53 protein-coding genes and 3 pseudogenes are annotated in these 55,537 nt (G+C 72.0%); 30 read left to right on the top strand and 26 right to left on the bottom strand.

Annotation, left to right across the window (positions count from 1 at the left end; genetic code table 11):
- Window positions 1-146: 146 nt before the first annotated feature.
- Window positions 147-383 (top strand): hypothetical protein, encoded by a 237-nt coding sequence (locus tag ABZ876_RS36630; protein ID WP_361789935.1) that lies wholly within the window; start codon window positions 147-149, stop codon window positions 381-383.
- A 195-nt stretch (window positions 384-578) separates the two neighbouring features.
- Here ABZ876_RS36630 and ABZ876_RS36625 read toward each other — a convergent pair whose 3' ends face one another.
- The gene (locus ABZ876_RS36625) at window positions 579-1,820 is read right to left on the bottom strand and encodes a family 16 glycosylhydrolase (protein WP_361789933.1); all 1,242 of its coding nucleotides are present in this window, start codon (window positions 1,818-1,820) and stop codon (window positions 579-581) included.
- Between the two features lie 180 nt (window positions 1,821-2,000).
- The gene (locus ABZ876_RS36620; protein WP_361789931.1) at window positions 2,001-2,546 is read right to left on the bottom strand and encodes a VanZ family protein; all 546 of its coding nucleotides are present in this window, start codon (window positions 2,544-2,546) and stop codon (window positions 2,001-2,003) included.
- Between the two features lie 251 nt (window positions 2,547-2,797).
- On the opposite strand from ABZ876_RS36620, the gene ABZ876_RS36615 reads away from it, so the two are divergent.
- The 6 genes from ABZ876_RS36615 to ABZ876_RS36590 are packed head-to-tail and all read left to right on the top strand — an operon-like array spanning window position 2,798 to window position 6,529.
- Entirely contained in the window at window positions 2,798-2,980 is a 183-nt protein-coding gene (locus tag ABZ876_RS36615; RefSeq protein WP_234517859.1) for a hypothetical protein, read from the top strand.
- Window positions 2,977-3,429: a monovalent cation/H+ antiporter complex subunit F gene (locus ABZ876_RS36610; protein ID WP_361789928.1), complete on the top strand. Its 453-nt coding sequence runs from the start codon at window positions 2,977-2,979 to the stop codon at window positions 3,427-3,429. The genes ABZ876_RS36615 and ABZ876_RS36610 overlap by 4 nt, the downstream gene beginning before the upstream one ends.
- Window positions 3,422-3,685, top strand: a complete 264-nt coding sequence (locus tag ABZ876_RS36605; protein ID WP_361789926.1) for a DUF4040 domain-containing protein — start codon at window positions 3,422-3,424, stop codon at window positions 3,683-3,685. The genes ABZ876_RS36610 and ABZ876_RS36605 overlap by 8 nt, the downstream gene beginning before the upstream one ends.
- Entirely contained in the window at window positions 3,682-4,425 is a 744-nt protein-coding gene (locus ABZ876_RS36600) for an MnhB domain-containing protein (RefSeq protein WP_361789924.1), read from the top strand. Before ABZ876_RS36605 ends, ABZ876_RS36600 begins: the two co-directional genes overlap by 4 nt.
- The gene (locus ABZ876_RS36595) at window positions 4,422-4,769 is read left to right on the top strand and encodes a sodium:proton antiporter (RefSeq protein ID WP_361789922.1); all 348 of its coding nucleotides are present in this window, start codon (window positions 4,422-4,424) and stop codon (window positions 4,767-4,769) included. The genes ABZ876_RS36600 and ABZ876_RS36595 overlap by 4 nt, the downstream gene beginning before the upstream one ends.
- Window positions 4,769-6,529 (top strand): complex I subunit 5 family protein, encoded by a 1,761-nt coding sequence (locus ABZ876_RS36590; protein WP_361789920.1) that lies wholly within the window; start codon window positions 4,769-4,771, stop codon window positions 6,527-6,529. Before ABZ876_RS36595 ends, ABZ876_RS36590 begins: the two co-directional genes overlap by 1 nt.
- Before the next feature lie 12 nt (window positions 6,530-6,541).
- Here ABZ876_RS36590 and ABZ876_RS36585 read toward each other — a convergent pair whose 3' ends face one another.
- Window positions 6,542-7,222: a DUF4230 domain-containing protein gene (locus tag ABZ876_RS36585; protein ID WP_361789918.1), complete on the bottom strand. Its 681-nt coding sequence runs from the start codon at window positions 7,220-7,222 to the stop codon at window positions 6,542-6,544.
- 182 nt (window positions 7,223-7,404) lie between these two features.
- On the opposite strand from ABZ876_RS36585, the pseudogene ABZ876_RS36580 reads away from it, so the two are divergent.
- Window positions 7,405-8,357: pseudogene (locus ABZ876_RS36580) on the top strand (ribose-phosphate pyrophosphokinase).
- Between the two features lie 162 nt (window positions 8,358-8,519).
- Window positions 8,520-10,730 (top strand): DUF1996 domain-containing protein, encoded by a 2,211-nt coding sequence (locus ABZ876_RS36575; protein ID WP_361789916.1) that lies wholly within the window; start codon window positions 8,520-8,522, stop codon window positions 10,728-10,730.
- 100 nt (window positions 10,731-10,830) lie between these two features.
- Here ABZ876_RS36575 and ABZ876_RS36570 read toward each other — a convergent pair whose 3' ends face one another.
- Both ABZ876_RS36570 and ABZ876_RS36565 read right to left on the bottom strand, forming a co-directional pair.
- Window positions 10,831-11,217, bottom strand: a complete 387-nt coding sequence (locus ABZ876_RS36570) for an anti-sigma factor antagonist (RefSeq protein ID WP_361789951.1) — start codon at window positions 11,215-11,217, stop codon at window positions 10,831-10,833.
- Window positions 11,218-11,357: 140 nt separating this feature from the next.
- A complete protein-coding gene (locus ABZ876_RS36565; protein WP_361789914.1) occupies window positions 11,358-12,308 on the bottom strand; it encodes an NADP-dependent oxidoreductase in 951 nt (316 codons plus the stop codon).
- 71 nt (window positions 12,309-12,379) lie between these two features.
- Here ABZ876_RS36565 and ABZ876_RS36560 point away from each other — a divergent pair, with 71 nt between their 5' ends.
- On the top strand, window positions 12,380-13,327 hold the full coding sequence (locus ABZ876_RS36560; protein WP_361789912.1) for a helix-turn-helix domain-containing protein: 948 nt from the start codon (window positions 12,380-12,382) through the stop codon (window positions 13,325-13,327).
- A gap of 11 nt (window positions 13,328-13,338) precedes the next feature.
- Here ABZ876_RS36560 and ABZ876_RS36555 read toward each other — a convergent pair whose 3' ends face one another.
- From ABZ876_RS36555 to ABZ876_RS36545, 3 genes are all read right to left on the bottom strand, one after another.
- Window positions 13,339-13,902, bottom strand: coding sequence for a TetR/AcrR family transcriptional regulator (locus ABZ876_RS36555; RefSeq protein WP_361789910.1), 564 nt, complete (start codon window positions 13,900-13,902; stop codon window positions 13,339-13,341).
- Window positions 13,899-14,261 (bottom strand): DUF1304 domain-containing protein, encoded by a 363-nt coding sequence (locus ABZ876_RS36550; RefSeq protein ID WP_234517871.1) that lies wholly within the window; start codon window positions 14,259-14,261, stop codon window positions 13,899-13,901. The genes ABZ876_RS36555 and ABZ876_RS36550 overlap by 4 nt, the downstream gene beginning before the upstream one ends.
- A 98-nt stretch (window positions 14,262-14,359) precedes the next feature.
- Complete coding sequence (locus tag ABZ876_RS36545; protein WP_361789907.1) at window positions 14,360-15,991, bottom strand: amidohydrolase; 1,632 nt, start codon at window positions 15,989-15,991, stop codon at window positions 14,360-14,362.
- Window positions 15,992-16,243: 252 nt separating this feature from the next.
- Here ABZ876_RS36545 and ABZ876_RS36540 point away from each other — a divergent pair, with 252 nt between their 5' ends.
- Window positions 16,244-16,636 (top strand): VOC family protein, encoded by a 393-nt coding sequence (locus tag ABZ876_RS36540; RefSeq protein ID WP_361789905.1) that lies wholly within the window; start codon window positions 16,244-16,246, stop codon window positions 16,634-16,636.
- 31 nt (window positions 16,637-16,667) lie between these two features.
- Here ABZ876_RS36540 and ABZ876_RS36535 read toward each other — a convergent pair whose 3' ends face one another.
- Together ABZ876_RS36535 and ABZ876_RS36530 are read right to left on the bottom strand one after the other, a co-directional pair.
- The gene (locus ABZ876_RS36535) at window positions 16,668-16,973 is read right to left on the bottom strand and encodes a DUF4235 domain-containing protein (protein WP_361789903.1); all 306 of its coding nucleotides are present in this window, start codon (window positions 16,971-16,973) and stop codon (window positions 16,668-16,670) included.
- Between the two features lie 159 nt (window positions 16,974-17,132).
- The gene (locus ABZ876_RS36530; protein ID WP_361789901.1) at window positions 17,133-18,143 is read right to left on the bottom strand and encodes a glutathione S-transferase C-terminal domain-containing protein; all 1,011 of its coding nucleotides are present in this window, start codon (window positions 18,141-18,143) and stop codon (window positions 17,133-17,135) included.
- A gap of 227 nt (window positions 18,144-18,370) precedes the next feature.
- On the opposite strand from ABZ876_RS36530, the gene ABZ876_RS36525 reads away from it, so the two are divergent.
- On the top strand, window positions 18,371-19,321 hold the full coding sequence (locus tag ABZ876_RS36525) for a cation diffusion facilitator family transporter (RefSeq protein WP_361789899.1): 951 nt from the start codon (window positions 18,371-18,373) through the stop codon (window positions 19,319-19,321).
- A gap of 20 nt (window positions 19,322-19,341) precedes the next feature.
- On the opposite strand, the gene ABZ876_RS36520 is transcribed toward ABZ876_RS36525, so the two are convergent.
- The 3 genes from ABZ876_RS36520 to ABZ876_RS36510 form a co-directional block, all read right to left on the bottom strand.
- The gene (locus tag ABZ876_RS36520; protein WP_361789897.1) at window positions 19,342-19,776 is read right to left on the bottom strand and encodes a DUF3291 domain-containing protein; all 435 of its coding nucleotides are present in this window, start codon (window positions 19,774-19,776) and stop codon (window positions 19,342-19,344) included.
- Complete coding sequence (locus tag ABZ876_RS36515) at window positions 19,773-20,219, bottom strand: nitroreductase family deazaflavin-dependent oxidoreductase (RefSeq protein ID WP_361789949.1); 447 nt, start codon at window positions 20,217-20,219, stop codon at window positions 19,773-19,775. Before ABZ876_RS36515 ends, ABZ876_RS36520 begins: the two co-directional genes overlap by 4 nt.
- Window positions 20,220-20,379: 160 nt before the next feature.
- On the bottom strand, window positions 20,380-21,012 hold the full coding sequence (locus tag ABZ876_RS36510; protein WP_361789895.1) for a LysE family transporter: 633 nt from the start codon (window positions 21,010-21,012) through the stop codon (window positions 20,380-20,382).
- 388 nt (window positions 21,013-21,400) lie between these two features.
- Between ABZ876_RS36510 and ABZ876_RS36505 the strand changes: the two genes are divergently transcribed.
- Window positions 21,401-22,609, top strand: a complete 1,209-nt coding sequence (locus tag ABZ876_RS36505) for a cytochrome P450 (protein ID WP_361789893.1) — start codon at window positions 21,401-21,403, stop codon at window positions 22,607-22,609.
- A gap of 46 nt (window positions 22,610-22,655) precedes the next feature.
- The gene (locus ABZ876_RS36500) at window positions 22,656-22,874 is read left to right on the top strand and encodes a ferredoxin (protein WP_361789947.1); all 219 of its coding nucleotides are present in this window, start codon (window positions 22,656-22,658) and stop codon (window positions 22,872-22,874) included.
- 144 nt (window positions 22,875-23,018) lie between these two features.
- Here ABZ876_RS36500 and ABZ876_RS36495 read toward each other — a convergent pair whose 3' ends face one another.
- Window positions 23,019-23,573, bottom strand: coding sequence for a TetR/AcrR family transcriptional regulator (locus ABZ876_RS36495; protein ID WP_361789891.1), 555 nt, complete (start codon window positions 23,571-23,573; stop codon window positions 23,019-23,021).
- 107 nt (window positions 23,574-23,680) lie between these two features.
- On the opposite strand from ABZ876_RS36495, the gene ABZ876_RS36490 reads away from it, so the two are divergent.
- A complete protein-coding gene (locus ABZ876_RS36490; RefSeq protein WP_361789889.1) occupies window positions 23,681-24,211 on the top strand; it encodes a flavoprotein in 531 nt (176 codons plus the stop codon).
- 396 nt (window positions 24,212-24,607) lie between these two features.
- Window positions 24,608-26,575, top strand: coding sequence for a ricin-type beta-trefoil lectin domain protein (locus ABZ876_RS36485; RefSeq protein WP_361789887.1), 1,968 nt, complete (start codon window positions 24,608-24,610; stop codon window positions 26,573-26,575).
- A gap of 18 nt (window positions 26,576-26,593) precedes the next feature.
- On the opposite strand, the gene ABZ876_RS36480 is transcribed toward ABZ876_RS36485, so the two are convergent.
- Complete coding sequence (locus tag ABZ876_RS36480) at window positions 26,594-28,978, bottom strand: SpoIIE family protein phosphatase (RefSeq protein WP_361789885.1); 2,385 nt, start codon at window positions 28,976-28,978, stop codon at window positions 26,594-26,596.
- 229 nt (window positions 28,979-29,207) lie between these two features.
- On the opposite strand from ABZ876_RS36480, the gene ABZ876_RS36475 reads away from it, so the two are divergent.
- The 3 genes from ABZ876_RS36475 (at window position 29,208) to ABZ876_RS36465 (ending at window position 31,706) form a co-directional block, all read left to right on the top strand.
- The gene (locus ABZ876_RS36475; protein ID WP_361789883.1) at window positions 29,208-29,453 is read left to right on the top strand and encodes a hypothetical protein; all 246 of its coding nucleotides are present in this window, start codon (window positions 29,208-29,210) and stop codon (window positions 29,451-29,453) included.
- Window positions 29,454-29,456: 3 nt separating this feature from the next.
- Window positions 29,457-29,834 (top strand): toxin Doc, encoded by a 378-nt coding sequence (locus ABZ876_RS36470; RefSeq protein WP_361789881.1) that lies wholly within the window; start codon window positions 29,457-29,459, stop codon window positions 29,832-29,834.
- Between the two features lie 243 nt (window positions 29,835-30,077).
- Window positions 30,078-31,706 (top strand): RICIN domain-containing protein, encoded by a 1,629-nt coding sequence (locus ABZ876_RS36465; protein WP_361789879.1) that lies wholly within the window; start codon window positions 30,078-30,080, stop codon window positions 31,704-31,706.
- Window positions 31,707-31,712: 6 nt separating this feature from the next.
- Here ABZ876_RS36465 and ABZ876_RS36460 read toward each other — a convergent pair whose 3' ends face one another.
- On the bottom strand, window positions 31,713-32,690 hold the full coding sequence (locus ABZ876_RS36460) for an NAD(P)-dependent oxidoreductase (RefSeq protein ID WP_361789877.1): 978 nt from the start codon (window positions 32,688-32,690) through the stop codon (window positions 31,713-31,715).
- Entirely contained in the window at window positions 32,687-33,856 is a 1,170-nt protein-coding gene (locus ABZ876_RS36455; RefSeq protein WP_361789875.1) for a lactate 2-monooxygenase, read from the bottom strand. Before ABZ876_RS36455 ends, ABZ876_RS36460 begins: the two co-directional genes overlap by 4 nt.
- Before the next feature lie 114 nt (window positions 33,857-33,970).
- Here ABZ876_RS36455 and ABZ876_RS36450 point away from each other — a divergent pair, with 114 nt between their 5' ends.
- A complete protein-coding gene (locus tag ABZ876_RS36450) occupies window positions 33,971-35,170 on the top strand; it encodes a helix-turn-helix domain-containing protein (protein ID WP_361789873.1) in 1,200 nt (399 codons plus the stop codon).
- Window positions 35,171-35,201: 31 nt separating this feature from the next.
- Here ABZ876_RS36450 and ABZ876_RS36445 read toward each other — a convergent pair whose 3' ends face one another.
- Window positions 35,202-35,876: a cyclase family protein gene (locus ABZ876_RS36445; protein ID WP_361789871.1), complete on the bottom strand. Its 675-nt coding sequence runs from the start codon at window positions 35,874-35,876 to the stop codon at window positions 35,202-35,204.
- The gene (locus tag ABZ876_RS36440) at window positions 35,876-37,465 is read right to left on the bottom strand and encodes a cytosine permease (RefSeq protein WP_361789869.1); all 1,590 of its coding nucleotides are present in this window, start codon (window positions 37,463-37,465) and stop codon (window positions 35,876-35,878) included. The genes ABZ876_RS36445 and ABZ876_RS36440 overlap by 1 nt, the downstream gene beginning before the upstream one ends.
- 402 nt (window positions 37,466-37,867) lie before the next feature.
- Between ABZ876_RS36440 and dnaK the strand changes: the two genes are divergently transcribed.
- From dnaK to ABZ876_RS36425, 3 genes are all read left to right on the top strand, one after another.
- Window positions 37,868-39,730: a molecular chaperone DnaK gene (gene dnaK / locus ABZ876_RS36435; protein ID WP_361789867.1), complete on the top strand. Its 1,863-nt coding sequence runs from the start codon at window positions 37,868-37,870 to the stop codon at window positions 39,728-39,730.
- A 2-nt stretch (window positions 39,731-39,732) separates the two neighbouring features.
- Window positions 39,733-40,284, top strand: coding sequence for a nucleotide exchange factor GrpE (gene grpE / locus ABZ876_RS36430; protein ID WP_361789865.1), 552 nt, complete (start codon window positions 39,733-39,735; stop codon window positions 40,282-40,284).
- Window positions 40,285-40,608: 324 nt separating this feature from the next.
- On the top strand, window positions 40,609-41,040 hold the full coding sequence (locus tag ABZ876_RS36425; RefSeq protein WP_361789863.1) for a protease inhibitor: 432 nt from the start codon (window positions 40,609-40,611) through the stop codon (window positions 41,038-41,040).
- Between the two features lie 247 nt (window positions 41,041-41,287).
- On the opposite strand, the gene ABZ876_RS36420 is transcribed toward ABZ876_RS36425, so the two are convergent.
- Window positions 41,288-41,710, bottom strand: a complete 423-nt coding sequence (locus ABZ876_RS36420; protein WP_361789861.1) for an STAS domain-containing protein — start codon at window positions 41,708-41,710, stop codon at window positions 41,288-41,290.
- Between the two features lie 255 nt (window positions 41,711-41,965).
- Between ABZ876_RS36420 and ABZ876_RS36415 the strand changes: the two genes are divergently transcribed.
- Window positions 41,966-42,841, top strand: a complete 876-nt coding sequence (locus tag ABZ876_RS36415; protein WP_361789859.1) for a Cof-type HAD-IIB family hydrolase — start codon at window positions 41,966-41,968, stop codon at window positions 42,839-42,841.
- A gap of 174 nt (window positions 42,842-43,015) precedes the next feature.
- On the opposite strand, the pseudogene ABZ876_RS36410 reads toward ABZ876_RS36415, so the two are convergent.
- Window positions 43,016-43,399: pseudogene (locus ABZ876_RS36410) on the bottom strand (PP2C family protein-serine/threonine phosphatase); the annotation flags it as partial.
- A 771-nt stretch (window positions 43,400-44,170) separates the two neighbouring features.
- Window positions 44,171-45,175 (bottom strand): zinc-binding alcohol dehydrogenase family protein, encoded by a 1,005-nt coding sequence (locus ABZ876_RS36405; protein WP_361789857.1) that lies wholly within the window; start codon window positions 45,173-45,175, stop codon window positions 44,171-44,173.
- Window positions 45,176-45,310: 135 nt separating this feature from the next.
- Between ABZ876_RS36405 and ABZ876_RS36400 the strand changes: the two are divergent.
- Together ABZ876_RS36400 and ABZ876_RS36395 are read left to right on the top strand one after the other, a co-directional pair.
- Window positions 45,311-45,521, top strand: a pseudogene (locus tag ABZ876_RS36400) (VOC family protein); the annotation flags it as partial.
- An 82-nt stretch (window positions 45,522-45,603) separates the two neighbouring features.
- Window positions 45,604-46,293, top strand: coding sequence for a ribonuclease H (locus ABZ876_RS36395; RefSeq protein WP_361789855.1), 690 nt, complete (start codon window positions 45,604-45,606; stop codon window positions 46,291-46,293).
- A gap of 33 nt (window positions 46,294-46,326) precedes the next feature.
- Here ABZ876_RS36395 and ABZ876_RS36390 read toward each other — a convergent pair whose 3' ends face one another.
- The 3 genes from ABZ876_RS36390 to ABZ876_RS36380 form a co-directional block, all read right to left on the bottom strand.
- Window positions 46,327-47,151: a tyrosinase family protein gene (locus ABZ876_RS36390; protein WP_361789853.1), complete on the bottom strand. Its 825-nt coding sequence runs from the start codon at window positions 47,149-47,151 to the stop codon at window positions 46,327-46,329.
- A gap of 34 nt (window positions 47,152-47,185) precedes the next feature.
- Window positions 47,186-47,578, bottom strand: a complete 393-nt coding sequence (locus ABZ876_RS36385; protein ID WP_361789851.1) for a tyrosinase cofactor — start codon at window positions 47,576-47,578, stop codon at window positions 47,186-47,188.
- Between the two features lie 307 nt (window positions 47,579-47,885).
- A complete protein-coding gene (locus ABZ876_RS36380) occupies window positions 47,886-48,512 on the bottom strand; it encodes an alpha-ketoglutarate-dependent dioxygenase AlkB (protein WP_361789849.1) in 627 nt (208 codons plus the stop codon).
- Window positions 48,513-48,898: 386 nt separating this feature from the next.
- Here ABZ876_RS36380 and ABZ876_RS36375 point away from each other — a divergent pair, with 386 nt between their 5' ends.
- From ABZ876_RS36375 to ABZ876_RS36365, 3 genes are all read left to right on the top strand, one after another.
- The gene (locus ABZ876_RS36375) at window positions 48,899-49,945 is read left to right on the top strand and encodes a tetratricopeptide repeat protein (RefSeq protein ID WP_361789847.1); all 1,047 of its coding nucleotides are present in this window, start codon (window positions 48,899-48,901) and stop codon (window positions 49,943-49,945) included.
- Window positions 49,942-50,970: a polyprenyl synthetase family protein gene (locus ABZ876_RS36370; RefSeq protein ID WP_361789845.1), complete on the top strand. Its 1,029-nt coding sequence runs from the start codon at window positions 49,942-49,944 to the stop codon at window positions 50,968-50,970. The genes ABZ876_RS36375 and ABZ876_RS36370 overlap by 4 nt, the downstream gene beginning before the upstream one ends.
- 335 nt (window positions 50,971-51,305) lie before the next feature.
- Window positions 51,306-53,078, top strand: coding sequence for a M4 family metallopeptidase (locus ABZ876_RS36365; RefSeq protein WP_361789843.1), 1,773 nt, complete (start codon window positions 51,306-51,308; stop codon window positions 53,076-53,078).
- A gap of 48 nt (window positions 53,079-53,126) precedes the next feature.
- Here the strand turns inward: ABZ876_RS36365 and ABZ876_RS36360 are convergent, their stop codons facing one another.
- Window positions 53,127-53,798, bottom strand: a complete 672-nt coding sequence (locus tag ABZ876_RS36360) for an AIM24 family protein (RefSeq protein ID WP_361789841.1) — start codon at window positions 53,796-53,798, stop codon at window positions 53,127-53,129.
- Window positions 53,799-53,969: 171 nt separating this feature from the next.
- Between ABZ876_RS36360 and ABZ876_RS36355 the strand changes: the two genes are divergently transcribed.
- Window positions 53,970-55,537, top strand: a 1,568-nt coding sequence (locus tag ABZ876_RS36355; protein WP_361789945.1) for an FGGY-family carbohydrate kinase, incomplete at its 3' end; no start/stop codon positions are given.

The following is a 55,537-nucleotide window of genomic DNA, read 5'->3' as shown; positions in this document are numbered from 1 at the left end:
CCCCGGATGTCCTTCACCCGGCCGGACCAACGGGGAGGGCAGGCCGTCAGCGCCTGGGCAGTGCGGCGCCGGCAGGGGTGGGGGAGCCCTCGGGGCGGGGGGCTGCCCGAAGCGCTCCTGATTGCCGAGGGCTCTACGCTCTATTCATGACCGAAATCGCGAGCCCCCACATCTCCCATCCGCGGATCACGGTGCTCGGGGTCCAGCCGGGCAATCCGCCGTTCCGAATCGTGGAGATCGACGGCCAGGTGGTCGCCGAGGCGAGGTCGCTCACCGACGTGCTGGCGGTCGCCGCGGAGGCCGGCATCCCGGTCCACGACCTCGACGACCCCGACGTGGTCCGATGGGTGGGTGGCGACAAGCTGACCTGGAGGCTGCACTAGGCCCTGTCCTCACCCTCGCGGCCCTGTGGTCACCCTCCCGCAAGGCGAGGTCCCGCGGCACAGCACGGCTTGCCGCGCGGCCCGTGCGGCGCGGCAGCCGGACGCCGGCGCACACGTACGGGCGGGCCCCGTCACCTTCGCCGAAGCCCGCCCCCGAGTGCGTCCGCGATGCCCGCCGGACGAGCGGACGATCGGTCAGCCGACCGTCCATTTCTGGTTTGCGCCACCGGAGCAGGACCAGATCTGCAACCGGGTGCCGTTCGCGGAGTTGTTGTCGGTCACGTCCAGGCACTTGTTCGCCTGCGGATTCACAATGTCGTGGGCCGCGGTGACCGTCCACTTCTGGTTGGGTCCGCCGGTGCAGTCCCACAGTTGCATCTTGGAGCCGTCCGCCGTGCCGTTGCCGACCACGTCCAGGCACTTGCCGAGCGCCCTCAGGGTGCCGTCCGACGCCACCGTCCACTTCTGGGCCACCGTGCCGTTGCAGTCGTACAGCTGGACAGGTGTCCCGTTGGCGGAGTTCGCGCCCGCCACGTCCGCGCACTTGCCCGCGAGCCCGGTGATAGGGACGCCCGTGCCGCCGCCGGGGCTGTCACTTGTCGTCACCTTCACCGAGTCCACGACGAGTTGCTGCGGGAACGCCGTCGAGCCGTCGGGGTCGCCCGGCCAGTAGCCGCCGACGGCGAGATTGAGGATGAGGAAGAAGGGCTTGTTGAACACCCAGGTCCTGCCGCCCAGATCGGCCGGGGTGCGCCGCTGGTAGACCGTGCCGTCCACGGACCAGGTGATCGAGTCGGGTGCCCAGTCCACGGCGAAGGTGTGGAAGGCGTCCGCGAACGCCTGGCCGTTCGGCAGGGAGTAGGCGGCGCCGATTCCGCCGGAGCCGGAGTAGCCGGGTCCGTGGATGGTGCCGTGGACGGTCCCCGGCTCGTAACCGACGTTCTCCATCACGTCGATCTCACCGCTGTCGGGCCAGCCGACCTGCCCGATGTCGCTGCCGAGCATCCAGAAGGCCGGCCACATGCCCTGTCCGCGCGGAATCTTCATCCGGGCCTCGACATGGCCGTACTGCGCCGTGAACTTCCCCGAGGTGTTCAGCCGGGCCGAGGTGTACTGGCAGGTGCCGTACCAGCACTGGTAGTTCGCCGGGTTCTCACGACGGGCCGTGACGACCAGATGTCCCTGACCGTCCAGTGCCGCGTTCCTGTTGCCCGACGTGTAGTACTGCCGCTCGTGGTTGTTGACGTTGTCGCCGGTCTCCGTCTGCCACTTGGAGGAGTCGACGGCGGCACCCGCCGGCCCGTCGAAGGTGTCGGAGAAGACGGTCGCGTCCGCCGCCTGCGGGGCCGCGTGGGCCACGGGTGTGAAGGTGGACGCGGTGAGCACCGCGGAGAGAGCTGCGAGGAGACATCTGCGGAGCAGGCGTGGGCTGTCCATGAGCTCACTTTCCGTACGGCCGCCCGGACACGGGCGGGCCTACTCGGGTGGGGGGTTGGCGGCGCAGCCGCAGGTGCCGGCCGCGCCGGAGGAAAAGTGCTGATTCAGTTCTTGATTCAAGAGGTGAGTTAAGGGGGCGTCAAGACTTGGTACGGACCGGGATCCGGCCTCTTCGAGTGTTCAGTCCTTGCCGCCGCGCTGCCGCACGCGTGCGTGCACGGCTCGCCCCAGCCGCCGTCCGAGCAGCAGATACCCGACCAGCGCGCCCGTCGTGTTGAGGATGACGTCGTCGATGTCGAACGCACGGCCGGTCACGAGCGCCCCCTGGGCCAGCTCGACCAGCAGCATCACGATCGCGGTGACGAGACCCACGCGCAGGAGGCCCCGGGTGCCGGGCGCCAGGACCGGCAGGAGAATCCCGAACGGCACGCCGAGCAGGATGTTTCCGCCGATCTGCCGGACGGCGCCCCGCGCCGCGGGCTGCTCCAGATAGGCGCGCAGCGAACGGCCCGGGTGCAGATTGCTGTGGACCAGAGCCCGGGAGGCGGGCGACGGCTCCAGAGTCATCCGGGCCAGCGCCGCGGCGAAGCCCACCATCGCCACGAAGGCGAGCGCCATGACCAGCAGCCGGACGGGGAGCGGGAGCGGTCGCCGCTCCCGTGGTGCCTCCGTGACCCGGCGGCGACCGGATTTCGCGATACGCGCGCCGAACGCTGTACGTGCCATCCCACCCTCCCGATTGCAACGCTCCTCTGGCTAGGGCCTGTTACCCCCGATGGGTGCGCTGATGCCGGGCCGTGCCGGGCCCGGGGGAGTCGTCGGCCCCGTGCGGCCGAGGTGTGCTGCCGGCGGTTTCCGTTCCCGCGGGCGGGGCACTCCGTGCAGCAGCCGCTCGCGCGCCGCCGCTGCGCGGGCGCACCACGATGCTTGGATGACATGTCGGACATTCCCGGACCTGGTGACGGGTGGAGGTGGGCATGAACGCGCGTACGGCACTGGTGACCGCGCTGGAAGTGCTCGGCTGGTGGGCCGCCCTCACCCTGCTCTGGCTCGTCCTCATCAGCACCGTCGACACCCTGGAGTGGGCGGTGGGGACCTCCGCCGCGCTCGTCGGCGCGGTCACGGCACGCGCCGCACGACGGGCGGTAGGCGCACGGTGAACGGCTGGACCTGGACGGCGACGGTCGCGCTCGGCGTGGGCGTCGGCGCCGCCGTGTGGGGCGTCGCCACCGGGCCGCTGCGCCGCCGCGTCGTCGCCCAGAACCTGTGCAGCGCGCTCGCCGCCCCGGGAATGCTGCTGCTCGCCCAGGGCTACGGGCGCCCCGCATACATCGACCTCGCCCTTCTCCTCGCGCTGCTCGGCCCGGTCGGCACCCTCGTCTTCGCCCGGCTGCTCGCCGACGACCTCGCCGACGACCCGCCTCGGGCCCAGGCCGTCACCCTCGCCGTCGCGGGATACGGGGCCGTGGTGGTGCTGGTTCTGTGCGCCGTCACCGGCCCCGGGCGGGCGATGGTCAAGCTGCTGGTCATCGGGGCGCTCCTGATCGGCGGCAATCTCGTGGCCTCACGGGCGCTGTCCGGCGGATTCCCCGGGAGCCGCCGTGGATGACCCGCTGATCGTCGTCGTCCTGCTGCTGGTCGCCGCCGCGGCGACCGCGGCAGTCGCCGTGCGCGACCCCGCGCGCCAGGCACTCGTCCTGGCCGTGCTCGGCGTCTGCCTCGCCCTGCTGTTCACCGTCACACAGGCCCCGGACGTGGGCCTGTCACAGCTGGCCGTGGGGTCCGCGGTGACCCCGCTCCTGATCATGCTCTCCGTGCGCAAGGTCAGACGGAGGCAGAAGGACGGGAAGGGGAAAGCGCGATGACGCGGCGGGTGCGGATGATCGTCCTGGCCCTCGGCGGCGCCGGCCTGGCGGCGCTGCTCGTCGCCGCGTGCCTCGGCCTGCCGGGCTTCGGCGGCGACCGGCACCCCTACGGCGACCGGGCCGTGCAGGCATCCCTGGCCCGGCGGACCGCCAACGCCATCGGCTCCGTCAACTTCGACCAGCGTGCCTTCGACACGCTCGGCGAGATGAGCATCCTGTTCACCTCCGTCGTCGGCACCGTGGTCCTGCTGCGGCAGACCCGCGACGAGAAGCGCGGGCGCCCACAGCCGCAGGAGGTCGCGCTGCCCGTCCGCCGGTACGCGCTCGTCGTCCTGCCCGTCGCCCTCGTCTGCGGCCTCTATGTGATCGCGCACGGCCAGCTCAGCCCCGGCGGCGGCTTCCAGGGCGGAGTCGTCGCGGCGACCGCCCTGCACCTGCTCTACCTGGGCGCCGACTACCGCGCCCTGGAACGCATCCGGCCGCTCGGCCTGTTCGAGGTCGGCGACGCGCTCTCCGCCTCCGCATACCTGGTGACCGGGCTCGCGGGCGTCCTCGCGGGCACGGCCTTCCTCGCCAACACCCTGCTTCCGTACGGCACCTTCAACACGCTGTCGTCCGGCGGGACCGTGCCGCTGCTCAACGCCGCCATCGGCATGGAGGTCGCCTGCGCGGTCGTCGTCCTGCTCGCCCACTTCCTGGACCAGGCCGTCGAGATCGAGGAGGACGACGGGAAACCATGACCGTACTGCCGTACCTCGTCGCCGTCTGGATCTTTCTGATCGGCTGTTACGGCCTGGCGACCAGCCGCAACCTCATCCACGCGGTCGGCTGCCTCGCCGTCTGCCAGTCCGCCACCTACGTTCTGCTGCTGGCCGTCGGCTACCGCGCCGGCGCGACCGCGCCCGTCTACTCCGACATCAAGCCCGGATCACGGCCGGTCGTGGACCCGGTGGTGCAGGCCCTCACCCTCACCGACATCGTCGTCGGCGCCACCGTCACCGCCCTGCTGCTCTCCCTCGTCATGCAGGTCTCCAAACGCCATGGCACGGTCGACCCGGACGAACTGCGGGAGCTGCGCGGCTGATGAACCACCTGCTGCCGTTGCTCGTCGCCGCCCCGCTGCTCGGGGCCGGCCTGCTGATCGCCTGCGGACGCCGGCTGCCGCGCATCGCCGCCGAGAGCTTCGGCTGCGCCGTCTCGGCCGCGACCGCGGCCCTCGCGATCTGGCTGTCCCTCAACTCCGCACCCCCGCTGACCGAATGGGTCGGTGCCTGGACGCCCCGCAACGGCACGAGCGTCGGGATCGTCCTCGTCGGCAACGGCCCCGGACTCGGCATGGCGGCCCTGGCCTCCCTGCTCACCCTGGCCTCCCTCGCGTACTCCTGGCGCTACTTCGACGAACCACCCCGCCGGCACGCCGGTTCCTACCCGGCCCTCATGCTGCTGTTCCAGGGCGGAATGTGCGGGTTCGCGATCACGGGCGACCTGTTCAACGCCTTCGTCTTCTTCGAGCTGATGAGCGCCGCCGCCTACGCCCTGACCGGTTACCGCGTCGAGGAGGCGAAAGCCGTACAGGGCGCCCTGACCTTCGGCGTGATCAACTCCCTGGGCGCATACGCCATGCTCATGGGCATCGCGCTGCTCTACGCGCGCACCGGCGAGCTGTCCCTGACCCACATCGGCCGGGGGCTGGACACCCACGGAGGCCCCGACGCGCTGACCCTCGCCGCCTTCGTCCTCGTCCTGACCGGGCTGCTGGTGAAGGCCGCCGCCGTGCCCTTCCACTTCTGGCTGCCCGACGCGCACGCCGTGGCGCCCACCCCGGTGTGCATGCTGCTGTCCGGCGTCATGGTCGAACTCGGCGTCTACGGAGTCTGGCGCGTCTACGGCACCGTCTTCTCCGGACCGGGCGGGATCCCGGCGGCCGACCTGGAGCGCGCGCTCACCGTCCTCGGGGTCCTCACGGGCGCGGTCGGTGCGCTGATGTGCTGGTACCAGCGGCATGTGAAGCGGCTCCTCGCCTGTTCGACCATTGCTCACGTGGGTCTGTTCCTCGTCGGTATCGGCTCCCTGCTGCCCGAGGCCGACGACGGGGTCGCGCTGTACCTCCTCGGTCACGCGGGCGCGAAGGCCGCCCTGTTCGCCTGCACCGGCCTGCTGCTGGACCGGTTCGGCTCCGTCGACGAGCACGCGCTGCACGGGCGCGCCCGGCCGCTGCGCGGGGTCGCGGTGATGTTCGTCCTCGGCGGCCTGGCGCTGGCCGGACTGCCGCCGTTCGGCACCTCCCTCGGCAAGGCGGTCACCGAGGAGGCCCTGGGCGGGCCGCTGACCGTGGTGTACGTCCTCGTGTCCGCGGTGACGGGCGGTGCGGTGCTCCGGGTCGCCGCGCGGGTCTTCTACGGACTGGGTCCCCAGCCGCGGGTCGGGTCCGCGTACGAGACCACCGGAACCGGCGAGGAGCCCGAGACCCGGCACCGGTTGAGCCGGATCCCGGACACCATGACGGCCGTGCCCGCCCTGCTGCTCGCCGGCTCGCTCGCCGTCGGCGTGGTGCCGGGCCTCCCCGGGATCGTGGCGCGCTCGGTGAACGAGGCCGGGTCCGGCGGGGCGCTCACCTCCGCCCACTGGACCGCTCCCGGCGTGCTGCTGGGGCTGGTCTCCACGGCGCTCGCCCTCGCCCTGGCCGCGCTCGCCGTCACCCGGCCGGAACTGCTCGGCGCACGGCCGTGGACGCTGCCGCTGCGCCACCTCCAGTCCGGGCACATCGGGGACTACGTGGCCTGGGTCCTGCTGGGCACGGCCGTGCTCGGGGCACTGGCCCTGCCCGGGATCCTGACCGGCTGACGCATCGGGGACTCAGGGGCCGTAGGACACCTTCACCTCCTTGAAGCCGAGGGACTTCAGCAGTCCGTCCAGCATGCCGGTGGTGTTCGCCTCGGCGCGCGCGGTCAGTTCGCTCTCCTTCGCGGCCTCGCCGATGTGCCGGACCGCCAGCTTCTGCACGGCGCGTTCGCTGTTGGGGTTGTCCGAGAAGAGGTCGCCGATGCGGTCCAGCAGACCCCGCTGCTTGGAGACGGCGTAGGAGCGGTCCGGGTCGAGCGTGGGCTTGCCCAGGGCCGCGTGCGGCAGACGGAGCATGGCGGACGTCCGGTCGCCGTCGACCGTCACGTCCTCCCGGCCGACCCTGCCGAGGTCGACGTACGCGTCCACGGTTCCCGCGCCCACGTACAGCGTGCGGGTGCCGCGGATCGCCGACGGCAGGTACTTGGCGTCCCTCTCCAGGTCCACGACCACCTGGAAGGTGCCGGAAGCGGCCTCGTACCGGCTCATGTCCTGGATGGACCGCAGGAGCGCGGGCCCCGAGCGGTCGTGCGTGTCCATGCCGAACAGGTCGCGCAGTCCCGGCAGCACACTCAGCCGCAGCCCGGCGAACAGCACCGCGAGCACCGCGACGAGCGCGATGACCGCCTTGGCCCAGCCGGGCGTTCGCCGCCGCACGGACACCGGTTCGGGCCTCTGCTTCGTGGACGTCGTCATGTCGACACTCCTCCCTTCTTCTCGCCGGTTTCCCGCCAGGGCCCCCGGCGAACGCGGAGTTCACCGATCGCCGATCGCCGCCGACGGCCGTACGCCGTGCGGCCCCGCATGCCCGAGCGGCGGGAGGGCCCGTCAGTAGCATGTGGCGCGCAGCCCGTTTTCGATCATGCAAGGAGCGGAACGTGCGTGACATCGCCGTCTTCAGCGGCAGTGCCCATCCGAGCTCGCGGCGGAGGTGTGTGCGCACCTCGGGGTGCCGCTCAGCCCGGTGCGGGTCAGCAGGTTCGCCAACGACTGCCTGGAGGTGCAGCTCCAGGCCAACTGCCGCGAGCGGGACGTGTTCCTCGTGCAGCCGCTGGTCGCCCCCGTGCAGGAGCACCTGGTCGAGCTGCTGCTGATGTGTGACGCGGCACGCGGCGCCTCTGCCGGGCGGATCACGGTGGTCATGCCGCACTACTCGTACGCCCGCTCGGACAAGAAGGACGCGCCGCGGATCTCGATCGGCGGGCGGCTGGTGGCCGACCTGATGGTGGCGGCCGGAGCCGGCCGCGTCCTGACCATGACCCTCCACTCGCCCCAGGTGCACGGCTTCTTCTCGGTGCCGGTCGATCACCTGCACGCCCATCGGGAGCTGGCCGCGCACTTCCGTCAGTACGACCTGTCACACGCGACCGTCGTCTCGCCCGACCTCGGCAACGCCAAGGAGGCGGCGACCTTCGCACGGATGATCGGGGCGCAGGTGGCGGCGGGCGCGAAGCAGCGGTTCGGGAACGACCGGGTCAGCATCAGCTCCGTCATCGGCGACGTCGCCGGACGGGATGTGATCGTGCTGGACGACGAGATCGCCAAGGGCAGTACGGTCCTGGAACTCCTGCAGCGGCTGCGTGAGTCGGGTCCGCGGTCGATCCGGATCGCCTGCACCCACGGCCTGTTCGCGGCCGGTGCCCTCAAGCGGCTGAGCGAGCAGCCCGACGTCCTGGAGATCGTGTGCACCAACACGGTGCCGGTCCCGGTCGAGGAACGCACCGGCAAACTGCGGATCCTGTCCATCGCCCCCGCCCTGTCCGAGGCCGTCCGCCGCATCCACAACGGCGAGTCCGTCAGCGCCCTGTTCGACCAGGCCCGCAACGAATAGAGCCGCACAGCGACGCAACTGTGCTCCTGAGCAGCGGTGTTGCCGCGAACGCCTGTGAGGCCGCTGTGAATTCGCGATGCGTTTGAACGCACCCGGGTCCGGCTGCGTACAGGGAGTGGGGATTTTCATGCCCGGCCCGCCATGACGTGTAGGAGTACTCCCTTGAGACGCAACACGCGCAGACGCCCGACAGGCGCACGGCGCGCGACCTTTGCAGCAGTCGCGCTGATCATGGGCGGAGGGGGGCTGGTAGCCGCGAACGTCTACGCCTCGGCGAGCGAAGGCGGCTGGGGCGGCACCTCCGACCAGAGCGGCGACCAGGCACTGACCTCCAGGACGGTCACCCTGGACTGCCCGGACGTCGGCCAGAAGCTGACCGACGTGCCGGACCCGGCGAAGTCGCGGGTCGACACGGAACTCGCCACCCTCGACAAGCAGATCACCGAGGCGTACGACCGGCTGGCCTCGACGCGCCAGGCGCAGGCCGGCGACGGTAGCTATGTCCAGAACTCGATCCTCGACCCGCTGAAGGACAAGCGCGCCGCGGTGATCGACCGGATCAAGGCCGAATACCAGCAGGCGGGCGCCGCCGCTCCCGGCGCGATCGACGGCATGGCCCCGTGTACCGGGGTCCCCGCAGACCAGGGGCAGCCCCCGGCCGACGGCCAGAACGGCGGGGGTCAGAGCGGCAGCGGTCAGAACGGCAGTGGCCAAAACGGCAGCGGCCAGGAGGGCACCGGCCAGAACGGCCAGCAGCAGGGCAGCGGCGGACAGGCCGTCGGCGGCCCCGTGGCCTCGGACTTCGTGGACATCAAGAGCGTGCAGCCGAACGTCCAGAAGCCCGCTCGGCAGGCCGACGCCTCGACCGGCGCGTTCGTGACGAAATGCGGGGTCAACGCCAACGGCAACCACAACACCGACAACGTGATCGTGGCGCCGGGCGTGAAGAACGGCGCGCATCATCTGCACGACTACGTCGGCAACCAGTCGAACGACGCCTTCGCCACCAACGACACGTTCGCGGCGGCCCAGACGAGCTGCGAGAACCAGCAGGACAAGTCGTCGTACTACTGGCCGGTGGTGCGTGTTCAGGACGGAACGCAGGACTTCGACCAGAACAACGATGGTGGCGGCAAGGAAGGGAACGTCGGCAAGATCCTGGTTGCCAAGCAGGCCGAGATCACCTTTGTCGGCAGCCCGACCAGCAAGGTCGTCGCGATGCCGCGCTTCCTGCGGATCATCACCGGTGACGCCAAGGCGTTCACCAACGGCCCGAAGAACGCCAACGCCCACTGGAGTTGCACCGGCTTCGAGGACCGCCAGCTGACCGACAAGTACCCGATCTGCCCCGACGGCAGCAGCGTGGTGCGCACGTTCGCGTTCCAGAGCTGCTGGGACGGCCAGAACATCGACAGTGCCAACCACCGCACGCACGTCGCCTTCGCCGACGCCGACGGCAACTGCCAGAACGGCTTCAAGGCGATCCCGCAGCTCACGATGCGCCTGGTGTACGACGTGCCGCAGCCGGTCGTCGAGAACGGCCAGGTGAAGAACCCCTACGCCGTGGACGGCTTCCCCGAGCAGTTGCACAAGCCGATCACCGACCACGACGACTTCATCAACGTCATGTCCGACGAGCTGATGAGCCAGGTCGTCGACTGCGTCAACGGCGGTCGCCAGTGCGGGGGCGGGGCCGGTGACCAGCCGCCGAGCACGTCCGCACCGTCCCCCGACCCCACCTCCGGTAACAACGGGGGCTCCGGCCAGGGCTCCTCGTCCGGCGGCTCGACGGGAACCGACCCGGGCACGTCACCCGGCGACGGCTCCGGGTCGGGTTCCTCGTCCGGTGACAACCCGGGTTCGGGTTCTTCGTCCGCCGGAAACGCGGGCTCCGGTTCATCGTCCGCCGGCGACGCGGGCTCCGGTTCGTCGTCCGACGACAACTCGGGCTCGGGAACGGGCTCCTCGTCCGGTCAGCACTCCGGGTCCGGCTCCGGCGGCAAGCAGACGTCGCAGCCCACGGCCGGTACGCCGGGCACCTCGGCAACCGGCGGCGGCTCGGGCAGCGGCCGCGGTGGCGCGAATCCCAGGGTCTTCGCGAGCTCCTCGCCCGCCCGGAGCGACGCGTCCGCCGCGCCGGGGAGCGCCTCGGACGACAGCCACACCGGGCAGGCGGCAGGGGAGCCCTCGGCGGCCGGGCAGCCCTCCGCGGAGGGCGGGGTCGCCCCGTCCGCCGAGCCGGGGACCCAGCCCCAGGCGGTCACGGGCGGCCTGGCCGAGACCGGCGCCCATCTGTGGCCGGCCGCGGCCGGAGCGGTGCTCGTGATCGCGGGTCTGGTGCTTCTGCGCCGTATCGGACGCCGATCCTTCTGATCCTCCTCGCGGAGGGCAATTGGAAGGCGGCGGGACCTGCCCGGCAGGTCCCGCCGCCTTCGCTCGTCCCGGTCGGGGCCGCCGACGCGGGCCCGCCGGATCAGTTGATCTCCAACGGCCCGGGAGCCTCCGACCGGCCGAGTGCCTCGTCCAGCGAGGCCGCCGGCGGAAGCAGCTCGGCCAGCCGGGTGAGCTGCAGGATGCGCAGCGTCAGCGGACGGGTGCAGACCAGATGCAGTGTGCCGCCCTGCGCGAGCACCCGGCGCCTGGCGCGGAAGAGCAGGCGCAGCCCCGAGCAGTCGAAGAACTCCGCCGGCCGCAGGTCGATGACGATCCTCGGCGCCGGACGGCCCGTCGCGGAGTCCAGGAACGGCGTGATCTCCAGGGCCGCGACGACATCGATCTCACCGTGGAACTCGAGCACCAGGTGACCGCGGTCACGGCGGATGCGCAGATACCGGGGGAGCGGTGCGGGGCCGTGCTGCATCGACATCGCCTCCACCGACTCCGGGCCCGAGTAAGCCCAACAGCCTTGCGTAGTCTGCGAGTTATCTCGGTGGAGTGAATTCCAGCATGTTCGATTGACATATGTCTTCTATTTGTGGGGCGCGCCGTGCGGGCGGTACGTCAGTCCATCAGCAGGACCAGCTTTCCCGTGGTCCGGCCGGTGTCGCCGATCTCGTGTGCCCTGGCGGCATCGGCCAGCGGGAACGTCCCGGAGATGGTGGCGCGCAGCTTGCCCTCCGCGACGAGTCCGGCGATCGCCCTCATGCCGTGCTGGTCGGCGTCGACGAGCATCTCGGTCGCGCGCACCCCGAGCTTCTCGGCCTCCAGGGCCAGCTCTTTCGATCCCTCCGGCAGGATCGTCACCAGAATCCCGCCCGGGCGCAGGGTGCGCAGCGAGCGCTGGACGTAGTCGCCGCCGATGGTGTCCAGGACCACGTCCACGTCCCGCACCGTCTTCGCGAAGTCGGTCTCCCGGTAGTCGACCAGTTCGTCCGCGCCCAGTGCGCGCAGGAAGTCGTGCTTGCCCGCGCTGGCCGTGCCGATGACATACGCGCCGCGCGCCTTGGCGATCTGCACGGCCACGTGCCCGACGCCGCCGGCGGCCGCGTGGATCAGCACCCTCTGCCCCGGCCGCAGCTGGGCCGTCTCGACCAGGGCCTGCCAGGCGGTCAGCGACACCAGCGGAAGCGCGGCGGCCTGGGTGTGGTCGATGTCCGAGGGCTTGTGGGTGAGGGCGCGGGCGGGGACGGTGACGTACTCGGCGTGCGAGCCGTGGCCGAACGGATAGGGCAGCATGCCGAAGACCTCGTCCCCGGCCCGGAAGAGGGCGACGCCGAGTCCGGTCTCCTCGACCACGCCGGAGACGTCCCAGCCGAGGACGAACGGCGGCTTGCCGAGGAATCCGCCGGTGGCGCGGTGCTTCCAGTCGGTCGGGTTGACCCCGGCCGCGCGTACCCGGACCAGCACCTCGTTCGGTAGCGGTGCGGGGCGCTCCAGCCGTACTTCCTTGAGGACCTCGGGTCCGCCGAGGACGTCCTGACCTATGGCGCGGATGGTGTTCACAGTGCTCATGGTGTGCCAGCCTGCCGGGCCCCGCCGCTCGAGAAAATGGCATGATTGCCAACCTTCGATAGAATCGTGCCATGCGGCGTGTGGAACGGATCGTGGTCCTGGCGCTCGAGGGCGTCTACCCCTTCGAGCTGGGCATCCCCAGCCGGATCTTCGGCGCGGCCGACGGGCGCTACGAGGTGCTGACCTGTTCGGTCGACGGGCGGCCGGTACGCAGCAACGCGGACTTCTCGATCACCGTCGAGCATGGACCGGAGGTGCTGGCCACGGCCGACACCGTGGTGGTCGCGTCCGTCGCGCAGCCCTACATCACCGCGGAGCTTCCGCCGGAGGTCGCCGCCGCCCTCGCCTTCATCCGTCCCGACGCCCGGATCGTCTCCATCTGCACGGCGGCCTTCGTCCTCGCGGCGGCCGGCCTGCTGGACGGGCGCAAGGCGACCACCCACTGGCAGGTCGTCGACCGGTTCCGCCGTATGTTCCCGCATGTCGACCTCGATCCGGACGTCCTCTTCGTCGACGACGGGCGGGTCCTCACCTCCGCCGGAGCCGCCTCCGGGGTCGACGTCTGTCTGCACATCGTGCGCACGGACCACGGCAGTGAGCTGGCCAACGCGGTGGCCCGCCGGTGCGTGGTACCGCCGTTCCGGGACGGCGGCCAGGCGCAGTACATCGAGCAGCCGGTCCCGCAGCACGGGGCGGCGAGCACGGCCGGGGCACGTTCCTGGGCCCTCGAACACCTCGATGAGTCCCTTGCGCTGGCCGATCTCGCCCGTCACGCCGGGATGAGCCTGCGCACCTTCGCCCGCCGTTTCCAGGAGGAGGTGGGCGTGAGCCCCGGCCGATGGCTCATCCAGCAGCGTGTCGCCCGCGCGCGTCATCTGCTGGAATCCACCGATCTGCCGGTGGACCAGATCGCCGGGGAGGTCGGCTTTGCAACGGGGGCCTCGCTGCGGCAGCACCTGCACACGGCGATCGGGGTGTCACCGCAGGCCTACCGGCGCACGTTCCAGGCGGCGCGCTGACGGGATCCCGCTCACCGGCTGCGATGCAGGGCGACCAGCAACTGCCAGGACTGATCGGCGATCTGACGCGGTGACGCCTCGATGAGGCCGTGCAGCCAGTCCGCCAGCACGCCCGCGAAGCAGGCGGCCACGGCGGACGCCACCAGGGGGGCGTCGGCGGCGCCCGCGAGTTCGCGCTCGGCAAGGCTTCGGGCGCGCAGATCCCGGTGCAGGACCCGGCCGAGCGGTCCGCCGCCCCCCGGAGTGAGCAGCGTGCGGTAGAGGGCGGCGTGCGGGGCGAGCCCGGCGAAGAAGTCATTGAGGGCCGCGGGGGCGTGCACCGGGTCCGGCCGGCCGCGCCAGGCGTGCAGCGCGGCCACGGCCTCCCGTACGACATCGGCGCAGGCGTCGACGGCCAGTGCCTCCCGGTCCGCGTAGTGCACGTAGAACGTGGCGCGCCCGACCCCGGCCCGGCGCACCAGCGCGGCGACGCTGACCTCGTCGAGGGGGCGTTCGGCGCACTCCCGCAACAGGGCTTCCCGTAGCCGCGCGCGGGTGCGGGAAGCCCGGGGATCCGCCGGTGGCACCGCGGTCATCGCGCCACCACCACGGCGGCCAGGGCGAGCGCGCCGGGCAGCGCCTGGGCGACCAGAATCCGCCGGTTGGCGGTGGCGGCCCCGAACATGCCGGCGATCACCACGCAGGCCAGGAAGAAGACCCGTACACGGAACCCGGTCGGATCGGCGGCGAGGAGCCCCCACGCCAGACCGGCCGCCAGGAAGCCGTTGTACAGACCCTGGTTGGCGGCCAACGGCGCCGTGGCGCGCGCCATCTCGGGCCCGAACCCGTGCAGCCCGCGCCCGGGCTTCTTCTCCCAGAGGAACATCTCCATCACGAGAATGTACGCATGCAGGACGGCCACCAGCCCGACCAGCACGTTCGCCACGATCTCCATCGCCGACCGACCCCCACCCCGAAAAAGTTGCTAGACAGGTGTCCACTGTACCTGGACAGGTGTCTGGGATTCACATGCCCTTCGGGGTGCGGCCGACGTCAGGCGCCGGGCGCCGTGAACACGCGCTCGCCCCCGACATAGGTGAGCGCCACGCCTGTCCCGCCGATCTCCTCGGGCGGGCCCGCGTACGGGTCGCGGTCCAGCACCACCAGGTCGGCCAGCGCCCCGGGGCTGATACGGCCGGTGTCGTCGAGGTGGTTCACATACGCCGACCCCGTCGTGTACGCCGTCAGCGCCGCCGTGAGGCCGATACGTTCCGCGGGCAGGAAGACCGGAGCGGAGCCGCCCGGGAGAACCCGGTTGACGGCGACATGGATGCCGTGCAGCGGGTCGGGGCTGCTGACCGGCCAGTCGCTGCCCGCCGCGAGCCTCGCCCCGGAGCGCAGGAGGGAACCGAACGGGTACTGCCGGGCGGCCCGTTCGGGTCCCAGGAACGGGATGGTCAGCTCGTCCATCTGCGGTTCGTGCGCGGCCCACAGCGGCTGCACGGTCGCCGTGGCACCGAGCCGTGCGAAGCGCGGGACGTCGTTCGGATGCACGATCTGCAGATGGGCCAGGTGCGGCCTGGTGTCGCGAAGGCCGTTGGCCTCGCGGGCCGCCTCGACGGCGTCCAGCGCGTCCCGTACGGCCCGGTCGCCCAGCGCATGGAAGTGGCACTGGAAGCCGAGCGCGTCCAACTCGGTGACGTACGACGGGAGCAGGGCGGGGTCGAGGAAGCTGGTGCCGCGGTTCACGGTGGCACAGCCGCACCGGTCCAGATACGGGTCGAGGAGCGCCGCCGTGCCGGTCTCGGCGATCCCGTCCAGCATCAGCTTGACGCTGCCTGCGCGGAACCGGCCGTGGCTCAGGGCGGCCCGGCGTTCGACGAGTTCGGGGATCTGCTCGGCGCCGCACTCGCGGTCCCACCACAGCGCGCCGACGACCCGGGCGGTCAGCGAGCCGTCGCGGGCCGCCGTCAGATACACCCCGGACGGGTCGTCCATCCCCAGGAAGGCGCCGACGAGGGCGTCCTGCCAGGCCGTGATGCCGAGCGCGTGCAGATGCCGCTGGGCGTACAGGAGCGCGGCGAGCAGGTCGGCGGCGGTGGCCGCGGGCGTGAGCCGGCCGACGTGGCGCATGGCCCCCTCCTGGAGCATGCCCGTGGGCTCCCCGGAGGCGTCGCGTTCGAACCGTCCGTCGGCCGGATCGGGAGTGTCCCGGGTGATGCCCGCGAGTTCCAGGGCACGGCTGTTCACCCAGGCGCCGTGATGGTCGCGGTTCACCAGGTGCACCGGCCGGTCCGGGACCACCGCGTCCAGCAGCTCCCTGGTCGGTGTCCCGCCCTCGAACGCCTCCAAGGACCAGCCGCCGCCGGTGATCCACTGCCGGTCCGGATGCGCCTCGGCGTACGCGCGGACGGCGGCCAGAGTGTCCTCGGCGGTCCTCGCGTGGGTGAGGTCGCACCGGGTGAGTTCCAGCCCGGCGGGGACGGGGTGTACGTGCGCGTCCTGGAAGCCGGGCAGCAGCAGCCGTCCGGCCAGGTCGACCACCTCGGTCTTCGGACCGGCGAGTTCGCGAGCCGCGCCGTCGCCGACCGCGGCGATCCGGTCACCGACGACCGCGACCGAGGCGGTGAGGGGCCCGTCCGGGGTGAGGACGGGGCCACCGGTGAAGAGGAGATCGGCGTGCATGGGTCTCCGTTCGGTCGAAAGGCGCCGGAGGGCCGGCCGGAGTCATCGGGATGGGCCCCCGGCCGATCGGTTCGTCGGCCCGCGAGTCGTGCGGGAAGGGCCCTGAGGGATCGAGTATCGGCGAACTTCTCCTCCGGCCACCGGGGTTGGCGGTCGACAGCGGGGCGCGCCGCCGAGTGAAACCCGGGGACGGGGTATCCGGGGACCTATGGGGGCGGGGTGGCCCGCCCCGGACCCCTCAGGGAGGAAGGCATGACACTGGTCATGGCGGGCGTCGTGGTCCTGGACTGCGCCGAGCCCGAGAAGCTCGCAGTGTTCTACAGGGAACTGCTCGGCGCCGAGGAGACCGACGCGACCGCGAACCGGGTGGAGATACGCAGCCCCGACGGGATGCGGATGGCGTTCCGCCGTGACACCAACGCCACCCCGCCGAGCTGGCCCCGCCCCGAGAACTCCCTCCAGGCGCACCTGGACTTCCTGGTCGACGACCTCGACGAGGCCGAGCGCAGGGTGGTCGGCCTGGGCGGCCGTCCGCTGGAGGCCAAGGACGCGGCGGGGCCGTTCGAGGAACGCGGCTACGCCGACCCCGCCGGGCACTCCTTCACCCTGCGCCTGACCCGGGACATGGCGCCGAAGCAGGGGTGAGGCGGCGAGTGGCCGCGCGGCGGCGCGGGACTCAGTCCCGGCCATCCTTCGTCGTGGCCGGCCACACACCCGTCGACCGCTCGATCGCCTTCGCTCCCGTGCGGTCCGCCACACTGCGGGCCACGGCGAAGAGGGCTCCCTGGACAGCCGCCGCGAGCAGCACCTCGCCCCAGCCGCGGTCCTTGTCCAGCGCGTCGGGCGCGTCGTCCTCGTGGCGGATCGCCTTCCACGCCGTGCGGAAGGCGAGCCCCGCGAGGGCCCCGCTCGCCCAGCCGAGGGCGAATCCGACCGGCTTGTAGACCAGCGGAAGCTTCGCCTTCTTCTTTTCCTTGGACACGTTGCTCTCCTCTGCTGTCCGTCAACCTGCTGCCGCTGTCCGTCGACCTGCCGGACGCGAGCCTGTTGCCCGCGCACCTGCGGTCCGCGCACCTGCGGTCCGCGCACCTGCGGTCCGCGCACCTGCGGTCCGTGCGTCGCGACCGCCGCTGCCCCGCCGTCAGGGCTGGCCCGCGGCCGGGACCTCCTCGCCCGCGGGCACCGGACCCGGCGGCGTCCCGTCACCGAACGGGCGCCCGCCCAGCTCCTCCCGGCCGTGCGGCGAGAGCCAGCCGGCCAGATCCGGTCCGAGCGGCACGATCCCGGTCGGGTTGAGGCCCGTGTGGACCTGGTAGTAGTGCCGTTTGATGTGGTCGAAGTCGACGGTGTCCCCGAAGCCGGGCGTCTGGTAAAGATCGCGGGCGTACGCCCACAGCACCGGGTCCTCCGCCAGCTTCCAGCGGTTGCACTTGAAGTGGCCGTGGTAGACGGGATCGAAACGTACGAGTGTGGTGAAAAGCCGGATGTCGGCCTCGGTGATCGTGTCGCCGAGCAGGTACCGTCGCCCGGCCAGGCGCTCCGACAGCCACTCCAGCCGGCGGAACACATCGTTGCACGCCTGCTCGTACTCGCTCTGGCCGGTGGCGAAACCTGCCCGGTAGACGCCGTTGTTGACGTCCTCGTACACGACCCGCATCACGTCGTCGATCTCGTCGCGCAGCCGCTCGGGGTACAGCTCAGGCGCCCCCTCGCGGTGCAGCGCCGCCCACTCGGTCGCCAGGTCGAGGGTGATCTGCTGGAAGTCGTTGGTGACCAGTCGTCCGCTCGGCACGTCCACGACCGCGGGCACGCTCACGCCGCCCGGATAACCGGTCTCCCGGGCGTCGTAGGCCTCTTCGAGGAAGCGGATGCCCAGGACGGGGTCGCGGCCGCCGGGGTCCAGGGTGAACCGCCAGCTGCGGTCGTCCTGGACCGGATCGGCGATGGCCAGCGACAGTGCGTCCTCCAGGCCGAGTAGCCGCCGCGAGATCATGGCGCGGCTCGCCCAGGGGCAGGCCCGGCTGACCACCAGCCGGTAGCGGCCCTCCTCCACCGTCCAGCCGTCGCGCCCGTCGGCCGTGACACGGTCGGCGAATTGACTCCTGGACCGCTTGAACTGCTTCTTTCCGTACGCGCTGTTGCCGTCGACCATGTTGCCTCTCCTGACGTGGGCGCTCACCCGCACGGAAGGCGGGTTCCCCGTTTTGCGCCCAGGCACCGTGTGAGACCGGCGGATCGGGGCAGTCGGGCAGCGTGAGCGGGACATCTTCCAGTACGGGACAGTCGGCACGGCTCCAGTCGGCGGGGGAGCCTTCGCACCGCGAGACGCCGGGGCACGGATCCGGAGGGCGGGGCGGGAGTTCGGACGGCAGGACGCGGGTGACCGTGCTCGTGGCACTCGGTGCGAACCTGCTGATCGCCGTCGCCAAGGCCGTCGGCGGACTCTTCGCCGGCTCGCCCGCGCTGCTGTCGGAGGCCGCTCACTCCGTCGCCGACAGCCTGAACGAGGTCTTCCTGCTGGCCGCCCTGCGCCGCAGTCGCCGCCCGGCCGACCGGCGTCATCCCTTCGGCTATGGCAAGGAGCGGTTCTTCTGGTCACTGCTCGCGGCCGTCGGCATCTTCGTGATGGGCGGTTGCTTCTCCTTCTTCCAGGGCCTCGAAGCCCTGAAAGGCGGCGCGAGGGAGTCGCACAGCGGCTATGTGGCGGGGCTCGCGGTGCTCGGGGTGGCGCTGCTGTCGGAGGGCGCCTCCCTGCTGCGGGCCCTGCACCAGGTGAACCGGCAGCACGGCACGGCCGCGCAGGGGCTGCGGGACCCGGCCCTGCGTACGGTGCTCGCCGAGGACAGCACGGCGGTGCTCGGCGTGATCCTCGCGATCGCCGGTATGGCGCTGCACATGGCCACGGGGAACGTCGTGTGGGAGGCGTCCGCCTCGCTCGCCATCGGTGTGCTGCTCGTGTACGTCGCCTACCGGCTCGGCCGGGACGCCCGGGACCAGCTGATCGGCCAGGCCGCCGACCCGGAGCTGAGCGACCGGATCCGCGCGCTGCTGAAGGCACAGCCCGAGATCGACAGTGTGGAAGCCCTGCTCACCATGCAACTGGGCCTCGACTCCCTTCTGGTGGCCGCGCGTGTCGACCTGGTCCCCGGCCTGGACAGCGAAGAGGTCGAGGAGGCCGCGGTACGCATCAAACGCTCGGTCGTGCACACCGTGCCCGAGGCCCACCAGATGTTCCTCGACATCACGGACGCTCCGACCCGCGCGGCGGAGCGGCGGGGGGACGACGGCGCGGGGGGGCCCGCCGCGAGCGGCGAGCACGGCGGGACCTGACCAGGACCCCTTCGCGGGGGTCAGACGGCCGTGGCGGGCCCGTCGGCGCGCTCCGCGTCCCGGCGTTCCTGCTCGGCCGGCCGATGCCGGGCGTCCGCCCAGTCGAGGGGCAGTTCCGCGGCCGGGACCTGCCAGAAGGTGAAGACCGACCGGCTCATCGTGGAGCGCAGACCGTTCATCACCGAGCGGTGGGGCTCGGCCTTGGCGTACGCGTACTTCGACCGCTGGTTACAGGAGCGCAACGCCCGGGGCGTCGGCGATCCCGCGGCCCGCCACGGCGCCCACTCCCCGGTGGCGGTACCCCTGAGGGCCCGCGACACCCCTCTGGGCGTCGCGGGCTTCCTGCGCATCCGCAGGCAGGACCCGTACGCCGCCGCCGCCGTCCTCGCCGAGGAGCTCGCGAGCCGGTCCGCACGGCGGGGGCGCCGTGCGGCCCGTGGCTCCGGCTCGTTCACTTCCCGGTGGGCTCCAGCACGAAGACGGGGATCTCACGGTCCGTCTTCTTCTGGTAGTCGGCGTACGGGGGATACGCGGCGACCGCCCGCTCCCACCACTGCGCCCTCTCCTCGCCCGTGACCTCACGGGCCGTCATCTCCTGGCGCACCGGCCCGTCCTGGAGATCCACCGTGGGATGCTGCGTCACGTTGTAGTACCAGACGGGGTGCTTGGGCGCGCCGCCCAGCGAGGCCACCACGGCGTACCGGCCCTCGTGCTCGACGCGCATCAGCGGAGTCTTGCGGATCTTGCCGCTTCTGGCGCCCAGAGTCGTGAGGATGATCACCGGCATCCCCGTGTCGCGAAGTGTCGTCCCCTTGGTGCCGCCGGAGCTCTCGTACAGCTCCACCTGTTCGCGCACCCACTGCGTCGGGCTGGGTTCGTACTCGCCCTCAAGAGCCATGTTCATCCGTCCCCTCGTCGCGTACGACTGCAGTCTCGTCCGGCGCGCCGCGGCCGTACGGCAGTGCCGCGGGTCCGCGCTGCACGATTGAACACCAGCCGCCGCCGGTTTCATCCTCACCACGCTCCGGGGGTGGGGGCGGAGCACGAGACTCCGCGCATCACGCGGGCCCGGTCAGCACCCGCACCGCAAGGGCCGCGATCACCGCGCTGGAGACAAGCGCCGTCGCAAGGCGCCCGCGCCGTCCGGTCAGCGCCCGGCCCAGCAGCGCGCCACCCCCGGCCAGCACCAGCTGCCAACTGGCCGACGCGGCGAAGGCCGCGGCGACGAAGAGGCCCTGTTCCAGCGGCCGCACCGGGTCCGCGGCGCGGCCCCCGAGCACCAGCGCGGCGAAGTAGATCACCGTGGTCGGGTTGAGCAGGGTGACGCCGAGCAGCCCCAGATACGCCCGCCCGGGGCCCGACGGCGCGGCGCGGGCGGGGAGGGATCGTCCCTCGGAACGGTACTGGCGCACTGCGCCGACGGCACCGCGCACCGCGAGAGCGGCCAGCACCAGAGCGGACACCCATCGCAGCGGGGCCAGCACCGGCTGGAGCGCGGCGGCGAGAGCGGAGCCGCCGGCGGTCGCCGCCAGGGCGTAGATCCCGTCGGCGGTGGCGACGCCGAGCGCGGCGCACACACCGATCCGCAGGGAGGTCCGAGCCGTGAGGGAGAGCAGATAGGCGGAGACCGCTCCGACGGGTACGGCGATGCCGTACCCCGCGACCAGTCCCGCCACCAGCGCCGCGGTCACGACCAGGGCGGCGAGAGCCTCCGGGGACGGCCGGGCTGCTGTCGGCCCCGGCCGGAACGGGCGGCGGCGGAGGTCGGCGGCAGGGCGGGGGCGAGGAAAGGCATGCGCCGATCCTGGAGGAGCGCCGGATGCACGGGCAAGCGAATTACGATGGTCAGCGCGGGGACGCGCGACGCACTCCCGCCGGATGCGATGGCGCGGGCCGCACGGGCGACGGCAGACTTCGGCCTGGCGACAACCACCCGCCTGCGACCGTCGGCCCGACGACGGGCTTCGGCCACATACGGCATCCGGCGGATCTGGCCGAACTTCGAGTGGCCCTGTAGGTGCCTGGGGCATCTAATTGATGATGATCGGCAAGAGCGAATCTTCGCGTGCGAGGTCATTCATGACGAAACCCGCTGTGACCCAGTCAGAATCCGTCGCCTTTCCCCAGGACCGCACCTGCCCCTACCACCCGCCCGCCGCCTACGACCCATTGCGCACCGCGCGGCCCCTGACCCGCGTCACCCTCTACGACGGGCGTGACGTCTGGGTGGTCACCGGCCACTCCACGGCCCGGGAGCTCCTCGCGGATCCACGCCTGTCCTCCGACCGCAGCCGGGACGCGTTCCCGGCGATCAACGCACGCTTCGCCGCAGCCCGCAACCGCCGGCTGACCCTGCTCGGCGTGGACGACCCCCAGCACCGCACACAGCGCCGCATGCTGGTGCCGAGCTTCACCCTCAAGCGTGTCACCGCGCTGCGCCCGCGCATCCAGGAGACGGTCGACCGCCTGCTGGACGCCATGGAGGCCGCGGGCCCGCCGGCCGAGCTGGTGAACACCTTCGCGCTGCCGCTGCCCTCGATGGTGATCTGCGCGCTGCTGGGAGTGCCCTACACCGACCACGAGTTCTTCGAGGAGCAGTCCCGCAGGCTGCTGCGCGGTCCTACCCCGGCCGACACCCAGGACGCCCGCGACCGCATGGACGCCTACCTCGGAGAGCTGATCGACGCCAAGCGCGAGCAGCCGGGGGACGGACTGCTCGACGAGCTGATCGAGGAGCAGCTGCGCGAGGGAGCGCTGGACCGGGCCGAACTGGTCTCCATGGCGACCCTTCTGCTGGTCGCCGGGCACGAGACGACCGCCAACATGATCTCCCTTGGCACGTTCACCCTGCTCCGGCATCCCGAGCAGCTCGCGGAGCTCCGCGCCGACCCGGGCCTGATGTCCGCCGCGGTCGAGGAGCTGCTGCGCTTCCTGTCGATCGCCGACGGGCTGTTGCGCGTGGCCACCGAGGACATCGAGGTGGCCGGAAGCATCATCCGCGCCGACGAGGGCGTCCTGTTCTCCACCTCCGTCATCAACCGGGACACCACCGCCTTCCCCGAGCCGGACACGCTGGACTGGCACCGCACCGCCCGCCATCACGTCGCCTTCGGGTTCGGCATCCACCAGTGCCTCGGCCAGAACCTGGCCCGGGCCGAGCTGGAGATCGGCCTGCGCACCCTGTTCGAGCGGCTGCCCGGGCTGCGGCTCGCCGCTCCGGCGGAGGAGATTCCCTTCAAACCGGGCGACACGATCCAGGGGATGCTGGAACTCCCCGTGACCTGGTAAGAGGCTGGCGACCATGACCGATGACATCTCCGACAGCTCCATTCCCATCTCCATCTCCATCGACAGGGACGTCTGCATCGGTGCAGGCCAGTGCGCCCTCACCGCGCCGGGCGTCTTCACCCAGGACGACGACGGCTACAGCGAACTGCTGCCCGGCAAGGAGGACGGTGGCGGCGACCCGCTGGTGCGGGAGGCCGCGCGGGCCTGCCCGGTGAGCGCCATCACCGTCACCGAGAAAGGAGCCGAGGCTTCCCGGGCGGGCTGACACCGCCGGCCCATGCGTCGAGGACGCCGAGGACGGTCCACGCGGACGACCCGGGGGCCGTCCTCGGCGGTCGGCTTCGGCGGACTCCGGCGTCCCCGGGCCCGTTGCCCGGGCCGGATCGGCCGCCTCCCGGTCGGTTCCGTGTCACCGGTGGGACGCCAGCAGCAGTGCCGCGGCCCGGCGCGCCTGGTCGGCGGGCTCCCTGCAGGTCTCCATGCCCGCCGTCACCATGGCGCCCTCGGCCAGCAGGAACAGCTGGTCGCCGAGAGGTGCGGACAGCCCCGCGTCGCCCACCAGGCCGGCCAGGTACCGCCTGAACGCCTGCTTGTGGGCGCGTACCTGGGCCAGCACGCGGGGGGAGGTGGCGCCCAGTTCGCCGTAGGAGTTGATCCAGGCGCACCCGCGGAAGCCGGGCTCGGCGCACCACTCCCGCAGCCAATCGAACACGGCCAGGAGGCGCTCCACGGGGTCCGTGTGCCGGTCCACGTACTCCGCCAGCCGCTGCCGCCAGCGCTCGTCACGCCGCTCCAGATACGCCTCGACCAGCTGCTCCTTGGCAGGGAAGAGCTGGTAGAGGCGCTTGAGCGACACACCTGAGGTGCCGCGGATGTCGTCCATCCCGACGCTCTGTATGCCCCGGCCGTAGAACAGCTCCTCCGCGGCGTCCAGCGCCCGGTCGCGGGCGACTTCGGCATCCATGTACGCGTCCCTCCTGGGGCGTCCTCGGCCGAGAGAACCGGCGTTCTCTACGGTAGCAGCGGCACGACCTGCCACGCCGTCCCCGCTCCGCCGCCTAGAGTGCGGACGTGACCCAGGACGCCTCGAAACCCTTCCTGTACGTCGTCGTCTGCGCCGCGGGCATCGCACAGGACGTCGGCAAGCTGATCACGGCCGCCCAGGAGGCCGACTGGGAGGTGGGCGTGATCGCCACCCCACTCGCCCTCCGCTTCTTCGACGCCGCCGACGTCGAGGCGCGCACGGGCCGCCCGATCCGCTCCGCCTGGCGTGCCCCGGGCGACCCGCGGCCGTTTCCGGACCCGGACGCGGTCGTCGTGGCCCCGGCCACCTTCAACACCGTCAACAAGTGGGCCGCCGGCATATCCGACACCCTCGCCCTGGGCACCCTGTGCGAGGCGTACGGGATGGGCGTGCCGATCGCCGTCCTGCCGTGTGTGAGCGAGGCGCTGACGGCCCATCCCGCCTACCGCGCCAGCCTCGAGCGGCTGGGCGGCATGGGGGTCCGGTTCGGGGACCCGTACGCCGGAGGGGCGCACGAGGGCGGCGGGCGCCCGGAGTTCCACTGGGAGCGGGCTCTGGAGCTGCTCCCGCCGCGCTGACGAGACACCATTGCCGCCCCGCTTTTGGAAGTGACCGAACTGCCGGTCGAATTATCCGGGGCGGGTTCGCCGGAGGTGCCGGAATTCCAGGTGCCCGTCCAGTTGACTGACTTTCTGTCAATACAGCGGCGCCCTCACGGGAAACGGAAAATGAGGGACTCTCTTGTTCCCCCTCGGTGACCTGTGGAAAAGTGTCACCGTGGGCGCGCGGGCCATTCTCTTTCCGCTGCGCATCCGGCGTTGTCGTGCGCCGTCCGCCGCAGCCGGCGTGTCTCGGGCGGTTGTTCGACAGGCCGGTTAATTCCGGTGGACACTTCCCGCGTGCAGTCGGCCGGGCGGTGCCTTCATTGGTACGGACTAAGGAAGTCTCCGCGTGGTCTCTGGAGGAACGTGAACGTGAAAGACGGGAGTCGGCGAAATACGCCGGACTCCCTCCCGTCGTACGGCGCGACGGACGAACAGCTCGCCGCCGAGCTGAAGAAGTCCGCCGGCAAGAGGCCCGTGCACCATCCGGTCGGTGAACTGCTCGGCCGTCACTGGGAGGCCGCCTACTCCTACGCCCGGCTGTGCGCCGACGGGGCTCATCCCGCCGGAATGCTCACCACGGCCGCATTCACCCGGCTCTTCGAGGATTCCGCGCGGCAGGGCGGACCCACGGCCGCATGGCGGCCCCAATTGCTCGTCGCCGTCCGCCGGCTCGCGGCGGAATGGGACACCGACCACCGGCGCGCCCTCCTGAACCCCGCACTCCGCTCCGACGCCGCCGGCGAACGGGCCGCGGCCCGGCTGTCGCCCCCCGAGACGCGGCGGCTCGTGTCGCGTGCCTTTCAGCGGCTTTCCGAACCCGCCCGCTGTCTGCTGTGGCACGCCGAGGTCGAACGAGAGGAACTCGCCGTCCCCGCCGCCCTGTTGGGCATCGACCCGGCAGACGCCGTGGTACGGCTGGACCGGGCGCGCGAGCAGATACGTGAGGCGTGTCTGGACGTCCACCGCGAGTCCGCCCCCGACCAGGAGTGCCGCCGCTACGCCCGGCTGCTGGACGTCTTCCTGCGCCGGTCGGACGACCTCCTCGATCCCGATCTGCGCCGCCACATGGACGGCTGTATGCACTGCCACCACGCCGCCGAGCAGCTGGAGGGCTTCCACCGGCGCCTTCCGCTGCTCCTCGCGGAGGGTGTGCTCGGCTGGGGCGCGCAGGCCTACCTGGAGACGAAGCCCATGCCCGGCGAGGCGACCGAGGCACCGGTGGCCCCCGCGAAGCCCCTCGTCGGAGGCGAGCCGCTGATCGATCCGGTCGACGAACGCCCGTGGACGACGCCCCTGGAGTCCACGGCTCCCATCACCCCTGCCGACTCCGGCGACCGGGGCACCACCGCGAGGGACCCCAGGGGCGGCCGTTTCCCGAGCGCCGTGCCGACCGCCGCGGGCCCGCGCTCCACCGCCGGGCACAAGGCCCCCCGCCGCTCGTCGCCCCGTCGGCAACTCGCCCTCGCCGTGGCCGCGGTGAGCGCGCTGGTCCTCGTCCCGCTGGCCGTGTGGTCCGGCACCCGGTCGGCCGGAGGCGCCGCCACCGGCACGGGCACACCCTCCGACGGGCCCAGCCCGGCAGGGACGAACCGCTCCGGATCGCCCTCCCTGGTCGGCGCTGCCGCCGATGTGCCCACCGGTGCCTTCGAGGGCCGGCTGCGCAACGAGGACGGCGGCCTGTGCGTCGGCCTCGACCAGGACAAGGCGGTGGCCGGCGCCGAGGCCGTGCTCGTCTCCTGCGCGTCCACGGCCACCCAGCAGTGGGCGTACGGCACCGACGGGCTGCTGCGCAGCGCCGCAGCGCCCGATCTGTGCCTCGACTCCCACCTCGGCTACTCGGTGCAACTCGCCTCCTGCGCGGGGGGCTTGGAGCCCGAGGCGAAGAACGTCCGCTACGACTTCACCCGCCAGGGCGTGTTCGTCCCGCGCGGGGGCCAGGACCTGGCCCTCACCCCCGCCTCCTCCGATCGGGACGCGGGGCTCGTGCTCAAGCCGCGGACGGGCGGCGACACCCAGCGCTGGCACGTGGACACCTCGAACGCGCTGCGGATGCAGACGGCCGACTGGGGCACCGAGGACGCGTCGAGAGCTCCGGCGGCCCGCGGCGCCGGGCCGTCCCGCTCGGCGGCCCCGGCGAGAGGGAGCACACCGGCACCGTCCCCCACCTGGTCGACGCGGGCGCGGCCCACGGACGGGCCCTCCTCCCGGACAGCGAGCGGCTGTCCGGACCCGTACTGCCCGCCGGGCGACCAAGGCACCCAGGGAGACCAAGGCGCCCGGGGCGGGTGGGGCGGACACGAGGGCCGGGGTCCCTCCGGGACCCGCGGCGGCCACTGACCGGGACCGGCCGCGGCCTCACTCCAGCAGGTTCAGCTCGGCCCAGATCGTCTTGCCCTCTGCGGTGTGGCGGCTGCCCCAGCGTTGGGCGAGCTGGGCCACCAGGAGCAGCCCGCGGCCGCCCTCGTCGTACGTCCGGGCCCGGCGCAGATGCGGGGCGGTGGGGCTGCCGTCGGACACCTCGCAGATCAGCGTGGCGGCGTCATGGATCAGCCGGAGCCGGATCGGATGCCCGCCGTACCGGAGGGCATTGGTGACCAGCTCGCTGACCAGCAGCTCGGCCGTGAACGTCACATCGCTCAGCCGCCACACCTCCAGTTGCCCCACGACGTCCTTGCGGACCGTCGCCACCAGCGCCGGATCGCGGGCGATCTCCCAGGTCTTCACCTGTGAGGCGGGCAGCCCGTGCGCGCGGGCGAGCAGCAGTGCCACGTCGTCCGGGACACCGCCCGGGGGAAGCAGGGCGTTGAGGATCCGGTCACAGGCCTCGTCCAGCGAGACCGGACCGCCCGCGCATTCGCCGAGGATCGAGCACAGCAGCCGGTGGTTCGTGTCGATGTCACGCTGACGGCTCTCGATCAGCCCGTCGGTGTACAGGCCGAGCACCGTACCCTCGGCCAGGTCGATCTCCATCGATTCGAACGGCAGTCCGCCGAGCCCCAGGGGCGGCCCGCCGGGCAGCTCGACCTGCCGGGCCGTCCCGCCCGGCGGAATCATCAACGGGGCGGGATGCCCCGCCCGCGCCAGCGTGCACCGGCGCGAGACCGGGTCGTACACCGCGTACAGACAGGTGGCACCCACCTCACCGGTCGTGCCCTCGAGCCCCGCCTCCTGGGACATGCGTATGACGAGGTCGTCGAGGTGGGTGAGCAGCTCCTCCGGCGCCAGATCGATGTCGGCGAGCGTACGCACGGCGGTGCGCAGCCGCCCCATGGTGGCGGAGGCCTGCACACCGTGCCCGACCACGTCACCGACGACCATGGCGATCCGCAACCCCGACAGGGGGATCACGTCGAACCAGTCGCCGCCCACACCGGCGCGTGCCGCGGGCAGGTAGCGGTAGGCGGTCTCCAGCGCCGCGGTGTACGGCAGTTTGCGCGGCAGCAGACTGCGCTGGAGGGCGAGCGCCGTCTCGCGCTCGCGGCCGAACCGCCGCGCGTTGTCGATGCAGACCGCGGCCCGGGCCGTGATCTCCTCGGCGATCAGCACGTCGTCCGGCGTGAACGGCTCTGGTCGCCGGAACCGTCGCAGCACGACCACTCCGAACCTCCCGCCGCGGGCGCGGATGGGGACCGACATCGTGGAGTGCACACCGAGTTCACGGACGCGCTCACCCCGGGCCCGGTCCCACTCGAGCCACTCGGTGAGCGAGGTCGCGAGGTCCGTGGCGACCATCGTCCGGCCCGCCACCAGGGAGGACGCCTGCGGGGAGGAGGCGGGGTACAGGCCCGCCCGGCCCGGCTCGATCAGCGCCTCCGGGGAGCCGGGAGTGATCGAGCGGTGCGCGGCTCGGCGCAGTGTGACCGGTGCGGTGACCGAGGAGGGTCCGGGCCGGCCCTCGTCGTCCGGCGGGTCCAGCAGATCGACGCTGACGAAGTCGGCGAGCCGGGGCACGCACACATCGGCAAGCTCCTGTGCCGTGCGGGTGACGTCGAGGGTGGTCCCGATACGGACGCTGGCCTCGTTGACCAACTGAAGCCGCTCCCGGGCCAGAAACTGTTCGGTGAAGTCGTGCGCGGTCATGCACACCCCGTACATCCGGCCACCGCCGTCGGTGAGGGGGGCGAACCGCGCGAGCCAGGCATGCGCCCGGCCCTCGGCTCCGCTGCGCAGATACGTCTGCACATCCCGTCTCCGGCCGCTCTCCAGTACTTCGCGGGCCTGGAACTCCAGTTCCTCGCTCTCGGGCCTGCCGACGATCTCCGCGAGCCGCAGACCCCGAATGTGCACCTGTGGCAGACCGACCAGCTCGGCCATCGCCTGGTTGCAGGCGTACAGCCTCAGGTTCTCGTCGTAGATGGCCAGGGCGCAGGGCGAGCAGGTCAGTGCCGTCCGTGTCAGCGTGTCGTCCTCGGGGTGGCGGCCGGAGCCGCCCACCGGAGTGACGACCAGCCATGCCTCGCCCCGCGCGTGCTGACGGCGGTGGGCGAGCAACCACACCGGCAGGGCGCGGCCGTCGCGGTGGCGCAGCTCGACCGTGCCGCTCCAGCGGGTGCCGTCCGGCTCGGGCCGCGGTACCGGACTGCCGGGGACGAGCAGCTCCGCGGCGGGGCGGCCCTCGACCTCCCCGGGCGCATAGCCCAGCAGCCGGCCCGCGTGCTCGTTGAAGTGGACCAGGACGCCGTTCTCGTCGATGACTGCCCGAGCCGTGGCGGCTTCGCCGGGCGGATGCACCGGGCTCATCGCCACTCCCTTGCGCACACTCTCGGTGAACAAGCACGTCACTCGTGTTCCAGCCTAGACCGCGGCCGGATTCCATACCCGCGAAGCCGGTGGCCTGGGGGAACCGGCGGCCCCGCCGGACCGCGGGCCGACGGGGCGGCGAGCTCTACACCCGGCCTCGGTACCTCTCTCATCCCGCTCCCACCTGCGCGTATTTACCGCCGAGTACCCGGGCGGTACCGTGTGGGGCATGCCAGCCCTCAACGTGGAGTTCAGTGATCGGGAGCTCGAGGACCTGCGACAGATCGCCAAGGAGCGCGGCACGTCGATGAAGGCCCTGGTGCGTGAGGCCGCCGCGGCCGACATCGCGCGGCATCGGGCCCTCAAGGAGGGCGCCGAGGCCTTCCGCCGGTTCTTCGCCGGGCACGCGGACGAGTTCGCCGCGGCCTTCCCCGAGGACGAGCCACCCACGAAGAGCGAGGGGCGGGACGCCTGACCGATGGCCTCCGTCCTCCATATCGACGTGCCCTGGCTGCTCCAGCGCCATGAAGAGGTCCTTCCGGACCAGCCCGTGATCAATGACTTCTCGGCACTGGTCGCAGCGGTCGCACGCCACCGTGTCGACCCGCCGCGCCTCGGTGTGGACTCCGACCCGGCCTGGCGCGCGGCAGCCCTGTTGCACACACTGGCGCTGCTCAAGCCGCTGCCTTCGGCGAACGCACGCTTCGCCTGCGCCACGGCGGTCGCCTACATGTTCGTCAGCGGCGTCGGCATCGACCCGCCGTACGGCGCTCTGGTCGACCTCGCGCGCGACCTCATCTCCGGCAAGGCCGACGTCTACGGGGCGGCGGACCGGTTGCGGTCCTGGCAGATCTGACCGGGGAAAGCCGCGACCGGGCATCGGGGATGGCGTCACGTGGGGCGCCGGAAATGCCGCAGGGTGCGACGGGTTGCGCCGAAAGCCGGTGCGAACGTGCCGAGTTGGGCTGACGACTGCCGTCTTTCCGCTGCTGCGGATGTGTTTCACGTGTCTTGTTGGCCGTAAGCGACCTGTGCGAAGGTGACGTTCTCGCGCATGGGCCATGACCGCTCCCCTTGCGCCTTGGAAGGAACAAGTTCAGTGCACACGCCCCACCCCCCGCGTCCGTCGTATCCTCCCCGTCCCCGCCTCGCGCCCGGGGAATCCGACGAGGCACTGGCCGCCTGGCTCAGGGGCCGGCCCGTGGGCGAGGCCACGCAGCCCCTCGCGCTGCTGATGGCGCGGCACTGGCAGCCCGCGCACGAGTACGCGGTGGTCTGCCTGGCCTCCTCGGCGGACGTCGCCTCGATGGTCACCGCCACCGCCTTCCACCGGATCCTCGGCCAGCTCATGCGCTCCGGATCCGCGGGCGCCCTGCGGCCACGGATTCTCGTGGCGGTACGGGAGACGGTGCGGGAGTGGGCCGCCGACGAGCGGATATCGGGGGTTCTTCGGGAGCTGAGGAAGCCCGCGGGCGGCCGGGGCATCCGCAACGCGAAATCCCTGACCCCCGAGAACCGCGTCCTCGCCGAGCGTGCCTTCCAGGGACTCCCCGAACTCGCCCAGTGCCTGCTGTGGCACACCGAGGTCGAGGCCGAGCACATGTCGGTCCCGGCGGTTCTGCTGGGCATGAGCTCCGAGACCGCCGCGGCGGCACTGGAGCAGGCGCGCGAGCAGTTCCGGGCCGGCTGCGTACGGGCCCACCGGGAACTGGCACCGACCGACGCATGCCGCTTCCACAACCGGCTTCTCGACATCCCCCTGCGCCGTGGCGGCGCCCTGTTGCCGGAGGTGCAGCAGCACCTCCTGGAGTGCCCCTACTGCCGTTCCGCCGCCGAGCAGTTGAGCCATTTCGAGGGAGCGCTGGGCGGACTGCTCGCCGAAGCGGTCCTCGGCTGGGGAGCACAGCGCTATCTCGACTCCCGGCCCGGCCGCAGGGCGTACCGCGCTCCCGCCAGGCCCGGTTCGGGCGGGACCGGCAGACACGCGGCCGGCGGACGCCGCCGGCTGCTCTCCCGGCTTCCCGGGGAGGCTCGCCGGATCGCGGAGGAGCGGAACGCCAGGGCACTGGTGACCGGTGTCGGCCTCACCGCCGCGGCCGTGCTCGCGGGGCTTCTGGTGGCCGGCCTGTGGTCGCACGACGGTGGAGCCGACCCGGTCGCCTCCACCCGCGCGAGCGGCACGAGTACGACGCCGACGGCCGCCCCCGGCTCCGGGGCACAGTCCGGCAAGGCCGGACACCCCGTGGCCCCGCAGCGGACCCGGCTGCGGGACCTCGCCGCCGGCCTCTGCCTGGACATCCGCGGCACGGTGCGGGCCGGCGCGCACGCCCGGCTCGCGGCGTGCTCGTCCGCGTGGACGCAGCAGTGGTCGTACGAGAGCGACGGTCTGCTGCGCAACATCGCCGACCCGGGGCTGTGCCTCGACTCCCGCGCCGCGGACGGAGCCCTGACGCTCGCCCCGTGCGTCGACGCGGGCGAGGCACACGCCGACGACGTCCGCTACGACCTCACCGTGCGGGGCGAGTTGCTGCCACGCGGGGACGAGAACCTCGCGGTCACACCCGCGAGCACCGGCCCGGACACCGACATCGTCGTCAGGACCCGGGACGGCTCCGACATCCAGCGGTGGGCGACCGACGGCCGGTCGGCGAAGCCCACCTCGCTCTCCATCGCCGGGACGGACGAACACCGGTCCGTGCTGCCGGTCCAGCAGACCTCCCCGAGATGAGGCCCGTCAGGACACGACGTCCCGCGGCTCCTTCCCGGCCAGGAAGTCGGCGGCGTTCTGCACGGCCGCCAGGGCGATCCGTACGAGCGTCTCCCGGGTGACCCCGGCGACGTGCGGGGACAGCACCACGTTCGGTGCCTTGAGCACTCTGAGGGCCGCGGTGGGGGGTTCGGGATCGAAGACGTCGAGCCCCGCCCCGGCCAGCGTGCCCCGCTCCAGCGCGTCAGCGAGGGCGTCCTGGTCGATCAGGGCACCCCGCGCCGTGTTGATCACGAACGCGGTCGGTCTCATCAGAGCCAGGCGGTCGGCGTCGAGCAGGTGTCGCGTCTCCTCCGTGAGCGGCGCGTGCAGCGTCACATAGTCGGATGTGCGCAGCAGTTCGTCGAGTGGCACATGGCGCGCCCCGCCGAGGCGTGCCTCCGTCTCCGCGTCCACGCGTGTGGGACCCGAGTACAGGATCGTCATGTCGAAGGCGATCGCCCGCCGAGCGACCTCCTCGCCGATATGGCCGAGTCCGACGATGCCGAGGGTCTTGCCGGACAGCTCGGTGATGGACTGCTGTAGCCGTGGCAGCGCCCAGTCGGCGTCGACGAGCGCGGTGTGGGCCGGTACCAGCTGCTTGGCCAGGGCGAGCATGAGCGCGAAGGTCTGCTCGGCCACGTTCTGCTTCTCGGCGCCGCTGGAACCGATGTTGCACACGGGCACGTTCCGGGCGCGGGCCGCGTCCAGGTCGACGTAGTCGAAGCCGTGGCTCGCGCACTGGACGAGTTCCAGCCGAGGTGCCGCCGCGATGTGTTCGGCGGTGACCGGGGCGAGGCCCGTCACGATGACCTGCGCCGCGCGCAGCGCCGCCGGGTCCTCGTCGGTCCGCTCCACCACGGTGATGTGTGCCTGGCCGGGGAAGACCGAGGAAAGCGCGGAGCCCGCAGCGCGGCCGCCGACATGCGGCGATATGACGGCCAGTACGTTCTTGATGTCGGTCATGAGGTCTCCTGGACCAGGTCGGCGGGGCCGAGGGCCGTGGGACGGGCGTGTCCGGACAGGGCGAGGGTGAGGTCCAACTCGGCGAGCAGACAGCGGATGACGTGCTCGACGCCCGGCTGCCCGTCGAGCCCCAGCCCGTAGGCGTAGGGCCGTCCCACGAGCACCGCCCGCGCGCCGAGCGCAAGCGCCTTGAAGATGTCGTCGCCGGTCCGGATCCCACTGTCGAACAGCACGGTGAGCCGGTCTCCCACCGCCTCCACCACTCCGGGTAGCGCGTCGGCGGCCGCCACGGACCCCGCCACCTGCCGGCCGCCGTGATTGGAGACCACCACGCCGTCCATCCCCGCGTCGAGGGCGCGGCGGGCGTCGTCCGGGTGCACGATGCCCTTCAGCACGATGGGCCCGTCCCAGTTGTCCCGCAGGAACGCCAGGTCCGGCCAGGTCTTGCCGGGGTCCGCGAACATGCCGACGAAGTGCAGCACGGCGGCGTTGGGATCCTCGTGCACCGGCTTGGCCAGACCGGCCTGGAACGCCGGGTCGGTGAAGTAGTTGGCCGTGCCCACCCCGTGCAGGAACGGCAGGTAGGCCTGGTCCAGGTCCCGGGGCCGCCAGGCCAGCAAGGGCGTGTCCAGCGTGACGAGCAGGGCCGTGAACCCGGCCGCCTTCGCCCGGGCCAGGAAGCTCCGGGTGACCTCGCGGTCCTTGGGCCAGTACAGCTGGAACCAGCGCTCCGCGTCACCCGACGCCTCGGCCACCTGCTCCATCGGTGTGCTGGAGGCCGAGGAGAGGATGAACGGCACCCCCTGGGCCGCGGCGGCCCGTGCCGCCGCCGGCTCCGCGTCCGGATGCATGATCGACAGCACGCCCACCGGCGCCAGGGCCAGCGGAGCCGGCAGCCGCCGCCCCAGCACCTCGACGGACAGGTCCCGCTCATGGACGTCCCGCAGCATGCGCGGCACGATCCGGCGGCGCTCCAGTGCGGCCCGGTTGGCCCGGGCGGTGCTGCCGCTGCCCGCGCTGCCCGCCACATAGCCGACCGGTCCCGGCCCGAGCCGCTGCTCGGCGAGCTCCTCCAGCCGGGTCAGATCCGTGGGCAGCCGCGGCACGGCGCCCGTCATGCCCTTCAGATAGATCTCGTACTGGAAGTCCGCCCAGTGTTTCGTCATTCCCGTGCTCCCGCCTCTCCTCCCTGAAACCGCGTGCTACGCCGACGATGCTGGCGAACGTGACAAGTCCCGTCCACTGTGGTGCGCACAACGTGCGGCTGTCATCATCACCCTGTGATAAACGCCTGGTCGCAGCCCCCGTCGCGGTCCCCGGCGTCCCGTGGCCGGGTCCGGGACGAGATCCTCGCCGACCCGCGCGTCGTGGAGGACGTCGTCGCGGCCGTCCACACCCGGGTGCCGGCGTACGCCGCGCTCGACGACAGCAGGCTGCCGGAGGTGCGGGCGATCGCCGCCTGGGGGGTGGACCGCATGCTGCACCTGTGGGCCACCGACGGCACGCTGGCCCCCGCCGATCTGCGCCGGTTCCGTGGCATCGCGGCGGCCCGCGCGGCCGACGGCCGGCCCGTGCAGGCCGTGCTGCGCGCCTACCGGGTGGCGGCGACCGTGATCACCGACGAGGTGGCCGCCCGGGGCGGGGACCTCACGGCGGCGGACGGCTTCGCGCTCGCCCGGATGCTGCTGACGGCACTGGACACGCTGTCGGAGGAGATGGCCACGGCCTACGCGGCCACCACCGAGGACCTCGCCGGGGACCGTGACCGGGCCAAGCGGCTGCTGCTCGACGACCTGATCGCGGGCCGGCACGCCTCGGCTGGAGCCCTGACGGACCGCTCCGCCCGGCTGGGCGTCCACCTCCCCGACCCCTACTGCCTGCTGGTGGCCGAGCCGACGACCGAGGGCGGCCCCGACATCTCGTACGAGGAGGCCGCAAAACTGCTCGCTGCGCTCGGCGACGGCGGTACGCCGGTGTCGGCACTGTCGACGGTCCGTGGCTCCCGGGCCGTCCTGCTGCTGCCCGCGGCGGCGGTCCACCGGGCGCCGGCGGCCCTCGACGAGCGGGCCTGGCGGGCCTGCGCGATCACCGGGGAGGGCCTGGACCGGGTCGCCGTGGCGCACCGGCTCGCCGCCGACGCCCTGGACACGGCGCCCGCCCACGCCCACCGTCCCGGCCGGCTCCTCACGGACGCCGACGCCCACGTCCTCGCCCTGCTCGCGGGGCACCCGGCCGCCACGGCCGAACACATCGCCCATCTCGTTCTCGGCCCGCTGACCGAGCCGGACCAGCGCCATCTGCTCCAGGCCCTGACCGCGTACATCGACGCGGGGTCGGCCACCGCCGCCGCCCGCGCGCTCCATCTGCACCCGCAGTCGCTGCGCTACCGGCTGCGCCGGATCCACGCCCTGACCTCCCGCGACGCCCGCGACCCCTGGCAACGCCTGACCCTCGACGTCGCCCGCACGATCGGGGCCTGAGGCGGACAGCCGGTACGGCGTGCGGTTCCGGCTACCCCGCCCGGCCACCCACGCGGGCCATGGCCCGGACCGGGGCGCCGTCCGCGCCCGGCAGGTGCAGCGGGAAAAGGAACACCTCCACCGGGCGGCCCTCCCGCTGGGCGGCGAGGACCCGGTCCAGGCCGGTGAGGTTCTCGGCGATGACACCGCCCGCGCCGCACAGCACACGATGGGCGGGCAGGTCGGGCTCGCCGGTCGGATCCACGCTCAGCGCATCCACGCCGACCGTGCGGACGCTCGTGTCGACCAGCGCCCGCATCGCCTCCGGAGTCAGCCAGGGGTGGTCGAGGTAGGCGTCGGTGCCCCAGTAGGCCGACCAGCCCGTGGCCACCAGCAGGATCGCGCCCGGCTGAAGCCGCAGCAGGCTCAGCGCGGGCCCGAGCAGCTCGGGGGTGATCGGGGTACGGGCCGGCAGGCCCCGCAGGTCCGCCACCACGGCCGGGCCGGCGAAGCGCTCCAGCGGCAGCGCGTCCAGCGCGGGCCACGCCGAGTCCACGTGGTAGGGCGCGTCGACGTGTGTCCCGGACTGTGAGCCCAGGTGCAGTGCCAGGACGTTGACCCCGTCCGTGGCCACCCGCAGTGCCCGCTCCACCTCGACCTGCGGGTCACCGGGATACACGGGCATCCCGCTGACCACGGGCACGGAAAGATCGAGCCAGGGCTCCATCAGCGGCCCTCCACCGCGAGTGCCGGAGCCGTCTCCTGCGGCGCCCCCGGCCCGGAGATCGGCGGCACCGGCGCCTCGACGGTGCGGGCCAGCCGGGCGCCCTCGGGCCCGTACGCCGCCCGGGACTCGGGGAAGAGCCGCAGCAGCGCCAGGAAGAGGACCGCGGCGACGGCCAGCGACAGCGGCAGGCTGATGTCGACACCGTTCGCCAGGTCGCCCAGCGGGCCGACGAACTGGCCGGGAATGTTGGTGAACAGCACGCCGATCACCGCCGAGACCCACCAGGCGGTCATGCCCCGCCAGTTCCAGCCATGTGCGAACCAGTAACGGCCGCCGCGCTGACGGCGGTTGAAGACCTGGAGCGCGTCCGGGTCGTACCAGCCGCGCCGGGTGTAGAAACCGAGCATCATCACGACCATCCACGGAGTGGTACAGGTGATGATCATCGTCGCAAAAGTGGAGATCGACTGCACCAGGTTCAGCCCGAATCGGCCGATGAAGATGAAGGCGATCGACAGGGCGCCGACCACCAGCGTCGCCTGCACCCGCGACAGCCGGGGGAACACCGACGAGAAGTCCAGGCCGGTCCCGTACAGGGAGGTCGTGCCCGTGGACATACCGCCGATCAGCGCGAGCAGACACACCGGCAGGAAGAACCAGGTCGGTGAGATGGCGAGCAGACCGCCGACGAAGTCCGGGGCCGCCGGGTCGATGTACTTGGGCGCCTCCTTGGCGATGATGCTCGCGGTCGCCAGACCGAACACGAACGGCAGCAGCGTGGCGATCTGGGAAAGGAACGCGGCACCGACCACCTTGCGGCGCGGCGTGCCGGCCGGGATGTAACGCGACCAGTCGCCGAGGAACGCACCGAACGACACCGGGTTCGACAGCACGATCAGCGCCGCGCCGATGAACGACGGCCAGAACAGCGCCTTGGTCGCGGGGGCGGCCGAGGCCGTGAAGACACCGGCGTACGACGGGTCGAAGTGCCCGGCGAAGGCGATCGCCCCGAGCAGGAACAGCACGGTCGCCGAGGTCACCGCGATCTTGTTGACGAACAGCATGAACCGGAAGCCGTACACGCACACGGCGAGCACCAGGCCCGCGAAGAGCGCGTAGGCGACGACGTACGACAGGGTGCCGCGCTCGAGCCCGAAGAGCCGGTGTGCACCGCCGACCAGGGCGTCACCCGAGCTCCACACCGAGATCGAGAAGAACGCGATGGCGGTGAGCAGGGAGAGGAACGAGCCGACCACACGGCCGTGCACACCGAGGTGGGCGGAGGAGGAGACCGCGTTGTTCGTGCCGTTGACCGGGCCGAACACCGCCATCGGGCACAGGATCAGCGCGCCCGCGACCACCCCGAGGACCGTTGCGGCCAGCCCCTGCCAGAAGGAGAGGCCGAAGAGGATCGGGAAGGCGCCCAGGACGCAGGTGGAGAAGGTGTTGGCGCCGCCGAAGGCGACCCGGAACAGATCGAGCGGTGTCGCGGTGCGGTCCGCGTCGGGGATGCGCTCGACGCCGTAGGGCTCGACCTCGGTGAGTGCCGGTGGAGCGGCGGCGGGGGAGGACTCGGGGTTCTCGGACAACGGGAGCTCCGGCTGGGACGGGAGGCGAAGCGCTTTCGTGGCGCGGTGAACCGGACGGCACCGGGCCGCCGCAGGGGTACGCGGGGCGGGGCGAGGTCGTCCGCAAGGGGTCTGCCGACGCTAAGACGGTCCGCAAGGTCCACGCCAGAGGACGCTTCATCCACCTTTCGTGCGCCGCTTGGACGATTCCTCCACACCTCCTCCACGGCCGGACGCCCCCTTCCTCTCGGCTGGGCAAGGTGTCTCGGATCGCCGTACGCCCGATCGAAGCGGACGATGAAAGAGCCCTCGGCCCGCCAGGGCATCGCCTTGACAAGAGGAGACTCAAGTTTTATTCAGGCTGATAGGGAAGTCAGGGCAAAACCGCAGCGTGGAGGGGGGACGACAAGGAGGGAGAGCCTCATGGCACGTCCGGTCGGTATCGACCTCGGCACCACGAACTCGGTGGTCTCGGTCCTGGAGGGCGGCGAGCCCACCGTCATCACCAACACGGAGGGCGCCCGGACCACGCCGTCGGTCGTGGCGTTCGCCAAGAACGGTGAGGTGCTGGTCGGCGAGGTCGCCAAGCGGCAGGCGGTGACCAACGTCGAGCGCACCGCCCGCTCCGTCAAACGCCACATGGGCGACCAGACGTGGCGCTTCCCGGAGAGCGGCACCATCGACGGCAAGAAGTACACCGCGCAGGAGATCTCCGCGCGCGTGCTGCAGAAGCTGAAGCGGGACGCCGAGGCGTATCTGGGCGAGGACGTCACCGACGCCGTGGTCACCGTGCCCGCCTACTTCGACGACTCCCAGCGGCAGGCCACCAAGGAGGCCGGGGAGATCGCCGGCCTGAACGTGCTGCGCATCATCAACGAGCCCACGGCGGCCGCGCTGGCGTACGGACTCGACAAGGAGAACGACCAGACGGTCCTCGTCTTCGACCTCGGCGGCGGCACGTTCGACGTGTCGCTCCTGGAGATAGGTGAGGGCGTCATCGAGGTCAAGGCCACCAACGGCGACACCCACCTCGGCGGTGACGACTGGGACCAGCGGATCGTCGACCACCTGGTCAAGCAGTTCAAGAACGGGTACGGCATCGACCTGTCCCAGGACAAGATGGCCGTGCAACGGCTGCGCGAGGCCGCTGAGAAGGCCAAGATCGAGCTGTCGAGTTCGTCCGAGACCACCATCAACCTGCCGTATGTGACGGCCTCGTCGGAGGGGCCGCTGCACCTGGACGAGAAACTGACGCGCGCCCAGTTCCAGCAGCTGACGTCCGACCTGCTGGACCGCTGCAAGGGGCCGTTCCACCAGGCGGTCACGGACGCGGGGATCAAGGTGTCCGACATCGAGCATGTGATCCTCGTCGGCGGCTCGACCCGGATGCCCGCGGTGACGGAACTGGTCAGGGAGCTGACCGGCAAGGACCCGCACAAGGGCGTCAACCCCGACGAGGTGGTGGCGGTCGGCGCCTCGTTGCAGGCCGGTGTCCTCAAGGGCGAGGTCAAGGACGTCCTGCTGCTCGATGTCACGCCGCTGTCGCTCGGTATCGAGACCAAGGGCGGCATCATGACCAAACTGATCGAGCGCAACACCACGATCCCGACGAAGCGTTCGGAGATCTTCACCACGGCAGAGGACAATCAGCCATCGGTGCAGATCCAGGTCTACCAGGGCGAGCGCGAGATCGCGGCGTACAACAAGAAGCTCGGCATGTTCGAGCTGACCGGTCTGCCGCCGGCTCCGCGCGGGGTGCCGCAGATCGAGGTCGCCTTCGACATCGACGCCAACGGCATCATGCATGTCACGGCGAAGGACCTCGGCACCGGCAAGGAGCAGAAGATGACGGTCACCGGCGGCTCCGCGCTGCCGAAGAACGACATCGACCGCATGGTCCGCGAGGCCGAGCAGCACGCCGAGGAGGACCGCAGGCGGCGTGAGGCGGCCGAGACCCGCAACCAGGCCGAACAGCTCGTCTACCAGACCGAGAAGCTCATCAAGGACAACGAGGACAGGATCCCGGGGGACGCACGGAGCGAGACGGAGGATGCCCTGGCCGAACTCAAGGAGACGCTGAAGGGGGAGGACTCCGCGGAGATCCGCCGGGCCCTGGACAAGGCGGCCGCAGCGGCGCAGAAGATCGGCAGCGCCCTCTACGAGCGGGCGCGGACCGAGGGCGGAACCGCGTCGGAGCAGGGCGCGGCCGAGGGTGGCGCCAAGAGCGGCGACGACGTCGTGGACGCCGAGATCGTGGACGACGACGACACCTCACGAGCGGGCTGACGATGGACCGGATCCGGCCGCAGAGCACGGAGCTGCGACGTCTGCTGGACGAGCGCACCGCCGACCTGCAGCGGGTGAAGGCCGAGTACGACAACTACCGCAAGCAGGTGCGGCGCGACCGCATGGCGATGCGTGAGATCGCGACGGAGAACGTGCTGCGGGCACTGCTGCCGGTGCTCGACGCCCTGGAGGGGGCCCGTCGGCAGGGGGCCATGAGTCCCGGTCTCCGGGCCGTCGACGACGTACTGGAGACCCAGCTGGGCTCCCTGGGGCTGAAGGTGTTCGGGGAGGTGGGCGAGCCCTTCGACCCCCTGTGCCACGAGGCGGTGACGCATGTCGTCGCCGCGGATGCGGAGAGCCTGATCTGTACCGAGATCCTCAGCCCCGGTTACCGGGTGGGTGACCGGCTGCTGCGCCCCGCGCGCGTCACGGTCACCGGCCCGCCCCCGGCGGGCGGCGTCGTGGTCGGCGGACGGACCGAAGCGGGGCACGGCGGTGACGGGCTGCTGGGGCCGGGGCCGCCGGGACCTGCCGCCCTGCGGCGGGGTTCGTAGCCGGACGGGCGAAGCGGAAGACAGCGCTTACCGGGGCCTGTAAACGGAATGTTTCAGGCCGATTGCCGAGCCATGCGAAACCGGCCAGACGACGGCTCCGGATGAGCCGGAACCGGGCGCTTACTGGGAGTGCGTGTGCGAATTCCGTGACTTCACGCCACTGATTCAACACTCAAAGTTACCGAAACTCGGGGGGTCGATGTGAGATTCCGGCGCGAACTCGGCAGACTCCGGCACGCCGAACAGGCACCCGGACGGAACGGCTCCGGCTCACGTACTGCGGCGCTGAAACGTCACTTCGATACGAGCGGAAGGATGCACACAATGCCGAACACCGCGCGCTGGGCAGCGACCCTCACCCTCACGGCCACCGCCGTCTGCGGCCCCATAGCCGGGTCCGCGCTCGCCGCCCCGAACGCCCCCGCCTCTCTGTACGCCCCCTCGGCTCTCGTCCTGACCACGGGTCACGGCCAGAGCACCGCCACCGCCACACCCCAACGCGCGGTCACGCTGACCTGCGCCCCGGGTGCCTCCGGCACCCATCCCGCGGCGTCCGACGCCTGCGCCGACCTGCGCGCCGTCAACGGCGACCTCGACGCTCTGCGGGCCCGGGATGGTGTCCTGTGTACCAAGTTGTACGACCCCGTCGTGGTCACGGTGCAGGGCGTGTGGCAGGGCAAGCGCGTCGACTACGAACGTACCTTCGCCAACGAGTGCGTGAAGAGCTCCTACGGGACCGCCCTCTTCGCGTTCTGAGGACCGGGATCGCGCGGTCACGGCGAGCGTGGACCGCGGGCTCGTAACTGGGGAGTGCGAGCCCAATCGCGGCGACCGTGAGATCTCGCGCGGGGGCCGGTCGGACGGAGTGGGGCCGTCCGGCCGGCCCCCGCAATCATGCGTTCCGGAGGGACCGATGGCCCATTGCGCGCCAGACGCAGCCGTATACGAGGGACGTGGCCCGCACGGGGGCCGCGATCGCGCGAGCGACCCGTGCCCAGGGGCCTCAGCCCATACCGCCTGGCTGCTCTCCGGCCTCCCGCGTCCCGTCCGCCCTCCCCGGCGGCTCGGCCGGCTCCGGGTGGGGGCCCGGGATCGTGGGGAGCACGGGGAAGCGTCTGAGCAGGCCCGCGGCGCGCAATAGACGGTGAAGGCGGGGCCGGTCCGAGACCAGGCGCAGCCGCCCGCCGCGCTCCCGGGCCCTGGTCTCCGCCCGGCACAGCGCGCGCAGGCCGGAGCAGTCGAAGAAGACGACCGGCCGCAGATCGACGAGCACGTCGGGCGCGGGCCGACCGGTGGCCGCCTCCAGGTGCTCGGCCAGGGAGCCCGCCGTCGCCAGGTCGATCTCGCCCGACACCTCGACCACCGTGTACGGGCCGTGGGTGTAGCTGCGGGCGAAGGGGTTCGTCGCCGCCGGTTCGGAGGACATGGTCGGCTCCTCCTCAGCCGGGTAGTACGCGTTTGATCTGCGTAATTACCCCGTCCGATGCGAAAACATCCCTGAAGCCGCCTTGGCAAGATCTAGTTCACTCGACCAGGTGAACTGAGGTCCTGATGTCTTGACACCTTTACAGTGCGGACCCTACGCGGTGGGTCGGACACGAGCCCTTACGATGTGACCGCCGACGGCGGCCTCACCCTCCCCGTCGCTCCGCCCGCCCCGCGCCCGCGCCGAAAGCAGGACATGTCCACCACGCCCTCGTGTCTTCTCAACACCGCCGGGACCACCCCCGAGCTCCCGAGCGACCCCGTCGACATCCGGCTCGTCGTCACCGACATGGACGGCACGCTTCTCGACGGCGACGGGCGGATACCCGAGGGCCTGTGGCCGCTCCTCGGCGAACTGCGCCGGCGCGGCGTACTCTTCAGCCCGGCCAGTGGCCGTCAGTACGCAACGCTGGCACGGCAGTTCGCCGGGGTGGACCACGGGATGGTCTTCGTCGCGGAGAACGGCACCTACGTCGTGCGCGACGGTGCCGAACTCGGCTCCGACCCACTGGACGCGGCGGTGGCCGGCCGCGTCGTCGCCACCACGCGGCGCCTCGCGGCCGACGGGGTGGACGTCGGGGCGGTGCTGTGCGGGAAGCGGTCGGCCTACGTGGAGCGGACCGACGCCGCCTTCCTGTCCGAGGCCCGGCGGTACTACACCCTGCTGGAGACGGTGGACGACCTCACCTCCGTCGACGACGAGTTCCTCAAGGTGGCGCTCTTCGACTTCGGGCCCGTGGAGCGGACCACCGCCCCCGCCCTGAAGCAGTTCACCGCCACGCACCAGGTGGTCGTGTCGGGGGAGCACTGGGTCGACATCATGAACGCCACCGCGAACAAGGGCGCCGCCCTGCGGCGGCTCCAGCGCGAGCTGGGCATCACATCCGCGCAGACGGTGGTGTTCGGCGACTACCTCAACGACCTCGAAATGCTCGACGCGGCCGAGTGGTCCTTCGCGATGGCCAACGCCCACCCGGACGTGATCCGGCGGGCCCGCCACATGGCGCCCTCCAACACGGAGAACGGCGTTCTGCGCACGATCGCCCGCCTGCTGCACCTGCCTGCCTCCTGAGCACCGGCGGGCCCACCTGCGAGCACCGACGGGGCTATTGCGGCGGCAGCCCTCCCACCTCGGGGCAGCGCCGGATCCGGGCCGCGAGGACGGCCACGTCGCCTCCGCGTGCCGGGCGTCCAGACGGTCCAGTACGTCCGAGAGCAGTTCCTCCACTCCGGCCCCGGGCCGCACCCGCATCGCGGCCAGCCGGGCCAGCGACACATCGATGTCCTCCTCGCGGCGCTCCACGAGCCCGTCCGTGAACAGCAGCAGCGTGTCCTGCGGCGCGAGCGGGCGCGTGGTCGGCTCGTAGCCGCCGATCCCCGTCCCCAGCGGCGGCCCGGTCGGCACGTGCAGCAACTCCGCCGTGCCGGCGCCGGAGAACAGCGCAGGCGGAAGATGCACGGCGCTGGTCAGTGACACCGTGCCGCGTGCCGGATCCACCTGGACGAGCAGGCAGGGGGCCGGCCGGCGGGTGCCCTCCTCGGTGACCACGGCGTCCAGCCGGCGCAGCACCCGGTGCGGTGGCAGGTCCGTGGAGGCCGTGTAACGGAGCATCGAGCGGTAGGCGTTCATGTCGACCGCGGCGTCCAGTCCGTGCCCCATCACGTCACCCATCACCGGCGGGGTCCGCCCGAAGTGCAGCCGTACCGTCTCGAACCGGTCCCCGCCCACCAGGTCCCCCCCGTCCGCGGGCAGATACCGCGTGGCCAGGTCCGGGTTGGGATGCGGCCGCCCCGGCTCGGCCGGCAGCGCCCGCTGGAGGTGGAACACCGTGCCGCGCACCGCCGCGTGATGCCGCGCGTGACCGAGGTGCACGGCCGCGAGCCGGGCCGCATAGTGCGTGAGGGCGATGTCCGTGACAGAGAACGGCGGGCCCGCCGCACGGCATGGACGACGCCCTCGAGTCGATGGGCACGACGCCCGACGAGCGGACCACGTGCCAGGAGCCGGCCGCCCCTGTGTGCGGCCGGGTCTGCGACGCCGCCGCCGTGGACCTGCTGACCGAGGACGTTCCGTCCGCGTCGCCCGCCTCCGGGCCGCTGCCCGTCCTCGAGCGGGCCGCCACGCGGGCCGCACCGACCTGCTCGAACCGTGGAGCACCAGCAGCGCCCGCCCGCTGTCCGTGCGGGCCCTGGACGAGGGATCACCGCCTCGTTCGGCCTGGCGGGACGGGTCCCGCGGCAGGTGATGTCCGTGCCGTTGCCGGGGCACGGCCGGCTGTACGGGGTGCTGCTCGCGGTGCGGCAGGGCGCGTCCTCGACGCCCGCAGCGCCACCTCCGCGACAACACGTCCGTCCACGCACCGGGCGGCCGGGCCCGCGTCCGCGCCACCCGCGACCCGCCTCACAGATCGTTGACCAGTACGGCCGCCCCGTCGAAGCGTCCCGCCTTCAGATCACCGAGGGCCCGCAGGGCGCCCGACAGCGGGTACGGGTGCGTCGTCGCGCGCACCCCGTACCGGGCGGCGAGGTCCAGGAACTCCCGGCCGTTCTCCCGGGTGTTCGAGGTGACGCTGCGCACCTCCTTCTCGTAGAACAGCTCGGTCTCGTAGCGCAGCACCGGTACGTCGCTCAGATGGATGCCCGCGACCGCCAGCACACCGCCCCGGTCCAGTGCCCGCAACGCGACCGGGACGAGTTCACCGGCGGGCGCGAACAGGATCGCCCCGTCCAGCGGCTCCGGCGGCAGGTCGTAGGCACCTCCCGCCGACGCGCACCCGAGGGCGAGCGCCAGCCGCCGCGATGCCTCGTCCCGGGTCAGCACGTGCACGGTGGCCCCCTGCGCCAGCGCGACCTGAGCACACAGATGGGCGCTGCCACCGAAGCCGTACAGTCCGAGGCGGCCGCCCGGCGGCAGCGACGTCCGCAGCAGCGCGCGGTAGCCGATGATGCCCGCGCACAGCAGCGGCGCGAGCGCCACGTCGTCCACGTCCGCCGGCAGCCGGTAGGCGAAGGCGGCGGGCACGGTCGTGTACTCGGCGTATCCGCCGTCGGCGTCCCAGCCGGTGTACTCCGAGTCGGGACACAGGTTCTCGGATCCCCGCACGCAGTACCGGCAGGTGCCGTCCGTACGGCGCAGCCACGCGACCCCGACCCGGTCGCCGACGGCCCAGGCGCCCGCCGCCGCTCCCACCCCGGCCACCACGCCCGCCACCTCGTGCCCGGGCGTCACCCCCACCCGGTGCACCGGCAGGTCTCCCTCGGCCACATGCAGATCCGTACGGCACACGCCACACGCCCGCACGTGCACCAGCAACTCGCCCGACCCCGGCACCGGCACCGGCCGCTCCACGAACCGCAGCGGCTCACGCTCGACGGGACCCGGCCGGTCCACCACCCATGCGTGCATCGTCCGACCCCCTCCGCCGACGACTGCCTCCTTCCAGTGTCGGGCAGGTGCGCGGTCCGGCGCGCGGCCGCGACCCGGGCGTGGATACCGTGAGGAGCGGCAACCGAGCCGTCGAACCGGGAAAGGGTCCATGCCATGGCGGTACAGCCGGAGGGAACGCCCTGCTGGGCCGACGCGCTGTTCATGCCACTACACGCAGGCGTACGCCGGCGGCAAGGCGGTCGCCGCGGTCGTACCGCCCATGCCCGGGCAGGAAGGCCAGTCCGCCTGGTGCCTGTACTTCGCGACGGCGGACGCCGCAGCGACGGCACGGAAGGTCAGGGACGAGGGCGGCGAGGTGCTGATGGGGCGGGCGGCGTGTAGGACGGTGTACGTGAGGCAGGAGCCTCGGGTCGGCCCGGGATCCGATGGGGGCACCGGGCCGTGGCATGATCGGACACATGCCTGAACGAGTTGTGGCCGCCTGCGACGGGGCTTCCAAGGGAAACCCCGGACCTGCCGGATGGGCCTGGGTCGTCGCCTCCGACGACGAGATCCCCGGCCGCTGGGAAGCCGGCCCGCTGGGCAGGGCGACCAACAACGTCGCCGAACTGACCGCTTTGGAACGGCTGTTGACGGCCGTCGGCCGGGACGTCCCACTGGAGATCCGGATGGACTCCCAGTACGCCATGAAGGCGGTCACGACCTGGCTGCCCGCCTGGAAGCGCAACGGCTGGAAGACCGCTGCCGGCAAGCCCGTCGCCAACCAGGACCTGGTCGTGCGCATCGACGCGCTGCTCGACGGCCGTGAGGTCGAGTTCCGCTACGTCCCCGCGCACCAGGTGGGCGGGGACCGCCTCAACGATTTCGCGGACCGCGCCGCCAGCCAGGCGGCCACCCTCCAGCAGCCGGCCGGCAGTGAGCAGGGCTCTCCGGAGCCGCCGCCCTCTTCCGCCCCCGGGGCCGGCGCGGCGGCCCGCCGTGGCGCGCCCGCGAGGAAGCGGGGTTCCGGAGGCACCCTCAAGGCCAGGTTTGCCGGCCGCTGCGTCTGTGGCCGGCCGTACGCGGCCGGCGAGCCCATCGCCAAGAACGCCCAGGGCTGGGGTCACCCGGAGTGCCGCACGGCCGGCGACGGCTAGGGTGCCCGTGCGCTCGGCCCGGCCGCCGGGGCCTCAGTCGGTGTCGAACGTGTAGTACGCCCTGTGGTCCAGCAGATCGGCGGGTCGCACGTCGTTCCACGGCTTCATCGGCTCGTCGAGATCGACCACGTCCGGTGTGCCGCCCACCGGCAGATAGCCGGACTTGGGATGCCGGCGCTGCCACTCGGCCCACAGTTTGTCGACGTAGGCGTGGTGCAGCCAGAAAACAGGGTCGTTGGGGGAAACCCCGGTGGCCATCTGACCGCCCACCCATACGTGCACGCGGTTGTGGAGATTGACGCCCCGCCATCCCTCGAGGTGGTTGCGGAACCCGTCCGAGGCGCTGTTCCAGGGCGCCATGTCGTACGTCGGCAGGGCGAGCACCGACTCGACCTCGGCCCGCGTCGGCAACGCGTGTCCGCCCTCTCCGAGAGAGCGCCGGAGATAGCTGCGGCTGTCCACGCGCACGCTGATCGGCCACTTGCCGGCGGACGCGGCGAACGGTCCGTCCATCACCCGTCCGTCCAGGCTGCGCCCCGTGCCTCCGAGGAAGTCCGGCGCCCACAGCGAGGAGCGCGGGGAGCGGTCGGTGGTCCAGTCCCAGTAAGGCAGCGTGACCGAGGAGTCGACGGACTGCAGGGCCCGCTCGAACTCCACGAGGAATCTGCGGTGCCACGGCAGGAACGACGGTGAGCGATGGCCCGTTCGTTCACCGGTGTCGGTGTCACCCATGATGAAGGCGTTGTGGGTCTGGACGAAGGCGTCATAGCGGCCGTTGCGCTTGAGCTCGACGAACGCGGCGACCAGCCGCCGCTTCTCGTCGGCGGTGAGGCTCGCCTGGTTCTTGCGTACGTTCATGTGAGGAAGGCTCCGGAAATCCTGTGCGGGAAGGTCACTTGAACGGGACGAGCGGGGCGCCCTGGAGCTCCACGACGGCGGCGCGGGCCGCCGCGCGAGGAGTCGGCACGGGGTCGTAGTGGCTGACCACACTGATCCAGCTGCCGTCCGCGTTCTGCATCACATGCAGTTCGACCCCGTCGATGAACACGCCGTACCCGGAGCCGTGGTGACCACCCGCGGTGGGGCGTCCCTCTATTCGGCGGCCCCGGTAGACCTCGTCGAAGGGCGCGGGCCCGCCGTGATCGTGCCCTGGCGCCATCCCGGCGGACGCCGGTGCGGCGGACGGCGGGGTGGTGGCGGCAGAGGCGGCCTGGGTGGCGAGACCGCCGGCGGCCGCGACGGCGGCCCCGGCCACGAGGGCACGGCGGCGGGTGAGTTCGGGCATGCGAGGTTCTCCTGAATCGCAGCGGGTTGACGTCCCGTCCTGCCTATCCGGCGGCCGCCGAGCCCCGGAAATCTTGGACAACGGGTTGGCTACGATCAGGACAATTGCCTACATGTCCTGCAAAGTTGAACTAAGATGATCTTGCTGTGAAGGGTGCCCTCGGGATGCCGGACGGGGAAATTCCGCCCCGTTGGACGTCGGCGGCAGAGGATCTTTCGCGACGGGTACCCCGTTCGTGGCGCGGCTCACGTCCGCGATCTGACGCGAACTGCCGGTCGGTCCCGGCGGACTGCCGGCCGCGCCGAAGTCAGTTCACTCCACGCGGCCGGAACTGGATGCTGATGCGGGGTCCGGTCGCCCGGCTGCTCTTCGGTACCGCGTGCTCCCAGGTCCGCTGGCAACTGCCGCCCATGACGATCAGATCGCCGTGCCCGAGTGGACGCCTCAGGGTCCGGCCGCCGCCGCGCGGCCTGAGTGCCAGGTCGCGGGGCGCGCCCACGGACAGGATGGCGACCATGGTGTTCTCGCGCGCGCCGCGGCCGATCCGGTCCCCGTGCCAGGCCACGCTGTCGCGGCCGTCGCGGTAGTAGCAGAGCCCGGCCGTGACGAAGGGTTCCCCCAGCTCGTCCGCGTAGTGCGTGGACAGGGCGTCGCGCGCCTCCTCGAGGACGGGGTGCGGCAGGGGTTCGCCGGGTTGGTAGTAGGCGAGGAGCCGCGGCACGTCCACGGTGTGGTCGTACATCTGCCGTCGCTCGGCGCGCCAGGGTGCCTCGGCGGCCAGGTGCTCGAAGAGCGCGTCGGCGCCGCTCAGCCATCCCTGGAGCAGGTCGATCCATGCCCCGGAGCCGAGCTGGGTCCGCCGCAGTCCGTCGAGCGGGGCGAGCCGGAGGTCGTCGCTCTGGTCGAACAGCGAGCCCTGGAGGTGCGTGGCCATACGGGCAGCGTACCTCCTTATTCGAAAATGTGTTCTGGTCGCGACCGCGATGCACCCCGAGCCGGTGTGGTGTGCCTCAACTGCTTTGCTGCGAAGCAACCTTGCGCGTCCGGGTGACGTCCTGATCGACAACGGGCGGTGGTGCGGTCGATCACCGGAGGGTTCCCGGGTGTGTGTCCGGATCCCTATACGCTCCATGTATACATGACAGGTATACATCTCACGTATACGCGTCGTGTATATGCGCCTTGCGGCCATGTCGGGTCTGCCGGTGCGTGCGCATGGAGCGCAGGAGCGGGGTTCACGCCGCGTCCACCCCCGCCTGACAGCCAGCACCCGTCGGCCCGGTGCCAAGTTCCCGGCCGGCGTCAGACCGAAAGGCACTCATGTACGGCAAGGCCTTCGCCCCGGAGTACCAGGGCTCTTTGACCTCTCTGTCCGTGAACTCGTCGCTCACGGACGTCCTGGCCGCGGGCACCGAGCAGTTGCGGGCCGCCGAGCGTGCCGGGTCCCGGCAGGAGGCCGCCCGCTCCGGTCTGGCGGTCGCCGAGGCGCACCGGCGGCTCGGCCAGGTCGCCGACGCCGACCGGGCCTGGAAGGCGAGCTACCGCACCGCCCGGGAGGCCGGCGACACCGGGGCGATGGCCTGGGCTCTGTGGAGCGGCGGCACCCTGGCCCGGCAGCGCGGTGCCCTGCCCCTGGCCTGGCGGCTGCTGCGGCTCGCCGCCGACCTCGGCGAGCGGGCCGGGGATGTGGTCGTCCGCGGATATTCGCTCGCGGGAATGGCCGAGACCGGTCGCATCCAGGGCGACTACGACGCCGTGACCGCCCTGCACGAGCAGCTCCTGGCCGAGGCCCGCCGCCGCGGCGAGGCGCGCCACACCGTGTGGGCGCTGGAGGGCATCGCCCAGATACACCGCAACACCGGCTCGTACGACACCGCGTACGCCATGTTCGAGGAGGCGGCCGACATCGCCGCCCGCGCCGACGACCGCCGTGGTCACGCCTGGGCGCTGCGCGGTCTCGCCGACATCCTGTCCGTCCGGGACGGCGACAGCGAGCGGGCCCTGGAACTGCTCTCCGAGGCGGAGGCCACCTGCCGGGAGATGAACCTCGCGGGCGCGCTCGCCTACAACCACAAAATGCGCGGCAACGTCCTGTACCGCGCCGGGCGTTACGAGGAGGCGCGCGACGTCTACGGCCAGGCGCTCGCCGAGTTCGAGGGCATGGAGGAGCCACGCGGGACCGCCCTCGCCCGTCTGGGCCTGGTCAAGTCGCTGGCCCGCCTGGGCCGGGACCGCGCCGAAACCAGCGCCGACCTCGACGCGCTCGCCGGGAACCTGGCCGCGATCGGGCTGCGGCACGGCCGTCGGATGGTTCTGCGGGCCTACGAGGAACTCGGCCTCGTCTCCCCGGAAGGAACCGGACGATGACCGCCCCGGCCCCTGCCGGCACCCTCGGCTCCCCGCGGGAGGACCTCATCGCCGCACGGATCCTCGACCGGGCCCGCGACCTGGTCGCCCCCGCCCTCGCGGATGCCGTCGCCACCCTGCACCCCTGGGTCGCCGAGATGGCCGAGCACGCGCTCGGCCGCCGCGGGACGGACGCCGGCCGCGGCGGGGGCAAGGGCGTGCGTCAGGCGCTCGCCCTGCTCGGCGCCGAACTGGCCGGCGCGCCCGCCGGCACCGGTGTCCCGGCCGCCGTGGCCGTCGAACTCGTGCACACCTTCTCCCTGGTGCACGACGACATCATGGACGGCGACGCCCTGCGCCGAGGCCGCCCCGCGCTGTGGAAGGCGTACGGCACCGGCCCGGCCGTGCTCGCGGGCGACGCGCTCTTCGCCCTCGGCGTGGAGACGCTGAGCACGGACCCGGCGGCCGTGCGCCGGCTCACCGGTGCCCTGGGTGATCTCGTCCACGGCCAGGCCGACGACCTGCTCTTCAGCCACCGCCCCTGGACCGGCCCCGAGGCCGTGACCACCCGGGAGTACGAGACGATGGCCGAGCGCAAGACGGGAGCGCTGCTCGGCTGTGCGCTCGCGCTCGGTGCCCAGCTCGGCGGAGCGAGCGACGGTACCGCGGCCGCACTCGACGGGGTCGGCCGCCACCTCGGCGTGGCGTTCCAGATCGCCGACGACCTGCTGGGCATCTGGGGCGATCCCGAGATCACGGGCAAACCCGTCCACGGCGATCTGCGGGAAGGGAAGAAGACCTTTCCGGTCCTCGCCGCGCTCGGCAGCCCGTGCGGCCCCGAGCTCGCCGCCCTGCTGTCCACCGGTGAGGCGGCGGGGCGTGCCGCCGACCTCGTGGCACAGGCGGGCGGCCGTGCGGCCGCCCTGCGCGAGGCCCGTCGTCACCTGGCCGCCGCGGACACCCTTCTGGGCTCGGTCCCGTGCTCCCCGCGCGCGGCCGCGGACGTGCGCAGTCTGCTCCCGGCCCTGACCCGGCGCGCGCTCTGAGCCCCCTCGCCTCCGGTCGCCGCGGTGCGGGGGCCGGAGGCTGCGACATCGGTCACATCTCACCCGGGACGCGGCGGTGCGGGCAACCGACCCCTGCCCGCGCCCCTCTCTCCACTCGACGCACCGTTGATCACCGGCTCGTCACCTCACCCAGCTCCGCACTTGTGTAAAGAGATCAGCCGGAAAGCCGTACAAGGGATCTTTCCTTCTTTACATGTACATGCCGAATGCATGAGGGTGACACTCCGGGGCCCGACCAGCCCCCACGGCCCCGAACGGCGCCGTGCACCGGGGCGGTTGGTGTGCCCGGCCGCCCCCTGTAACGAAGGAAATCTGTGCGCAGACCCCACATACGCAGGCTGGCCGTGGCCGTCGCCGTGACGACGACGGCCACGCTCCCGGCCGTTCCGGCGCTCGCCGACGCACCCGCCCACGCGGCGGTCGCGGCCCCCTCGCCGGTCGACGCGGCCCGGGCCGCCGCGTTCGCCCACGCCTCCGCCACCGGTGTCACGCGGGGGGACACCCTGCGGGCGAAGGACGCCATGACCGACCCGGACGGCAGGCAGCACGTCCGTTTCATCCGCAGCCACCGGGGGATGCCCGTCCTCGGCGGCGACCTGATCGTCCACCTGGACCGGCGGGGCGGCTATCTCGGCGTGACCCGCGCCGCGGACCATGCCGTCCAGCCCCCCACCACCGAGGCGAATCTGACGGCCCAGCAGGCCGAGCGGAAGGCCGCCGACACCGCGCAGGGCGACGCGGGCGCCGCCGAACTCGTGGTGGACGCCCGTGACGGCCACGCCGTCCTGGCCTACCAGGTGCGCGTCACGGACAGCAGCACCGCCGAGGCGGGCGGTTCCCGAACCGTCGTCGTGGACGCGCTGACCGGCCGGGTCCGCAGCAACACGCCCGACAACGACGAGTTCATCTCGCCCTCGCTGGCTCACACCCTGCGCAAGCAGGGAGAGTCGGCGGCCCCGGACACCGACGGCCCCAAGGCCCCGTCCGGCCTCACCGCCGCCGGCGCGTCCGCGGCCGCCCGCTACCCGTCGACCGCGACCGGCACCGGCGCCTCCCTGTTCGTCGGCAAGGTGCCGCTGACCACCACCCGGACCGCCCGCACCAGCTACCTCCTCAAGGACCCCACCCGCTGGGGCACCGAGACCCGGGACGCCAAGGGCCGGGAGCCGGAGTCGTTCTCGCGCGGCACCAAGTTCACCAGCACCACCGACAAGTGGGGCAACGGCGCCACCTCGAACCGCGCCACCGTCGCGGTCGACGCCCAGTACGGCATCACCCGGACGCTGGACTTCTACAAGAAGACCTTCGGCCGCAAGGGCATCCGGAACAACGGCACGGGCGCCCACGCGATGGTCCACTTCGGCAAGAAGGTCGGCAACGCCTTCTGGGACTCGGTCTGCGGCTGCATGCTCTACGGCGACGGCGACGGCAGGATGTTCAAGAAGCCGCTCGTCGTCCTCGACGTCACCGGCCATGAGCTGACCCACGGCGTCGTCGAGGCCACCGCCGGCCTGGAGGCCACCCGCGAGGACCGGTACGGCCAGTACGGCGAGCCGGGCGCGCTCAACGAGTCCCTCGCGGATGTCTTCGGATCGGGCGTCGAGTTCGCCGCCAACAACCCGAAGAACCGGCCGAACTACCTGATCGGCGAGAAGCTCGGACTGCGCCAGAAGTTCCTGCGCCGTCTCGACCACCCGTCCCTCGACCGGCTCGAGCGCACGATCGACTACTGGTCGCCGCAGACGAACGACACCGAGGTGCACGCCGCTTCCGGCGTCTCCTCGCACGCCTTCTACCTGCTGGCCGAGGGCAGCGGCAGGAAGACCATCGGTGGCATGACGTACGACTCGCCCACCTACGACGGCTCGCGGGTGACCGGCATCGGACGGGCCAAGGCGCTGGCGGTCTTCTATCGGGCACTCACCCGGTACATGGTCTCCACGACGGACTTCCACGACGCGCGCATCGCGACGCTGCAGGCCGCCGCCGACATGTACGGCGCGAGCAGCACCGAGTACAAGACGGTCGACAAGGCATGGGCCGCCGTCAACGTGACGGCCGCCCCCACCCCTTCGTCCGCGCACTGAACCCGCCCGGGCACGCGGGGGCCCCGCCGCACGGCGGGGCCCCCGCGGTCAGTGCTCCTTCTGCGGGGTCAGCTCGCTGGGCCGCACCACCACACAGCCCTCGCCCTCCAGCTTCAGCTGGACGGATTCCCCCGACCCACCGCGCAGCATCGACCCGATGGACTGCGACCGGTGCAGCGAGGTGTGCAGGCGCGCCGTCCAGCCCACCACCGCGTCGGTGTCCACGTACACCGGCTGCTGGGGCGAGACGGGGATGACGAGCGGATTGCCCTCGCAGATCAGCCCCAGCCTGCCGTGCCCGGTGAACACGCTGTTGAACAGACCGCCGCCCGCGATGCCCGCACCCTTTACGGTCTGGATCCGGTACGCCAGCGTCGCGTCGAAACACAGCACATTGCGCCCGTTGACGGTGAACTCGTCGCCCTGCTCGACATCCACGATGAAGCAGTTCTGCGCCTCGTGAGCGAACCACGCCTCGCCCTGACCGCGCACGGCCATCAGCGGCAGTCCCTCACCGGTGACCGCCCGCTTGAGCATCCCGCCCACGCCCTGGCCCTTGCGCTCGAACTGGAGATTTCCGCGGTAGGCGACCATCGCCCCCTGCCGTGCGAGCATCTCGCCGTTCACCACGTACCGGATGGACTTGGCGTTCTGGACGGACATGCCCGGCCCGGCGGCCGGCTGGACCATGTGGTCGCTGGAAAAGAGATCACCCTTCATGGGCGCATGGTGTCCCGGAAGATCACATTCCGCCAAGGTCGGGGATGTTCTGAAACGGCAACAACCAGGATTCGGGCCGGGGCCGCACCGACTTCCCTCGTTCGGCCCGTGACCGACCCGCAGGAGGGGAACGATGTCCCGGGAGAAAACAAGGCGGAGGACGGACAGCTCATGACGGTGCTCGGAGTCGACATCGGTACGTCCAGCAGCAAAGGCGTGCTGGTCGACGCGGACGGGGCGGTTCTCGCCACGGCGGCACGGCCGCATACGGTCAGCCGGCCGAGGCCGGGCCATGTCGAGATGGACGCGGCCGTCTGGTGGGACGAGTTCGCCTCCCTCGCCCGCGAGCTGGTGCCGCCCGGCACCGCCGTCGAGGCGGTCGGCGTCAGCGGCATGGGGCCGTGCGTGGCCCTGGCCGACGAGCACGACACACCGCTGCATCCGGCCATCCTGTACGGCGTCGACACCCGCGCCACCGCCCAGATCGCCCGGCTCGACGCCGAACTCGGCCCCGACGCCGTCCTGCGTCGCTGCGGATCCCTGCTGTCCACCCAGGCCGTGGGCCCCAAGATCGCCTGGCTCGCCGAGCACCGCCCCGGTATCACCGCCCGCGCCCGGCGCCTGTACATGCCCAGCTCCTTCCTGGTGAACCGGCTCACCGGCGCCTATGTCCTCGACCACCACTCGGCGAGCCAGTCCGTGCCGCTCTACGACTCGACCGCCCAGGAGTGGTACCGCCCCTGGGCACGCCGTATCGCACCGGACCTCGAGCTGCCGCCCCTGCGCTGGCCCGGTGAGATCGCGGGACGGGTCACGGGCGACGCGGCTGCGGTCACCGGTCTTCCGGCCGGTATCCCGGTCGTCACCGGCACCATCGACGCCTGGTCGGAGGCGCTGAGCGTCGGTGCCCAGCACACCGGCGACCTGATGCTCATGTATGGCAGCACCATGTTCCTCATCAACACCGTGGCGGAGCGGCTTCTGGTGCCGCAGCTGTGGGGCACCGTCGGCGCGCTGCCCGGAACGCGCAGCCTTGCCGGCGGTATGGCCACCTCCGGTGTGATCACCGACTGGCTGCGGGAACTGCTCGGTGTCTCCGATCCGGGCGCGCTCCTCGCCGAGGCCGAGGCTTCCGGAGTCGGCGCGAAGGGCCTGTTGATGCTGCCCTACTTCGCGGGGGAGCGGACCCCGGTCGCCGACCCGGACGCCCGGGGCGTGATCGCCGGACTGACCGTGGAGCACACCCGCGGTGACCTGTACCGGGCCGCGCTGGAGGCCACCGCCTTCGGGGTGCGGCACAACGTCGAGGCGATGCGGGCGGCCGGCGCCGACATCCGCAGGGTCGTCGCGGTGGGGGGCGGAACCCGGGGCGGTCTGTGGACCCGCATCGTCTCCGACGTCACGGGACTGGAACAGGAGATCAGAACGGTGACGCTCGGTGCGAGCTACGGGGCGGCGTTCCTGGCCGCGAGCGCGGTCGGCGACGCCGACATCGACCGCTGGAACCCGATGCGCGAGCGGGTGCTGCCCCAGGCCGGCCGGCGCTCCCGCTACGACGGTCTCTACGACCTCTATCTGCGGCTGTACCCGGCGACCCGCGACATCGGCCACGCCCTCGCCCGCCATCAGCGCGCCACCGCCGATGCTCCCCGGGGGGGGGGGGGGCGGCGGGGGCCGGCCGGGCGGCCGCGGCGCACCGCCCCGCCGCCCGGGCGCTGGACAACAGCACGATCGGCGAC

The organism is Streptomyces sp. NPDC046931 (genome assembly GCF_040644655.1).
Taxonomy (GTDB): Bacteria; Actinomycetota; Actinomycetes; order Streptomycetales; family Streptomycetaceae; genus Streptomyces.
This window is presented reverse-complemented; position numbering and strand designations above follow the sequence as displayed.

Coding starts and splice junctions, on each gene's coding strand:
- dnaK (WP_361789867.1), top strand. CDS start 37,868: ATGGCACGTCCGGTCGGTATCGACCTCGGCACCACGAACTCGGTGGTC.
- ABZ876_RS36550 (WP_234517871.1), bottom strand. CDS start 14,261: ATGGAGATCGTGGCGAACGTGCTGGTCGGGCTGGTGGCCGTCCTGCAT.
- ABZ876_RS36405 (WP_361789857.1), bottom strand. CDS start 45,175: ATGCACGCATGGGTGGTGGACCGGCCGGGTCCCGTCGAGCGTGAGCCG.
- ABZ876_RS36530 (WP_361789901.1), bottom strand. CDS start 18,143: ATGGTCGACGGCAACAGCGCGTACGGAAAGAAGCAGTTCAAGCGGTCC.
- ABZ876_RS36420 (WP_361789861.1), bottom strand. CDS start 41,710: ATGTCCTCCGAACCGGCGGCGACGAACCCCTTCGCCCGCAGCTACACC.
- ABZ876_RS36460 (WP_361789877.1), bottom strand. CDS start 32,690: ATGACCGACATCAAGAACGTACTGGCCGTCATATCGCCGCATGTCGGC.
- ABZ876_RS36385 (WP_361789851.1), bottom strand. CDS start 47,578: ATGCCCGAACTCACCCGCCGCCGTGCCCTCGTGGCCGGGGCCGCCGTC.
- ABZ876_RS36360 (WP_361789841.1), bottom strand. CDS start 53,798: ATGAAGGGTGATCTCTTTTCCAGCGACCACATGGTCCAGCCGGCCGCC.
- ABZ876_RS36495 (WP_361789891.1), bottom strand. CDS start 23,573: ATGGATGCCGAAGTCGCCCGCGACCGGGCGCTGGACGCCGCGGAGGAG.
- ABZ876_RS36425 (WP_361789863.1), top strand. CDS start 40,609: ATGCCGAACACCGCGCGCTGGGCAGCGACCCTCACCCTCACGGCCACC.
- ABZ876_RS36480 (WP_361789885.1), bottom strand. CDS start 28,978: ATGAGCCCGGTGCATCCGCCCGGCGAAGCCGCCACGGCTCGGGCAGTC.
- ABZ876_RS36455 (WP_361789875.1), bottom strand. CDS start 33,856: ATGACGAAACACTGGGCGGACTTCCAGTACGAGATCTATCTGAAGGGC.
- ABZ876_RS36380 (WP_361789849.1), bottom strand. CDS start 48,512: ATGGCCACGCACCTCCAGGGCTCGCTGTTCGACCAGAGCGACGACCTC.
- ABZ876_RS36545 (WP_361789907.1), bottom strand. CDS start 15,991: ATGCACGCCGATCTCCTCTTCACCGGTGGCCCCGTCCTCACCCCGGAC.
- ABZ876_RS36375 (WP_361789847.1), top strand. CDS start 48,899: ATGTACGGCAAGGCCTTCGCCCCGGAGTACCAGGGCTCTTTGACCTCT.
- ABZ876_RS36585 (WP_361789918.1), bottom strand. CDS start 7,222: ATGACGACGTCCACGAAGCAGAGGCCCGAACCGGTGTCCGTGCGGCGG.
- ABZ876_RS36415 (WP_361789859.1), top strand. CDS start 41,966: ATGTCCACCACGCCCTCGTGTCTTCTCAACACCGCCGGGACCACCCCC.
- ABZ876_RS36595 (WP_361789922.1), top strand. CDS start 4,422: ATGACCGTACTGCCGTACCTCGTCGCCGTCTGGATCTTTCTGATCGGC.
- ABZ876_RS36395 (WP_361789855.1), top strand. CDS start 45,604: ATGATCGGACACATGCCTGAACGAGTTGTGGCCGCCTGCGACGGGGCT.
- ABZ876_RS36600 (WP_361789924.1), top strand. CDS start 3,682: ATGACGCGGCGGGTGCGGATGATCGTCCTGGCCCTCGGCGGCGCCGGC.
- ABZ876_RS36470 (WP_361789881.1), top strand. CDS start 29,457: ATGGCCTCCGTCCTCCATATCGACGTGCCCTGGCTGCTCCAGCGCCAT.
- ABZ876_RS36540 (WP_361789905.1), top strand. CDS start 16,244: ATGACACTGGTCATGGCGGGCGTCGTGGTCCTGGACTGCGCCGAGCCC.
- ABZ876_RS36515 (WP_361789949.1), bottom strand. CDS start 20,219: ATGGCTCTTGAGGGCGAGTACGAACCCAGCCCGACGCAGTGGGTGCGC.
- ABZ876_RS36475 (WP_361789883.1), top strand. CDS start 29,208: ATGCCAGCCCTCAACGTGGAGTTCAGTGATCGGGAGCTCGAGGACCTG.
- ABZ876_RS36590 (WP_361789920.1), top strand. CDS start 4,769: ATGAACCACCTGCTGCCGTTGCTCGTCGCCGCCCCGCTGCTCGGGGCC.
- ABZ876_RS36390 (WP_361789853.1), bottom strand. CDS start 47,151: ATGAACGTACGCAAGAACCAGGCGAGCCTCACCGCCGACGAGAAGCGG.
- grpE (WP_361789865.1), top strand. CDS start 39,733: ATGGACCGGATCCGGCCGCAGAGCACGGAGCTGCGACGTCTGCTGGAC.
- ABZ876_RS36615 (WP_234517859.1), top strand. CDS start 2,798: ATGAACGCGCGTACGGCACTGGTGACCGCGCTGGAAGTGCTCGGCTGG.
- ABZ876_RS36445 (WP_361789871.1), bottom strand. CDS start 35,876: ATGGAGCCCTGGCTCGATCTTTCCGTGCCCGTGGTCAGCGGGATGCCC.
- ABZ876_RS36625 (WP_361789933.1), bottom strand. CDS start 1,820: ATGGACAGCCCACGCCTGCTCCGCAGATGTCTCCTCGCAGCTCTCTCC.
- ABZ876_RS36570 (WP_361789951.1), bottom strand. CDS start 11,217: ATGCAGCACGGCCCCGCACCGCTCCCCCGGTATCTGCGCATCCGCCGT.
- ABZ876_RS36620 (WP_361789931.1), bottom strand. CDS start 2,546: ATGGCACGTACAGCGTTCGGCGCGCGTATCGCGAAATCCGGTCGCCGC.
- ABZ876_RS36630 (WP_361789935.1), top strand. CDS start 147: ATGACCGAAATCGCGAGCCCCCACATCTCCCATCCGCGGATCACGGTG.
- ABZ876_RS36555 (WP_361789910.1), bottom strand. CDS start 13,902: ATGACCGCGGTGCCACCGGCGGATCCCCGGGCTTCCCGCACCCGCGCG.
- ABZ876_RS36560 (WP_361789912.1), top strand. CDS start 12,380: ATGCGGCGTGTGGAACGGATCGTGGTCCTGGCGCTCGAGGGCGTCTAC.
- ABZ876_RS36370 (WP_361789845.1), top strand. CDS start 49,942: ATGACCGCCCCGGCCCCTGCCGGCACCCTCGGCTCCCCGCGGGAGGAC.
- ABZ876_RS36505 (WP_361789893.1), top strand. CDS start 21,401: ATGACGAAACCCGCTGTGACCCAGTCAGAATCCGTCGCCTTTCCCCAG.
- ABZ876_RS36565 (WP_361789914.1), bottom strand. CDS start 12,308: ATGAGCACTGTGAACACCATCCGCGCCATAGGTCAGGACGTCCTCGGC.